The sequence below is a fragment of the Paenibacillus gallinarum genome, assembly GCF_014836635.1.
In the GTDB taxonomy this organism is placed as follows: Bacteria; Bacillota; Bacilli; order Paenibacillales; family Paenibacillaceae; genus Paenibacillus; species Paenibacillus gallinarum.
Map to the genome: position 1 here is coordinate 57,672 of NZ_JACSQL010000002.1, position 57,671 is coordinate 115,342.

Consider the following 57,671-nt stretch of genomic DNA (forward strand, 5'->3'; position numbering starts at 1 on the left):
CTGGGAGGTAGGAGCGAGCATTTCTGGCATACCCGGTCCGCCTTTTGGACCCTCGTAACGGATAACTACTACGTTTCCTTCGGTTACTTTTCCGTTCGCAATGCCTTCAAGTGCTTCTTCTTGGGAGTTAAAGCAGATCGCAGGACCTTTATGATATCCACCCACAGAAGCATCTACTGCTCCAACTTTAATGATCGAACCTTGAGGTGCTAGGTTACCAAAGAGAACAGCTAGTCCACCTCGTTCGGAGTGAGGATTATCCAAGGCATGAATAACGTTATGATCTTGAATTTCTACTCCTTCAACATTTTCACGAATTGTTTTTCCTGTTACGGTAATACAATCCCCATGGATTGCACCTGGTTTTTTGAGAAGTTCATTCAGAACGGCACTTACACCGCCCGCATTCTGAACATCCTCAATATGATAATCTGAAGCAGGTGCCAGTTTTGACAGATGAGGTACTCGATTCGCTACTTCATTAATACGGTCAATTGGATAGTCAATTCCTGCTTCATGAGCAAGAGCAAGCGTATGAAGTACCGTATTCGTGGAACCACCCATCGCCATATCCAGTGCAAACGCATTATCAATCGCTTCATGAGTTACGATATCACGAGGTTTCAGATCCATTTTGATCAGTTCCATCAATTGAGTTGCTGACTTACGTACAAAATCACGACGTTCTGGCGCAACAGCAAGAATGGTACCGTTACCCGGTAGGGCAAGTCCCATCGCCTCAGCAAGACAGTTCATCGAGTTTGCTGTAAACATACCGGAACAAGATCCACAAGTAGGACAACCAAATTGTTCTAATTCGAGCAGACTTTGATCATCTATTTTACCCGCTTGGTAAGCACCTACTCCTTCAAATACAGAAGTAAGAGATAATGCACGGCCATTACTGTCGCGTCCTGCCTTCATGGGTCCACCGCTGACGAAAATCGTTGGGATGTTCACGCGGAGTGCACCCATCATCATGCCTGGCGTAATCTTGTCGCAGTTAGGAATACATACCATACCGTCAAACCAGTGAGCAGATACAACGGTTTCTACGGAATCCGCAATAATATCCCGGCTCGGAAGCGAGTATCGCATCCCGATGTGACCCATTGCAATGCCATCATCTACACCAATGGTATTAAATTCAAAAGGAACGCCGCCTGCTTCACGAATGGCATCTTTTACAATTTTACCGAATTCCTGAAGATGTACATGTCCTGGTACGATATCGATATATGAATTACATACGGCAATAAACGGTTTCCCAAAATCTTCTTCTTTAACTCCAGCTGCACGAAGCAAACTCCGGTGCGGAGCTCTATCGAAACCTTTTTTAATCATGTCTGAACGCATTTTTTTCGGTGCCATGATGACTGTTTCCCCCCAGAATCAAAATGATTTGAATTACGATTCGTTCTGTAACGCTTTACCGCAAATAGGCTTTACCGTAAATAGAATATATAATTTGTATGAGTCTATCACAGTTTCCGGCATATTTCTACAAAATTAAGGGATCTTAGGTATAGAAAAACAGAAAAGAGACCTAAATTTCCCAGTGATCAAGAATCCGCAGCTTTACGAGCTAGCATTCTCTTCTGAAGATTTGCTAGATTCGTTTTATGTGAAGCAGATGATTTGTCATGTGAAAAAAAGTCTCTTTTAATAACACTATTTTTTATTGTTTATAAATTAAGATTACAAGATGACTTAACGAAGGCCTCCTTTACGTCCAATCTCGCGATAGAAAGTACGGTCATGGGAGCGGGCTGTAGCTTGTCCACCTTTGCTACCAATTTCCTGATAGAAATCTGCATCATGGTTCTCCGAAGTCGTAATCCCACCTTTTCTTCCTATATTTTCATAAAAAGATTTATCGAATTTTTTTGAAGTGGCTTCCCCGCCAAGACGCCCGGCTTCTGCACGAGTCATTTTAGGACGGGTGGTTTTTGAATTTGGCATTTGGACTCTCTCCTTATTGAAGATTTACTTACTGATTATCATCTAATTACCACGGCTGAATTGCAGTGAAACGAGGAAAACCAATGATTGTAAAAAAAGTATTACTAAGTATGATATTTTAACGATTTTATAATTGACAACGGTTTCAATGCAGTTGACAATGGAGTTAATGAACCTTAATGGAAGTTTATGAACCAAAACGGAAATTATCTAAAGCAAAAACGCATACGTTTTTGTGATGAAAAGGTGGGATATGGGGAAAATGCAAATTACATCCGTTCAACCCGAAGTCGTTACTTTTGGGGAAAGCATGGGCTTGTTCACCGCGCAAGATACCAGGGGATTAGAGTACGCTGCAACCTTATATAAATCTTTCGGAGGAGCAGAGAGCAATGTAGCCATTGGCCTCGCTCGTTTAGGACATCGCAGCGGATGGTGTGGATCGCTTGGAAATGATCCTCTAGGTCAGATGATCATGAAGTCGATTCGCGGGGAGGGAGTTGATGTATCCCGGGCGAAGCTGAAGGATGATATGGCAACCGGGCTCATGATTCGAGAGAATCTCCCGGGCAAGTCTTCGGTACATTATTATAGGAAGTTGTCTGCAGCAAGCTACATGACACCGTCTGAACTCGACAGGGATTACATTGCTGGAGCCAAAATACTTCATGTCACTGGGATTACGGCTGCTATTAGTTCATCGAGCTTAAAGACGGTGCAGGAAGCCATCCAGATCGCTAAAGATGCTGATGTGAAAGTGAGTTTTGATCCCAACTTAAGAATGAAGTTATGGACGATTGATGAGGCTAGACCTGTTCTTCTGTCTCTAGCAGAGCAGGCAGATTATTTCCTGCCGGGTCTTGATGAATTGAAACTTTTATATGATGAGGAAAATACGGAACGGATTTTCGAGAAGTTGTCGACTTTGCAAGCAGTGTCCATCGTAAAAGGCGGCCCCGATCTTACCTATGTGCTGAATGACGGCAGAATAGATCAAGTTCCTTATGTCAAAGCAGAGCAGGTACTTGATACCGTAGGGGCGGGAGATGGATTTTGCGCTGGTTTCCTCGCTGGTTTATTACAAGGAAAGACACCTTTAGAGGCAACGAAACTCGGTAGTTTAATTGGAAGCATGGTTATTCAGGCTGTAGGAGACTGGGAAGCACTACCGACACATGCTCAAGTAGATGCTGCCCTGAACAATATTCGGCATATTGAAAGGTAGTATTGTGATCTCTGCATCTAAAGAATTTACCTTTTGAAATCGTAAAACAAATCATACATAATATAAGGAGTTGTGAAGACAATGAAAAAACTGCAGTTAATTCAAAAAATCGTGGAACATGGTGTCGTAGCTGTCTTGCGTGCTGATTCGGCGGAACAGGTCGTTGAAATGGCAGAGCAAGCGATTGCGGGAGGGATTAAAGTAATAGAGATTACCTTGACCGTACCGGGTGCTTTGCGGGCTATTGAAACACTAAGTAAAACTTACAGCTGGGATACAGCAGATGAAGAGCATTTTGCAATTATCGGGGCGGGAACGGTACTTGAGCCTCAGACGGCAAGAGCTGCCATTATGGCAGGTTCCGCCTTTATTGTAGGTCCTTCTCTGAATCCGGATACGGTAAGGTTATGTAATCTATACCGAGTGCCGATGTTGCCGGGGGTAATGACGATTGCTGAAGTTCAGGCTGCGCTTGAACTCGGTGTGGATGTAGTAAAACTGTTTCCAGGCAGTGTATACGATCCTTCCATTATCAAAACGATGAAAGGTCCGCTTCCGCAGGCTAATTTTATGCCTACCGGTGGTGTATCCTTGGATAATCTTGGTGAGTGGATTAAGGGTGGAGCTGTTGCCGTAGGGATTGGTTCAGATCTGACACAGCAAGCAGTAAAAACAGGGGATATGACTTACGTAAAGCGAAAAGCTGAAGAGTATATGGACGTTTACCGGAAAGCGGTCCTCGAGAAATAAGAAAAGAAAAGGTGAATGATTTGAACAGCAACAAGACAAAACAACATCGAAAATTAAAAATTACAATTTGGAGCATTATCATATTAGTAGTGCTTGTTATTGGAGGTTTGTGGACTTATCTATCCATGAATACTCTTGAACCGCTGGAGAGAGCTCAAGCTGCAATGCAGTCTACTGAGCAAGTTGAAGTGGTAGATCAGAAGCAGTGGATCGAATTTAAACCGAAACAACCGCAGGGTGTGAGTGTGATTTTTTATCAGGGAGCCTTTGTTGAAGAAGCAAGTTATGCTCCTCTAGCTCAGCTGCTTGCAGAAGGCGGTCATCCCGTGTATGTCATGAAAATGCCGGCTAATCTATCGGTGGCTGGAGGAAATTCAGCAAGTAAAGTAATGGAAGCTTATCCTGAAGAAACGTTTGTGATTGGTGGACATTCACTTGGCGGAGCTATGGCTGCAAGGTTTGCAGCTAGTCATGCGGATGAACTTGTAGGTATGTTTTTACTAGGTGCTTATGCAGATGAAAAAGGAGATGTGAGTGATACATCGCTTTCTGTCATCAGTATTATTGGTGAAAAAGATGATGTGGTGAATCGTGAGAATGTAGAGGTAGGCAGAGACTATCTTCCGCAAGATACAATCTATTACAATCTACCTGGAGGAAATCATGCACAGTATGGTGACTATGGTCTGCAAAAAGGGGACGGCACCGCTGATATCACGATGGAAGAGCAGCTTACATTAACTGCTGATTCTCTTCTTTCTTGGATGGATCAGATACAATCCACAAAGTAAGGCAGTAATTTTATTGAAATTATAACTTTCATTCTGATCGGGTATCCGGTCAGAATTTTTTTTGCATAAGATGTTGTATGATAAGGTGATGATTGTTTAATTATGGAATAGAAGAGGGGAGGATGTGGAGATGGTTTTACTAAAGACAGAAAAGGCCGAGGCACACGTTTTAGGGATTTTGTTTGATAAAGATGGAACTCTACTTGATTTGAATAAGCTTTGGACGCCATGGGCCACATTTGTACTAGATCAATTAGAGAGGAAACTTGCTTCATTAGGACATTCTTTTACAGGGCATAGAGATCAGGTACTGGGCACGCAGTATGACAATAGTGGTAGAGTCATTGGTTACGATGCACAAGGGCCGTTTGCCATTGCAACTGTAAGTGAATCTACGGCAGTACTTGCCTGGCAGCTGTACGTAGCAGGAATGCCATGGAATGATGCAATTACCTATGTACGAATGATCAGCAGGCAGGCGATGAGTAAAGTTACGCAGGAGCATGCTCATCCCACTCCAGGTCTAATCCCTTTTCTTATGAAATGCCGTGAAAAAGGAATACGACTCGGCGTTGTAACATCGGATGCAAGGGATACGGCAGAGCATCATTTAAGATGGCTTGGGATATTAGATTATTTTGATGTTATAATCGGATATGATCAGGTAAAGAACAGTAAACCTCATCCGGAAAGTGCTCATGTTGCCTGTGCCAAGCTTGGCTTATCTCCGCAAGATTGTGCCGTTATTGGTGACAGTAATGGAGATATGCAGATGGCTAAGAGTGCAGAGTCAGCCCTTGCTGTTGGCTTAGTGCAATCACATGATCCGTTTTATTTACATGATGCGGATACAGTGATTACGAATTTTACGCAAATATCGCTTGAATAGAATTTTTATGGAATGGAGTGCACTTTCATGATGGAACCCGTTGAACAATTAACAACCTGGATAAAGCAAAGTTCCAAAATCGTTTTTTTTGGCGGCGCAGGTACTTCCACGGAAAGTGGTATTCCTGATTTTCGCTCTGCGGCTGGAATTTATCAAACAGAACAGCATTCTCCGTATTCACCCGAAGAACTATTAAGTATCGATTTTTTCAAACTGCACCCCGATATTTTTTATGATTTCTACCGTAATAAAATGCTGCACCCGGATGCAATACCAAGTGGAGCACACCGTCTGCTGGCTCGTCTTGAAAAAGAAGGGAAGATGACGGCTGTCATTACCCAGAATATTGATGGGCTTCATCAAGCAGCAGGGAGTAAAATTGTGCATGAATTACACGGCTCTGTTCATCGCAACTACTGCATGGATTGCTCTAAATTTTATCATTTGAATTATATCCTGCAATCGGGGAGCGGAGTGCCTTACTGTGAAAAATGTGGCGGTATCGTAAAACCGGATGTCGTGCTCTACGGAGAATCGCTCGATCAAGGTACGCTGTATCATGCCGTTGATGCCTTATCGGATGCGGATTTGCTTATCATTGGCGGTACCTCGCTAACCGTGCAGCCTGCTGCACAGCTCGTGACGTATTTTCAAGGGAAGCACATCGCACTCTTAAATGCTACGCCTACACCATACGATAACAAAGCAGATCTTCTCATTACGGATCCGATCGGTAAAGTGATGGATCAAGTAAATGCACTATTGTAGAGAAAGGTTACACTAGAGCCTGTCTTGAATTTTCAAGATAGGCTTATATTTATGGCCCTCATTGTAAACGTTTTCTTGCTTAGAATGGAGGTAAGGTCTATCATAAACAGTAGAAATGAATGGTGTGGCATGAGGAATAGGGAGAGGATGAACAATAATGGTATATATAGCGAATGAAGCAAGATATGAGACGATGACATATAATCGTCTGGGACGCTCAGGATTGAAATTGCCTGCCATCTCACTTGGACTCTGGCACAACTTTGGTGGAATTAATAGTGTAGAGAACGGTCGTGAGATGATTCGCACCGCTTTTGATTTAGGGATTACTCATTTTGATTTAGCTAACAATTATGGACCTCCTCCTGGATCAGCAGAGGAGATGTTTGGCCAAGTACTTGCGAGTGATCTATTACCCTACCGGGATGAGCTTGTGATTTCTACTAAAGCGGGATATCACATGTGGGCAGGACCTTATGGGGAATGGGGTTCACGTAAATACTTAATATCAAGCCTTGATCAGAGCCTGAAACGAATGGGACTAGATTATGTAGACATTTTTTACTCTCATCGTTTTGATCCAGATACTCCGCTAGAGGAAACGATGCAGGCACTAGACCATATTGTTCGTTCGGGAAAAGCCTTATATGTTGGAATTTCTAACTACTCTGCGGATCAGACCAAAGAAGCGGTTCGTATTCTAAATGGACTGGGCACTCCGCTATTAATCCACCAGCCGAGATATTCGATGCTTGATCGCTGGATTGAAAGTGGACTTCAGGATGTACTCGAGGAAAACGGAGTAGGAAGCATTGCTTTTTGTCCATTAGAGCAAGGGGTTCTTACGAGTAAGTATTTGAATGGGATTCCTGACAATTCAAGAGCAAAAAGTTCGTCAGTATTCTTGAACGAAAATCAAATCACTCCTCAGACGCTGCGCAAAGTACGCGCACTCAATCAGATTGCAGCATCAAGAGGACAAAGTCTGGCCCAGTTTGCTCTTGCGTGGGTACTTCGCGGTGGAAAAGTCACCTCTGCTCTTATAGGGGCGAGCCGCCCTAGTCAGATTAAGGAGAATGTTGATGCTCTGCAAAATCTCAATTTTTCTTCAGAAGAGCTAGAACGAATCGAGAATATTCTTCGAGACAATGAATCCTAGGACTGCACTTATATAGACGAATGAACATGATAAATTAATAAAAAATCCTGCCTTGTGTGATCTCGGGGCAGGATTTTTTGGGTGTTCAAGGAAATGAATTTTTGTCGCCGGGATGCGCTTGCACCTGCTTTCGATAGGCAGTTGGTGATTGTTTGTAAAAACGCTTAAATTGCCTTGAAAAGTAGAGGGCATCCGGTAACCCGACCGAAGCAGAAACCTGTTCCACAGATAACTCGGGTCTTTCTCGCAGCAGTTGTCTTGATTTATCGATTCTTAGTTTGAGCAGGTAGGTTACAGGAGAGAATCCCGTTTCTTTTTTGAAAATACGAGAGAGGTAGGCCCGATTATACCCAAGACTGGAACACATTTGTTCTATAGAGATGGGATGAGCATACTGCGTCGACATGTACTGGATCATTTGCTTGACTGTTCCTCCGACTCTTGCATCCACAAGTGGCAATGCCGATTCTAAAAGAAGCCGTTCTTTAGCTAGAGCGAAAACAAGATACAAGCATCCTAAGGAGGTAAGGTGAGAACTCTCTTTTTTCTCGTAAAAGGCCTCTTGCATCGATCCGAGGAGCTTCGAGAATTGTTCTTGTTCTCCTGCAGATGACACGGGCAAGTCTAATGTGAATCCAGTATATCGTACTTGTTCATCGGCTTCTGTCCCTGTAAAAGCAATCCACCGATAACGCCAAGGTTCTTTCTCATCAGATACATAGCTTACGAGCTGAGAAGGATGAATAAGAAACAGATCCCCTTTTTTTAAATGGTAGGTGTGATGTTCCGTCTTATAGATCCCTTTTCCAGACTCAATGTAATGAAGAAGGTAGTAATCATAAATTTTAGGCCCAAGTGCATGACTTGGCTTGGTTTGACTTTCTCCTGCAAACAGAACGTGCAAAGAACTATTCTCGTAAGAAACTGGATTAGAAGCTATAGAATACGTATATGAAATTTCGTTTTGCATCATGGGAATGGGCTCTCCCTTATGGATTTATCTAGTTATTGATATAAGGATTATACCATAAAAAACAGGGTGAACACGCCCTGAATACCAATGTTTTCCATGTATAGTTTTATTTGAAGGTCACATTTGTCCATATATAAAACACATCACTACATTACCATGTGTAACGCTTTCAAGTATACTAAACCTATAAATCAAAACAACTTATACAAGAGGTGATATACCCGTGAACGTGCAAAATCTTACAGCTTCTTTTATTAACCAGTACGGTAACAGCTCTTCTGACATTCGTGTATTTTATGCTCCGGGACGTGTAAATCTGATCGGTGAACATATTGATTATAACGGCGGTTATGTACTGCCAGCAGCACTTGAATTTGGTACAACTTTGCTCATTCGCGAGCGTGATGATGACGAAATTCACTTTTTCTCTACCAATATTCCTTATACAGCGTCTGTTAAAGTAGGTGAAATTGGTGCTTCCAAGACAGAAGAGTGGATCGATTATCCAGTGGGTGTCATGGTTGAATTGAAAAAAGCAGGAACTCCCGTAACAAAAGGATATGACCTGTTATTCCATGGCGAAATTCCGAATGGAGCAGGATTGTCTTCTTCCGCTTCGCTAGAAGTTCTTACTGGATTTGCACTGCTAACGATGGAAGGCGGTAAGATCGATACGGTAGAACTTTCCCTTCTTTCTCAACGTGCGGAGAACCAGTATGTTGGAGTAAACAGCGGTATTATGGATCAGTTTGCGGTTGCAAACGGGGCAAAAGATCATGCGATTTTGCTAATGTGCGATACGCTGGAATACAAACATGTTCCTTTCCAAACCGGCTCTTACAAGCTCGTTATTGGTAACACGAACAAACGCCGGGGATTGGTAGATTCCGCATATAACGAACGCCGCGAACAATGTGATCGTTCTCTTTCCATTCTGAAAGAACATGTACCGTCACTCGAGTATCTTGCTGAGCTGAAGCCAGAACAATATGAGCAGCTCGAAGTACATCTTGGAGAACAAGTACTGAAAAACCGGACTAGACACGTTGTAGAAGAAAATGCACGTGTACTTGCTTCTGTTGAAGCACTCCGTGCGAACGACCTTACGACATTCGGTCAACTGATGAACGCTTCTCATGACTCCCTTCGTGATTTGTATGAAGTAAGCTGTACAGAACTCGACGTCATGGTAGAAGAAGCACGTAAGATTCCAGGAACACTCGGTGCTAGAATGACAGGTGCAGGATTTGGCGGATGTACGGTATCTCTTGTACATGAAGATGATGTAGAGCGTTTTGTTAAGGAAGTAGGAACTGCCTATAAAGAGCGTACAGGTCTTGAAGGCGAATTCTATGTATGTGGTGTTGGCGATGGAGTTAAAGAATGGGACGGGGAGGAATAAAAAATGGCGATTTTAGTTACAGGTGGAGCAGGATATATTGGATCTCATACGGTGGCGGCACTCCTTGAACGCGGAGAAGAAGTAGTCGTAGTGGATAACTTACAGACAGGGCACCGTGAAGCGATACTTGGTGGAGCTTTTTACGAAGGCGACTTGCGAGACAAAGCATTTTTGGATCAGGTGTTTGCGGAGAATAAGATTGAAGCAGTTATCCATTTTGCAGCGAATTCACTGGTTGGTGAAAGCATGCAGAATCCGGCAAAATATTATGACAATAACGTATTTGGTACATTAACTCTTCTTGAAGCAATGAATAACGCAGGGGTTAGCAAAATCGTATTCTCTTCCACAGCTGCTACCTACGGCGAGCCGGAGAAAGTACCGATTGAAGAAACAGATCGTACCGAACCTACGAATGTATATGGTGAGACGAAGCTCATGATGGAACGCATGATGTCTTGGTTTGATAAAGTACTCGGCATTAAGTATGTATCCCTTCGTTACTTTAATGCAGCAGGTGCTCATAAGGATGGGAAAATTGGGGAAGATCATCAGCCGGAAAGCCATCTGATCCCGTTGGTACTGCAAACTGCACTTGGACAACGCAAACAAATTGCTATTTTCGGTGATGATTATAAAACGGAAGACGGTACTTGTATTCGTGACTACATCCATGTGAGCGATCTGGCAGATGCGCATTTGCGGGCTGTAGATTATCTTCGCAAGGGCGAAGAAAGCAATGTATTCAACTTAGGAAACGGCACAGGATTCAGTGTTAAAGAAGTAATCGAAACTGCGAAAAAAGTGACAGGCCTTGAAATTCCAGTTGTCATGGAACCACGCAGAGCAGGAGATCCAGCAGTCCTTGTAGCTTCTTCATCAAAAGCTCGTTCTGTTCTCGGGTGGGAACCTAAATATACGAATCTAGAAGACGTGATCGCGAGCGCATGGGGCTGGCACCAGTCTCATCCGGAAGGTTATAGTACGAACAAAAAAGGAGAGTAAGTCAATGTCTGATATGAATATGAACGCCGGTGCAGGAACAACTAAAGAAATTTCACAGTCCTTATCAGCTGCAGAAGAAGCGCTTCATGCCATTGAAAGGCTGGTATTGTTTGCTCACAGACACACCCTTATAGAAGATGCAGATGTAGATTACAGCCGCAATCAGCTGCTTAGCTTGTTTCAATTCGATGAGCCTTTTGCAGGAGAGGTAGATAAGTCCGAACTTTCCGGACCGCAGCCTGTTCTCGATATTCTGATTGATTATGGTGCCCAGATTGGACTGATCCCAGAGAATACGGATACCTATCGTGATTTGCTCGATGCTCAGATCATGGGTCTTCTTATGGCCCGTCCATCTGAGGTAATTCGAGAGTTCCGTGAGAATGAGTCGAAATCAGGAATTCAGGCGGCTACGGATCGTTTCTACCAACTGTCAATTGATTCTAATTATATTCGGATGGAACGAGTTAAGAAGAATGTGTACTGGAAACAGTCTACAGAGTATGGCGACATGGAGATTACAATCAATCTATCCAAGCCGGAAAAAAGTCCGAAAGAGATTGCAATGGCAAAACTTTTGCCACCTCCTGTTTATCCAAAATGTCAGTTATGCCGGGAGAATGTAGGCTATCGGGGCCGGATTAACCATCCAGCTCGTCAGAATCTCAGAACGATTCCGTTAACTATGAATCAAGAAAAATGGTTGTTCCAGTACTCACCGTATGTGTATTACAACGAACACTGTATCGTGTTCCATCATGATCATGTACCGATGAAACTGACTAAGGATACCCTTCGCCGTTTGCTGGGGTTTGTTGATCAGTATCCGCATTATTTTATTGGATCCAATGCTGATCTTCCCATCGTTGGCGGAAGTATTCTAACGCACGATCACTTCCAGGGAGGACGTCATACATTCCCAATTCAGAAGGCCGTACAGGAAGCTGTATTTACGAGTGAAAAAGCTCCAGAAGTGAAGCTTAGTCTTGTGAAATGGCCTATGTCTGTGCTTCGTCTGACGTCCGAAAGTCCTGATGCGCTTCTTGAAACAGGAAATGAAATTTACGAGGCGTGGAAGGAATACAGTGATGCTACAGTTGATATCTTGTCACATACAGAGGGAAGCGGAGAACGGATACCTCATAACACGGTAACTCCTATTGTTCGCCGTACAGAAGATGGGCAGTATGAAATGGATTTAGTACTGCGTAATAACCGTACGAGCAGCGAGTATCCAGACGGAATCTTCCATCCGCATCCAGAGATGCATCACCTTAAAAAAGAGAACATCGGCCTAATCGAAGTTATGGGACTAGCTATTTTGCCAGGTCGTTTAAAAGAAGAACTTGATCTCATTGCAGACATGCTAGCAGGAAATCATGAACTTAGACAAGAAACGGTAAGCAATGAGCAATCTGTCCTTTATAAACACAGAGTATGGATTGATGAGCTTGCAGATAAATATGGAACCTCCTTATCCAAGGAGGAAGCAGTGGGTAAGGTTCAAGAAGAAGCGGGTATTAAATTTGCTAAGATTCTCGAACATGCCGGCGTATTTAAACGGGATGAAGCAGGTAAAGCCGCATTCCGGCGTTTTGTACAACATGTTGGTTTTACAGAACTAAACTAACCATAAAGCACACCTTCGATCGAGGGTGTGCTTTATTCTAATGTTACTTTAAATCTAGTATTCTTTCGTTTGAAAGGTCTATAAATTTGTTTTACTATACTTTGGCAATTATAATGAGAGAACGTCATTATAATATAGGCGCTATTCTTTTAAACCAATCTGGAGGCGATTCTCACGATGAGATCATTTCAATTTTATAATCCAACCCGTCTAATTTTCGGGAAAGGACAGTTAGAAGCTTTAAAAACAGAAGTACCGAAATACGGAAAAAAAGTTCTGCTTGTATATGGCGGAGGAAGTATAAAGCGTAACGGTCTTTATGATCAGGTCCTTTCATTTCTTAACGAAATTGGGGCAGAAGTACATGAATTGTCTGGTGTGGAACCAAACCCGCGCTTGTCCACTGTTCATCAAGGAGTAGAGATTTGTAAAAATAAAGGAATTGACTTAATTCTTGCTGTTGGCGGCGGCAGTGTAATTGACTGTTCAAAAGCCATCGCAGCAGGCGCGAAGTATGATGGAGATATGTGGGATTTCTGCAAACGCACAGCAATGCCTCAAGATGCTTTGCCACTCGCAACAGTGCTGACAATGGCTGCAACAGGTTCAGAAATGAACAGCGGGTCTGTTATTACAAATCAGGATACTCAGGAAAAACTGGGCTGGGGAAGCCCATTCGTCTTCCCGGTATTCTCCATTCTTGATCCGGAACATACGTACTCTGTACCTCTAGATCAAACGGTATATGGAATGGTTGATATGATGTCTCATGTACTGGAGCATTACTTCCATTTGGATCCAAACACTCCGGTTCAGCTTGGATTTTGTGAGACGCTACTTCGCACGGTGATGGAAGCTGCGCCAAAACTGATCAATGATCTTGAAAATTACGAACTGCGTGAAACGATTCTATACTGTGGTACGATGGCTCTAAACAGTATGGTAAGTATGGGACTTGCAGGAGACTGGGCGACCCACAACATCGAGCATGCGGTATCTGCGGTATATGATATCCCTCATGGCGGTGGACTTGCGATCTTGTTCCCGAACTGGATGAAACATAACCTTTATGTGGATGTAGCTCGATTCAAACGCTTAGCAATTAATGTATTCGAAGTGAATCCAGAAGGCAAAAGCGATGAGCAAATTGCCCTTGAAGGAATTGAAGCACTTCGCGCATTCTGGACTTCCATTGGAGCGCCAAGCCGCTTAGCTGATTATGATATTGACGACAGCCAAATTGATACAATGGCAGATAAAGCAATGGTATTCGGCCCATTCGGTAACTTTAACAAACTGCAACGTGAAGATGTTGTGGCAATCTACAAAGCTTCATTGTAATTAGCAATTGTATATATAATAGGTATAACCAAAAGCCCTTTGCAGGTGTTTACTCTGCGAAGGGCTTTTTAATTAGCTTTCCCATGGTTTCAAAATATTGAAACATTTTCCTGATTCATACGTATTAATTTACATGTGCTAAGGAGACGAGAGGGGGTGGAACATGGAAACTTTATACTGGTCTTGTCTGATTGGAGGAGCGCTTTTCGCAGTTATCGGCGTTTTATTTGGGGATTTGCTGGATGGCTTGTTTGAAGGTGTTGCTGAATTTCCGGGTTTTGATTTTTTAAATACAACGGTCATTGCAAGTGTGATTACGATCTTTGGTGGAGCGGGAATCATGCTCTCCAAGTACACAGAGCTTGATACGGCAGGGCATCTTTTTCTTTCTTTGCTCATTGGACTGCTAGGCGGCGTACTTGTGTTTTTTGCCTACATAAAGCCAGCACGCAATAGTGAGATGTCCACAGGCTTTTCCATAAAAGAGCTGACAGGCAAGATGGGTGAAATTACAGTTCCTGTTCCAGAAAAGGGATATGGAGAGGTGATGATTAAGCTGGTAAGCGGAAATACGGTACATACCGCAACTAGTTTTGAAGCCAAACCTATTCTTGCCGGAACCCAAGTCGTTGTTGTCGAGGTCGCTGATGGAGTTCTTCAAGTGGCTGAACTGGATTATTAAAATTGATTATGAATAGGGAGAGATGAGTATGCCAGATGTGTTCGTAGTTCCTGCTATTGTTGTAGGTGTGATTCTTGTATTAGGTATTGCTTTTTGGGCCAGGTACAAAACAGTTGGGCCGGATGAGGCCATGATCGTAACAGGTTCTTTTTTAGGGAACAAATACATCTCAGATGATGACAGCGGACGAAAAATTAAAATTGTTCGAGGTGGCGGTACGTTTATATGGCCGGTATTCCAGCAATCCGAATTTATCTCTTTATTATCTCACAAGCTTGATGTAATGACTCCAGAAGTATATACAGAGCAAGGAGTTCCTGTTATTGCGGATGGTGTAGCTATTATCAAAGTAGGAAGTTCAATTGAAGATGTAGCAACTGCAGCAGAGCAGTTCATTGGGAAACCAGTAGAAGCCCTAAGAGGCGAGGCACAGGAAGTGCTTGAAGGACATCTTCGAGCCATTCTTGGTACGATGACCGTAGAAGAAGTGTACCGTAACCGGGACCGTTTTGCTCAAGAAGTGCAAGGGGTAGCGGCAAGAGACCTCAAAAAAATGGGTCTTAGCATTGTGTCATTCACGATTAAAGATGTACGTGACAAACATGGTTACTTGGATGCTCTTGGTAAACCTCGTATTGCTATGGTGAAAAGGGATGCTGAAATTGCCGAAGCTGAAGCAGTACGGGATGCGAGAATTCAAAAAGCAAATGCAGAAGAGCAGGGGCAAAAAGCAGAACTTTTAAGGGATACGAACATTGCAGAAGCTGCTAAAGAAAAAGAATTGAAAGTCGCTTCCTTTAAGAAAGATCAAGATACAGCCAAAGCAGAAGCAGATCAGGCTTATCATATACAAGAAGCACGTGCAAAACAGACGATGGTTGAAGAGCAAATGAAAGTTGAACTCGTACGTAAAGAACGTGAAATTGATTTGCAAGCAAAAGAAATTATGGTTCGTGAGAAACAATACGATGCAGAAGTGAAGAAAAAGGCCGAAGCCGATCGTTATGCAGTTGAACAGGCAGCGGAAGCTGATAGAACAAAAAGAATGCGTGAAGCAGAAGCACTTCAGTATTCGATCGAAACTCAAGCAAAGGCAACATCAGAGCAAAAAAGACTCGAAGGTCAAGCGATGGCGGATGCAGAACTCGCGAAAGGTACTGCGGATGCAGAAGTTATTCGTCTACGCGGTTTAGCAGAAGCCGAAGCAAAAGAGAAATTGGCCGAAGCCTTCCAAAAATTTGGAGAAGCAGCGGTACTCGATATTATTGTGAAAATGCTGCCTGAACTTGCCGGTAAAATTGCAGAACCAATTTCTTCTATTGATAAGTTAACCGTGGTAGATACGGGTAAAGGTGAGGGCGCTGCACGCGTAAGTAATTATGTGACAGAACTGATGGCGACTGCACCGGAAATGCTTAAGAGTGTATCCGGCATTGACGTAGAGCAACTTATCCAAGGTTTCACTAAAAAACTGAGTAAAGAAGAGCCGGCAACAATAGAAAAAATCAACATTCCTGTTGAAGTTGCAGCGACCAAAGATTCAATCTAAGGAATTACCTGTTTTATTAGCTTTGTTTACAAAGATCTACATTTGACCTCTGCCTCATAATTTGTTACTTTTAGCAGTATGCCTTATCTGAATTTACTGTGCGGATGTTACAAGAATTATGGGGCAAAAGAGGTGCAAAAGTGAACCTGAAAGTGGCAAAAGTACTGAACAATAACGTTATTATTGGAACCCATCCAGAACACGAGGAAGTTGTTGTTATCGGTAAGGGGATTGGTTTTCATCGCAAGTCTGGAGATATCATCCCGCTTCAAACGGTAGAGAAGATGTTTATTTTAACCAATCAGGAAGAACAAGAGCAGTACAAACAACTCATTCCGCGAGTGAGTGAAAAACTAATAGAGACAATAAACGATATTATTTTATATATAACAAGTGAGAGTAATGTGAAGCTAAATGAACATATTCACATTGCTCTAACGGATCATATTGCATTTGCACTGAAACGGATGGAACAAGGTATTGTATTGCACAATCCTTTTTTGTATGAGACTAAGGAAATTTATCCTGTGGAATACCGTTTAGCATCGTATGCCATAAATCTGATCAAGGAACGGCTTGGTGTAGATTTAGGAGAAGAAGAAGTAGGATTCGTCGCTCTCCATATCTACAGTGCAATGACGAATCAGAACCTAAGCGAAGTGCAGCAACATTCTAAATTAATTGCCGATCTTGTATCTATCGTGGAAGATAAACTTGATTATCAAATTCCTAGACATTCCTTAGATTATTCTAGGCTTGTTACACATTTAAGGTTTGCAATTGAACGGATTAAGCGCGGAGAAGAAGTGGCTGAGGTTCAAAAACTGGATTCTCTCCTAAGTAAAGAATATCCAGAGATGTACTCCCTTTCATGGACATTAACGAAAGTTATGGAAAAACGTATGAAGCACGCGGTGTATGCAGCAGAAGTCAGCTATCTCGCGTTACACTTGCAACGACTGTCACAAAAAAAAGAACAGGAATCAAAAAAATGAATTTTTTTGTTGAAAAGGCTTGCACTCTTTTTTAGATGGTGCTATTATGTAGTCCTTGACAAGCTTAACAACTTAATACTTACAACGTGTTACTGATACGATCAGGCATGAGTTGAGAAAAGTATGATTGATGAAGACCATAATGGGGCAAGATAACCCATAGGTCGAACAAGAATACTCTATTAACTCATGCTTTTTTTGCGTTTTCAATTAACACTATGTGGATTTTACAGAAGGAGTGACGAAAATGTTCAAAAAGCTTTTCGGCGTGTTGCAGCGTGTCGGTAAAGCGGTCATGCTTCCGGTAGCGATCTTGCCGGCAGCCGGTTTGCTTCTAGGGATTGGTAACTTGTTAGTCAATCCAGACTTTCTGCAGTACGTACCTGTCCTTGAAGCACACTGGGTACAGGTGATTGCCAATGTTCTTATGAACTCAGGGCAAATCGTATTTGATAACTTATCCTTACTGTTTGCCGTTGGGGTTGCAGTAGGTCTTGCTGGAGGAGACGGGGTTGCCGGGCTCGCAGCAATTATTGGTTATCTCATCATGAATGTAACGATGGGAACAGTACTGGGTGTAAACGATTATGTATTATCACAACAAGGTGCTGCTTATGCTAGTGTACTAGGTATTCCTACCTTACAGACTGGGGTATTTGGCGGTATTATAATCGGGGTCTTGGCTGCGGCGATGTATAATAAGTTTTTCAAAATTGAACTTCCGTCGTACTTGGGATTCTTTGCAGGTAAGCGTTTTGTACCTATTGCTACTGCTGCGTTTTCATTATTAATCGGATTGGTTCTTACGCTCGTATGGCCGCCGATTCAAAATGGACTAAACTTTGTGTCTCAGAGCATGATTAGTTCGAACGAGACATTGTCAGCATTCATTTTCGGTACCATCGAACGCTCATTGATTCCTTTTGGTCTTCATCATATTTTCTATTCTCCGTTCTGGTTTGAATTTGGAGAATATATCAACCAAGCAGGTGAAGTGGTTCGTGGTGACCAGCGTATATTTATGGCTCAACTTCGTGATGGAGTTGAATTCACAGCAGGTACGTTTACTACCGGTAAATATCCGTTCATGATGTTCGGACTTCCTGCAGCAGCGCTGGCGATCTATCACACAGCTAAACCAGAGAACAAAAAAGTGGTTGGTTCCCTGATGGTATCCGGTGCTCTTACCGCGTTTCTAACAGGTATTACAGAACCACTTGAATTCTCTTTCTTGTTTGTTGCACCACTTTTGTTTGCAGTCCATGCTGTATTTGCTGGTCTGTCCTTTATGGTAATGCAAATCCTGGGCGTTAAGATCGGGATGACTTTCTCGGGCGGTTTAATTGACTACATCTTGTTCGGGGTTATTCCTAACCGTACGCCATGGTATCTTGTTATTGTCGTGGGTCTTGTATTTGCGGTAATATATTACTTCGGTTTCCGTTTTGTTATTACGAAATTCAATCTCAAAACACCGGGCCGTGAAGAAAAAGTCATTGAAACAGGTTCGACAGGTGCAGGTTCTAAAGACGAATTGCCTCATCAAATCTTGAAAGCATTTGGCGGTTCGGATAATATTAAACACCTGGATGCATGTATCACCAGACTTCGTATTGAAGTTAAAGATAAATCGACAGTTGATAAGAATCGTCTAAAAGATTTAGGCGCTTCGGGTGTTCTTGAAGTGGGTAATAATGTACAAGCTATTTTCGGTACACGTTCAGACACAATCAAGTCGCAAATGAAAGATATTATGGATGGCCGTACTCCTGCGGCACCGGAAGTTGATCCAGAACCAGAGGTAGAACAAGCTCAAGGTGAGTCTGGTGAAGCAATTATCCCTGAGCAAATTGTAATGCCTGCTAATGGTGAACTTCTGGACATTACGCAAGTACCTGACCCTGTTTTCTCTGAGAAAATGACAGGTGATGGTTTTGCCTTCCTGCCACATGAGAATACGATTCATTCTCCGGTTAACGGAAAAGTGTTTAATGTATTCCCTAGTAAGCACGCAATCGGTATTTTGTCCGATGGTGGAAAAGAAGTACTTGTTCATATTGGGGTTAACACGGTTAAACTTAAAGGACAAGGATTCAAAGTGTTGGTTGAAGAAGGCGATATCGTATCCGCTGGTCAACCAATTATGGAAGTAGATGTGGAATATGTGAAAGCAAATGCACCATCTATTATTTCCCCGGTAATTTTCTCTAATCTGCCTGAAGGTTCTGTGGTTAAGTTGGAAAAATCAGGTGTACAAAAGGCTGGAGAAGAAAAAATTATCACAATTCATTAAAAATTTTGAGGTTCACAACCATTAAAAAAAAGGTAATATGTATTACGTGATTTTATGGTTGAAATGAAATCCAAACTAAAATAACAGAAAGTGGGATGAATCCATATGCAACAATCATTCAGAATTACAGACGAAGACGGTATCCATGCACGTCCAGCAACAGCGCTGGTAAACACAGCTAACAAATTCAAAGGTGCAGAATCTTTCGCAGAAGCAAAAGGTAAAAAAGTAACTTTGAAATCCATCTTGGGTGTACTTTCCCTTGGTCTTGAAAAAGGTGATGAAATCAGCATCATCGTTAACGGTGAAGGCGAAGCAGAAGCACTTCAAGCTTTGACTGATGTTATGGTTAACGAAGGGTTGGGCGAAATTAATGCCTAATGTTTCCGGGATTGCTGCTTCGGCTGGTATTGCCATTGCCCGAGCGTTTATCTTGGAGCACCCTGATTACTCTGTAGAGAAACGCTCGATTAACGACGTAGACGCAGAGATTGCTAAACTAGAGGCGGCTTTGGAGAAATCCAGAGCCGAGCTCGAAGCAATCAAAGAAAAAACGTTACAGGAACTTGGGGAGAAAAAAGCTGAGATCTTTGCATCTCATCTTTTGATCTTGGATGACCCTGAACTTATTGATCCAGTAAAATCCAAAATCGCTGATGAAAAAGTAAACGCTGAGTTTGCTTTGGATGAAACAGCAACAACATTTATTCAAATGTTTGAAAATATGAAGAGTGCTTATCTTCAAGAACGTGCTGCTGATATGCGTGACGTTACCAAACGTGTGCTTGGTCACTTGCTTGGTCTTACAGTTGTGAATCCAGCAGAGATTGATGAAGAAGTGATCGTTCTTGCTGAAGATTTAACTCCTTCGGATACAGCACAACTCAACCGCAAATATGTTCTTGGTTTTGCAACGAACATTGGCGGACGTACTTCTCACTCTGCGATTATGGCAAGATCTCTTGAAATTCCTGCTGTTGTAGGAACGAAAGACATTCTTACACAAGCTAAGAGCGGCGATCTGATCATCGTAGACGGATTAGACGGAGTAGTTCTTGTTAACCCAGACGATTCCGTGGTAGAAGAATATAAATCCAAACAAACAGCTTATGCTGCTCAGGTTGAAGAGTGGAGAAAACTTCGCGATGAGCCGACTGTAACGGTTGATGGTGTTCATGTCGAGCTTGCTGCTAACATTGGAACTCCTAATGATGTAGCAGGTGTGCTTGATAACGGCGGAGAAGGCGTAGGTTTGTATCGTACAGAATTCCTTTATATGGGACGCGATAAGCTTCCTTCCGAGGATGTACAATACAATGCATACAAAACGGTTCTTGAAAAAATGGAAGGCAAACCCGTTGTTGTTCGTACACTCGATATCGGTGGCGATAAAGAACTTCCATACCTTGATCTTCCAAAAGAAATGAATCCTTTCCTTGGCTTCCGTGCAATTCGCCTCTGTCTGGATCGTCAGGATATCTTCCGTACGCAGCTACGCGCATTGCTGCGGGCAAGTGTCCATGGGAACCTAAAAATCATGTTCCCGATGATCGCAACATTGGGTGAATTCCGTGAAGCAAAAGCAGTTCTTCTCGAAGAGAAGGAGAAGCTTGTGAAGGAAGGTATCGAAGTTGCGGATAAGATTGAGCTCGGTATCATGGTTGAGATTCCTTCAACTGCGGTATTAGCGGATCAATTTGCTAAAGAAGTGGACTTCTTCAGTATCGGAACGAACGATCTGATTCAGTACACAATGGCAGCAGACCGCATGAATGAGCGTGTATCTTACTTGTATCAACCATATAACCCATCCATCCTTCGTTTGATCAAAATGGTCATTGATGCATCGCATCGTGAAGGTAAATGGACGGGAATGTGCGGTGAGATGGCAGGAGATACAACAGCTATTCCGCTTCTTCTCGGCCTCGGTCTTGATGAATTCAGCATGAGCGCAACTTCTATTCTTCCTGCTCGCAGTCAGCTAACTAAGCTGTCTCAAGCAGAGATGAAAGAACTTGCAGCAAAAGCGCTGGATATGCAAACCGCAGAACAAGTCGTTGAACTTGTTCGCAGTATCGGACAATAGTTTTCAAGACCTCTATCATTTTCCAATGAAATTCATAACTGCTTTTGCAGTAACTACGGTATTCGCTTTATGCGGATACCGTTTTTTTTTATAGAACCGAGTGAAGCAGGTATGTAAGCATTGCTTCTTCATGAATGGCAGGGTAGACTTTAATCAAAAAGGATGAGGTGAATATTTCTTGAAGAGCGTCTTGATGAGGATAGGAATGATAATTGGCTTTTTTATCGTCATTATTGGAATCATGTTGTTACCGTACTTTAATGTAATTAATCCAGAAATCATCTATATATCTGAAAGCAAGGTATCAGAACAATCTATATCTTTAACAGGTGGAATTATAGATAGTGCCAGCCTGTACAAAGGTTACAAAGTAGATTACCGTGATCATGCCCTTTATGTACAGATCCAAGGAAATCTACTCAGCCTCCATAAATCCAGCGGTGACTTCCATCTCAACATCAAAAATAAATATAAAGATCTACATAAAATATATATTCAGGGATCAGATAAAACAAATCTTGAGTTAGTGTGGGAGAAGAGGTAGCTCCATTTTCAAGGTGAAAGAGTTTTTTTGAGAATGAGCATGTTTAATATATAGAAATAAAAATATAGAAGAAAGACCTTGCTGGGAACAGATCCTCAGTAAGGTCTTCTTGTATTTTATACTGATCAAGGCACATGAATCGCTTGGATATGGTCCGTGTGCATCATCAGGGATGTGCCTTCCGCCTCTACCAATTCGAGCAGATTACCTTCCACATTTTTTAGTAATCCGGCTCGGTACGGTTTAGCTCCAAGATTCAAAGTAACAAGTTGTCCTTTCAGTTTATGAAGCTGTTGATCTAGTGTTCGGGATAGCGATATAGCAGCAGGTTGTACAGGAAAGTGCTCGTGCCTCAGGGAGAATGGAGTAGTGTTTACCGGATAGGGGACGATATATTTTAGATGCTTTACAGAAATAAAAACCGAGTGGTGAAGGGGAGAGAAAAATACAAAGTAATCGTTCATAATCGCAGTGACGTATCCATGGATCGATTGATCGCCTAATGATATTTCACTAAAGATTCCTCTTGAGTTCATTAGTATTTTACGATAAGAAATTTTACTATGGTCAATGGCAGGATCAGGAGGCGTGTTGACGGACATATTACTTCTATGGGGAGCAAGTCTCATCTGCTGCAGATGATGAATCGGAATATAAATATAACGGTTATTTTCATAGACGACAAGAATATCATTTCCGATATCGATCATTTCTCCTTGAATCGGATTCTTACAACCGGAAAGTACGAACTCTGCTTGTTTACCTAACCAAGATGTAATCAGCTGCACGGTTTTCCTCCTCTCAAAACAAAATTAATGTCCAAATATACAGGGAGACTAGGCTGATGATTAGACCAATGGGTATCACAATAAACGTGACTTTCATATACTGTTTCCAAGAGATACGAATATGGTTAGTTTTTAATATATACATCCAGATCAGTGTTGCCAGGGTACCGATTGGTGTTAGCAGTGCTCCAATATCACTTCCTAAAATATTAGCAAGATAGGCTAGGTGAAGTTGATGGTCTGTTAGGCCGAGATCGGTAACTACAAAAGTTCCAATCATAACGGAAGGCAAATTATTTACTAGATTGGATAGAAGGGTAATTAAAATGCCGGATGATACAATCAAAGCAGCATCTCCCATTTCAGCAATCGGCTTTAATAGATCGATTAACGATTCAGTGATACCAGCTCGATGCAGGCTATCCACAATTACATAGATACTGAATGCAAACAATAAGATATGCCAAGGTGTCTGTGTAAACACATCTCGCAGTCCTTGACGAGTGCGGTAATATCTAACGGATAACAAGAGAACAACGCCAGTGATTGCAACGATCTCCATAGGGATACCTACGCTCTCGGCTAGAAAAAAACCTCCGCGAATGAAAACGACGATGCTGATGCAGACCCGGAATAACCACCAATCCACCTTTTCGCCTTCATCAGGTGGTGTCTGTAATGGATGATAGTTTGCAGAAGAGACCTGGTTAGGGAAATGATGAATCTTTTTAGGGATATTTTTGTGGAAGTAATAATAGAGTAATAACATAATACTTATAATGCCCAGCATGGAAGGGACAAACATCATGAGTGTGTATGTGTTTAAGTCGAGTCCCACCATTTTCAGAGCAATCAGATTTGCTAAATTACTTAACCCGATAGGAGCACTCGAAGCAGTTGCAATTAAAGCGCCTGAGAGTAGATAAGGAAGCTTTTGATGCAATTTCAAACGAAGTATAGAGCAGATGCGAATGATAATGGGGGTTGTGATCAATATACTGCCGTCATTGTTGAAAAATATGGTCATCAGGAAACAAAGTAAAATGATAAGCCAAAATAATGCAATACCGGACCCCTTTGCCTTATCGATCATGTTGATAGCAATCCAGCGAAAGAAACCGATACTATCTAGGATAATAGACATGACGATGGTCGATAGAATGGTTACGGCAGCCCCTGAGACGATACCGAAAATGTCAATAATGTGGGTATAACTGGTTACTCCAGTAAGGATAAGAAGAAGGGCGCCCAAAGAGGTTGGAATAGATTCATTCATTCCGCGTGGACGCCACATTAATAAGATCACAGTAGTGATGAATACACCAAAGGTCAGCCAAAGCTGATAATCAAGCATTCTATTGGGATTCACCTCCTAAGGGAAGAATTCCTTGTGTCAGCTGTATGGCTGTTTCTTCGGACGGCGGATATCTCTTAGGAAGAACAATGAAGTATAGAGGTACGCCAGTTAGAATGATTGCTATAAATATCAACATGATGATTCCCCCCTTTAGTTTGATTGAACTTATTTCTTTATCTTATTTTGCTGTTTTCTTTGCACTCCGATTTCCTTGGGCTTGAGTACCCCGGGATTGATTGCCTCTGGAGTTACTGTTTCTTGCTCCGGATTGGTTGCCTCTCGTTTGGTTGTCATTCGATTTGTTATCTTTAGATTTATTGTCATTCGACTTGTTGTCCTTGGATTGATTATCTTTAGATTGGTTATTATTTTCATGGTTTTCGTTATTGTGGCCGTGCACATGAACAGAGATTGTTTTAACATGATGAATGAAAACACGAACTATTTCATTGTTTTTCAAGATGATGATCAATCGATTATGAGTCACACTTACGAGGACCCCTTCTAATTTTTCAGGTCCACCCTGATTGATCTGCACGCGCTTAAGACGTAAAGATTTTAATACTCCATGAAAATCATTGGAATGGATAAGCTTCTGCTTCGGTCCTTTTTCACGGTGGGAATGTCCTGCTTCGGTTATACTTTTAACATGGGCTTCATTCACATAAATGAAGCCTTCTTTGTTACGAACAACCATATAGTCCGAACTTACCTTTACTAATGTTCCTTCAAATGATTCTGGTCCACCTCGGTTAATCTTTACTACTTTACCTAGTAAACCTCTCATACTTTGTCCCTTTTTATTCATTATTTATTTCCCCTTCCTCTTACTTAAAATTTGATAGATTAGAAGAATCAATTTCAGATTGTTCCCCTCCATTGGTCCTTCAAGTCTATCTGTAGTTTATTAATATGTGACTTGTAGCAAAAAGGGACTAGCCAAACATACATTTGACTTTGAATCTAGTTATTTATCTATGATTTACAGGTAGATCGTTTACTTTTTATCAGAATTCAATGAAGAAGATAAGAGAGGGAAGGTTAAAAGATTAGTATTTTCACCATGTTTAAGGCTATGACCGGCGGGAGCGGTTAATAGTCTTTTTTAGTTGGTCCAGCTTCAGGAGCAACTTCAATTTAATATATAGCCGAGATATAAACATTCAAGATATGGTTTACAATTACAGTTTTAGATGATAATCTAATTTTACAGATCAATGATCTGTAAAAACAGATTGATAAAGGGGAACTCATTTATGAATGAGGAAATGCTGAATATTTCCGTTCAACAATCAAAATTATTAAGCAGTGCACTGCGAGTAAAAATTATGAAGTATCTGCTCGATTCTCCGAAAACCTCAAAACAAGTCGCTGATCTTCTTGGTGAATCCGGCGGGAATATTCACTACCACATCAAAAAACTGTACGATGGCGGTCTGCTTGAAATTGTCGAGGAGAAAAAGAACGGGGGGGTTATCGAAAAATATTATCAATCCAAGTCGAAATGGTTTAACACGGAGGGAGCGGAGATCATTGATCCCGTACTCAGTGATCAATATGAGTCTGCAGACGCAAGCAAATTAAGCATCCGGTTGGAGTTAACTGGGGCGCAGAAAGAAGAAATGACGAGTGAATTTAGAGCCTTTCTGGAACGTTGGGTTGAGAAATCCACAGCCGAGAGGAACGAAGATAAACAAGAATTCAGTATTGGAGTCAAGATCATATCGACAGAGCCTAAGCAAGAGAAGAAAGGGTGAGTGAACCATCTATGAATCTGTTCTTGAATCGGAATTTTCTATTTATGTTCTTTGGAAGGCTCGTCACGAATGTAGGAGACTCCATCTATGCCGTAGCGGCAATGTGGCTGGTATCGGAGCTTGGCGGCTCTACTTTTTATACGGGGCTCGCTGGTTTCCTCTCGCTAATACCCAGGTTTATTCAATTCTTCAGCGGACCGATCATAGACCGGATATCGATACGGCATCTGCTCATCCATACTCAGCTCATACAAGCTTTTCTACTATTGATTATTCCTATAGCAAGTTATTTTGGACAGCTGAATGTTGTCCTTGTTCTTATCATTTCACCAATTATATCGATCTTCAACACACTCATATACCCCGCACAAATGTCATCGTTACCTTCATTCGTCAGTAAAAAAGATCTCACTAAAGCGAACTCCTATTTCACCTTTGCGGGTCAGGGGATTGATACCTTTTGTAATGCAGTATCCGGTGTACTCATCGTGATCATCGGAGCTGTCTCCATTTACTTACTGGATTCCGTCCTATTTATAATCAGTGCTATTTTATTCTCCTTCCTCCGAATTCCGAAACATAAGCAGCAACTCGAACAGAGTCAACCAGTTAAAAAGGAAAAAATATCAGTGATATTACAACGCTATAAAACAGAACTCTGGGAAGGAATCCACATTCTATTAGGTAAATCGTTCTCGAGACTTCTTTGGGGAATGATCCTTATTAACTTGGTCGGGGGAGCAACGTTTGTGGTTTTACCTGCGTTTAGTAAATTACATGGGGGCCCCGAATTGTATGGGCTTTTACTGATGGCGCAAGCGATGGGGAGTATGTTTGGAGCCTTGATCGCTCCTTTTTTGAAGTTAGAAAGAATCGGTATGGGTCTTATCTATGCCGTTGCGTTTTCTGCGAGCGGTATATTGTGGACCCTTAGTGTGCTCAGCCCAAATATCTGGATGATGATGATCATATACGGTTTGTCTTGGGTTCCCGGCGGAGTGACCAATATTCTGATCAATTCTTATATCCAAAAAGGAATTCCTCAGCATCTATTAGGCAGAGTATTCTCTGCATCCTACAGCCTCAGCGGTATTGCAGCGCCCATTGGATCGTTATGCGGAGGTATTCTAGGAGAAGTGTTTGGAAGTGAAGTGATTATTGGTTTAAGCGGACTGTCTGTGTTATCGATTGGTTTGTATTGGTTGTTAGATAAGACGACCCGGAAGCTCCCAAGCTCTGATCATGTTACGGATAAAGTATTCCAGGCATAAGCAAATTTGCATAGCTAATCTAAAAAAACACCCTAAAAGAATAGAGATTCTTCTATGAGTGTCCATTCTTTAGGGTGCTTTTTACCTTCAGGCATCTGCCTTATACGCTCTTACACAGGCTTCGCATACACAAGATTTGCCTCTTTGTTCGTCTGGAATTTGCGCAAGCAGTGCTTTGGGTACAGATAGACTCATGCACCAGCACTCCTCAGCAGGTCTTCCCGCAGCATAGGCACAGTGATTAGGTTTCCGGCATAAAGGGCATATCAGCGGATTATTCATGGAGCGTGTGTCCATATAGAACCTCTCTTACTGAATTATAATTTCATATAGTTTATCATATTTCTGCGGGATGCCGTAGAAGCTCTGTGTGACAGAACAGAATGGCGCAATTAAAATAAAGTTTCTACCTTACAGATCTTCCGGTCTTCTTTCGATGGTCAGTCCTGGCACATGTTTTTTGGACATTAATTTCCGTTTCTTACGGACGTCTTTCGACTCAAATACAATATCAAGATCATACTCTTCTGGATACAGCTCTTCTGCAGAGATTTGAAGTTGTAATCTTTTACGAGCGATCTGAATTCGTTTGCCTCTTACGAGCACGGTGCATTGACCTCTCGCATCCGTCTCTATAATAATTCCAGACTCCTTCATAAAAGGAATCGATACACGATCTCCCGTTTTTAACGGTTGTTTCTTCTGTTTCTCCTCGCGGCGATCATGCTGAACGGGGGAGGAGTCTTCCACCTCTATTACTGGTGAAGTCGCAGCAGATGCTGCTGAGAATGGGAAGGCAGTTGCGACCGGTTTAGCTGCAATTTCTTTTGACCGTTCAATGATGTGAGGCGGTATTCCAAGTTTCAGTGCAATTGCAAAAGCATAGCTCTGTCCCGCTTGCCCAATCGTTAGTTGATACAGGGGCTTAAGCGATTCTGTATCGAATTCCATCCGTGCATTTTCAAAACCGGGTGTACTGCCTGCAAAGTTTTTGATCTCGGTAAAATGAGTCGTGGCAACAACGACAGCCTTTCTTTTATGCAATTCTTCAAGCAGGGCAATCGATAGTCCGGTGCCTTCACCGGGATCTGTCCCAGAAGCCATTTCGTCAATCAGAACGAGAGTCGATGCACTCGCTATACTTAGAATATCAATCATGTTCTTAATGTGCGCAGAAAAAGTACTCAGTGCATGTTCAATGCTCTGCCCATCGCCTATATCCACTGCAATTTGTTCAAACATGCTAAGTTTACTTCCTTCGCCAGCGGGAATAAGCAGACCCGATTGTGCCATTAGCGTAAGCAGACCAATCGTTTTTAAACAAAGCGTTTTTCCGCCTGTATTGGGTCCTGTAATAATGAGAGATCGATAAGAATCACCAATATGGAAATCGAGCGGGACCATGTTTTTAACAAGAGGATGTCTTGCTTCACGTAAATGGATGCTCCCATCACTCGTTATTTCCACTGATCGTGCCTGTATGGATAGAGCATAACGCGCTTTTGCTAATAGAAAATCGTACAGACCCACCGTATAGGTATTCACTTGCAGTTCATACCTATAAGAGTCAGCAAGCTGGGTAAGTTCACTGAGAATTTTACTTTCTTCACGCTGTTCCTGTGCTCTGTACATATTCAGTTCCATTTGGAGCATCGAAATATCGGTGGGTTCAATAAATACAGTCTGGCCGCTTGCTGACTCGTCGATGATGGTACCTTTTAGCTGTTTGCGAAACTCTTTTTGAACAGGAAGGCAATAACGATCGCCCCTTTTTGCTACTAACTGATCTTGTAAAATGGAACGGTGCTTGTTTAATAAAGTGTCTAGTTTCTTTTTCAGCCGTTCTTCAGAAATTGCTGATTGTTTGCGGATTTTCGCCAGTTCCTTGCTAGCCTGATCCGTAATTCGTCCCAGATGAATACATCTTTCTATTTCCTCCCTAAGGGAATCCAAGGTATACATAGAATTCGCATAGGACGCCACGCTTGGGGCGATGTCTTGTTTGCTGATCATATATTTCTGGAGTTGCTGACAACTTCTTAAAAACTGCAACAGGTTCATAAAATCTTGTTCTGTAAACAGATATCCGGTGCCCAGCAGATTCATGATATTTTCCATCCCTGTTAGGGAGGGGAGTGGAATGCTGGAACTATAACGGATCAGCTCTAGAGCTTCTTCTGTTTCCGCCAGTTTCTGACGAATGATCTTCACATTCATGATCGGTTCAAGCTGCTCTATATGAGCCTCGCCAAGATAGGATACTGCATAACTTTTCAGTTGTTCTTTTACCGTTTCAAATTCAAGACGCTGTTTACTGCTCTTATTCATGTGATAAGCTCCTTTTCGTTTCCTAAAGTGTTGTGAAAAATAGAAAAAGGCAGAGCAATGAACGATTGCGTTCATTGCTCTGCCTTTTAAAGAGGGGAGATCTCAGATAGGTGGGGCGTACGATAAGTAGAAATGATCGCAGAAAGGAATGGTCTGCAGCCTTCATAAGCTTGTGGCTTACAGAGCATGCATAAATCCTTCGCCTAATCATTTCCGTTCATCTACGCGGCCTTTCTTGTTAACGGTACCCTCAAGATGTAATGGAGGTACAAAAAAACCGTGCTGAAAAACAGCACGGCCTTACGTTCACAAAAATATCCGAGGGTGACTACCCACTGGAGAGTTATGTTGTCCGCTGTTCTTAACTGATTTCACGAGGATGATCTAGTCGCCATAGCAGGGCATCAAAAAATAAACGTCGCTATAGGGACGAAAAAAAGAAATCCTCAGTATGAAATTTGATTAGTTAAGAACATACCCCGACATGAAATTCTCTCCTTTGAATAGAAGTTATAAACTATAATATGCGGCTACAGATGAAATGTCAAACCTTAGTTGCCCATGATAATATCTTGGTGTAAACTGGAAAAGATTCTAAAACTAAATCGTAGAACGGGAGCCTGCGGAAGCAAGCTGAGAGTACAACTAATCTGTTGTTGACCGGTGGAACCTGCCATGGATAATGCCAGCGTAGGGAGCGAACATGTATATTTACGCATGCATTCGCATGCGTTTTTTTGTGCATTCTGCAAAAAAATCATGATTCTTCTTATAATGTGGGTCTTATCCCATTCCTCAGTTATCTATCTTTTCACCGTCAAAGACATTAGATCAGACTCCCTTATCTCGAGAAAGAAAGGTCTGATGAAACATTGCTGAGTATAAAGAAACTTCCATCCCTCATTACCCGCATTCATGAAGAACAGCCTTTAATTCATAACATGACAAATACGGTAGTCACGAACTTCACGGCTAACGGTCTGCTTTCACTTGGCGCATCTCCGGTTATGGCCTATGCGGAGGAAGAAGTGGCTGATATGGTCCAAAATGCTCGTGCGCTGGTACTCAATATCGGTACATTAACGACGGAACTTTTAAACGCCATGATCGTGGCGGGCAAAGCTGCCAATGCTTATGGAGTCCCTGTATTACTTGATCCAGTAGGTACGGGAGCAACACCTTATCGTACGGATGCGGCCCTTCGCATTATCCGTGAGGTGAATGTAACGTTGATCCGAGGTAATGCAGGGGAGATCAGCCACCTGATTGGTGAATTCATGACCGTTAAAGGGGTGGACGCAGGTCAAACCGAGACACTTGAAAGAGCGCAATTAGCCATACGGGCTGCACATACGCTTGGAACCGCGGTCATTGTATCGGGGCCAGAAGATGTGATTACGGATGGAGAAGCGGGATATGTTGTGAAGTCGGGTCATCCTCTATTAACGCGTGTGACGGGAGCAGGGTGTTTGCTTACTTCCGTCATCGGAGCTTTTTTGGCTGTCGAACCTTCCACATTAGACGCAGGAACCGCAGGTCTTGGCTTTTACGGAGCCGCAGCGCTACAGGCAGCAGAGGACAAAGGACATGCGGGACCGGGTAGTTTTCAGATTGCTTTTCTAGATGAATTATCAAAACTTACTCCTTCTTCTTTTGAAGAATATGTAACGATCTTGGATATCCATTCTTTGTTCAGCAAGGAGGGGATCTAGGATGACCGTTGTAAAAGCATTAACCATTGCAGGATCAGACAGCGGAGGCGGAGCCGGTATTCAGGCTGACCTCAAGACTTTTCAGGAACTCGATACCTTTGGGATGTCGGCGATTAGTGCAGTCACTGCGCAAAATACTCTTGGGGTACAGGGAGTTCATCCCCTGCCTGCCCATTTCGTAGTAGAGCAGATGGATTCCGTATTTTCTGATTTGAGACCGGATGCCGTGAAGACAGGGATGCTGTTCAGCAGTGAAATCATTGAAGCGGTAGCCGAAAGAATTAGCAGGTACCATGTGGACAAGTTGGTCATAGATCCCGTGATGATTGCCAAAGGTGGAACCTCTCTGCTGAAGTCGGAAGCGGTGGAAGCTCTTATCTTGCATCTGCTTCCGCTTGCACTTGTCGTTACGCCGAACATTCCGGAAGCAGAGGTCATGACGAATATGGAGATTCGAACAGTTGCCGATCGGAAGAAAGCGGCGAGACGATTATACGATCTGGGTGCGGAAAATGTGGTCATCAAAGGCGGGCACGATGCGGTGAACGACATCATAACGGATATTTTATATGACGGTACATCTTTCACAGAGCTTTCGGGAAGACGAGTGGATACCGTTCATTCTCACGGGACGGGCTGTACGTTCGCAGCAGCACTTACGGCGCAATTGGCCAAGGGAACAGATATGAGAGAAGCAACATGGATCGCGAGAGAATTCGTGCAAGCTGCCCTTACCGATACGCTGGGTATTGGAAGCGGCCATGGTCCTACGAATCACTGGGCATACGCCAAACATAAAGGAGTGATTGTGTGACCCGAATTTCTAGCAGCCGTATGAAGGAATTACTCCAAGTGTATTTTGTGATGGGTAGTCAAAATTGCAAGAGATCGCCGGAGAGCACGTTAACTGAAGCGCTTAATGGCGGTATTACCCTGTTCCAGTTTCGGGAGAAGGGACCTGGATCGATTAGTGGAGCGAAACGGATGGAACTTGCTCTTCGCTTGCAGCAACTGTGCCAAGAACAAAGCGTTCCCTTCATCGTCAATGATGATGTGGATTTGGCGCTTGCGATCGGAGCGGACGGTGTGCATATTGGGCAAGATGATGAAAAAGCCTCTAAGGTAAGAGAACGAATCGGCGATATGATTCTTGGCGTTTCTGCTCATACGTTGGAAGAAGCCAGAATAGCACAAGAGCAAGGTGCTGATTACATCGGAGTCGGACCGATTTATCCCACGAGTTCCAAGGAGGATGCACATGCTGTGCAGGGACCAAAGATTATTGAGTCCATGAGGGCGCAAGACATGGATATCCCCATCGTAGGGATTGGGGGCATTACTTCGGTGGGTGCAGCTAGGGTGCTGAAGGCGGGAGCAGACGGAGTAGCGGTGATTTCGGCGATCAGCCTGGCAGATGATATTGCAGAGAGCGTTAAGCGGCTGCAACGTGTAAATATAAAATGAATTGAGAAGGATACCTGACATCAGTTGGGTATCCTTTTTTTTGAACAAAATCGAAATTCTGGTGCTGGTTTTCGTAATCCCCCCTTAAAACCTGACATAGAAATAACACTAATAAGTGCCTTAAGCACAAATTGGATGAGTCGATTTATGTAAATATCCAAAATGGCGTGAATTTTGTTTACATCAAAGGCTTTTCCCCATTACATTGTTCTTAACAGTAGTGAGAAAAGAGATGTTAACGGAAGTATTCAAGCATCTTACTTGTGAGTAATTTCCTCCCATTACACCAGTTGAAGAACTTTGATTTCGCAAGAAATGCAGCAGAACAATTTAAAATCATGGCTACATTTAGTTTTAATCAGGAGAATGGTCCAATTAAATTCTTACCAAGGGAGAGATGACATATGAGCAGTATCATTAGCACATCAGGGGTAACATCAGCTGTAAAAAAAAGATCCACTCCTCTCGTAGAAATGGAGGGAATCAGTAAAATTTATCAAACAGGCACCATTGCACTCCAAGATGTAAATCTCAGTATTCCCGAAGGGGAGTTTGTCAGTTTTGTAGGTCCGTCTGGCTGCGGTAAATCAACGATTTTTAGGCTGATTGCTGGTCTTGGAGATCCGACGTCAGGAACGATGCGGCTTATGGGAATGGACCCGTCAGAAGCGAGAAAGCAAAGTGATATTTCATTTGTCTTTCAGGATGCTACACTGCTCCCCTGGTGCAAAGTAATTGATAATGTCACCCTGCCGATGGAACTGCGCAAAATACCCAAGCAGGAGAGAATCGACAAGGCCATGCATGTACTGGAAATGGTCGGTCTTCAAGATTATGCCCATGCTTTGCCAAGGCAGCTATCCGGCGGGATGAAGATGCGGGTGTCTATTGCAAGAGCACTGGCATCTGAGCCGAAGCTGCTTTTAATGGATGAGCCTTTTGGAGCACTGGATGAAATGACAAGGCAGACCCTGCAAGATGAGCTACTTGGCATATGGCAAAAAGATAAAAAAATGACGGTATTGTTTGTTACACATAACGTATTTGAAGCCGTCTATTTGTCCACCTCTATCGTGGTGATGTCGGCTAGGCCCGGTAAGATTGCAGACACCATTCCCGTTCCTGTTCCGTTCCCGCGAAATGAGAATTTCCGTACTGCTTCCGAATTTAGTCAGCTTGTGGGTCAAGTTTCGGATGTACTGCACCACTAAGCAAGAGTTTACCCTGAAAAATTTGATTAAAGGCCCTAAGAAAGAAAGGACGTGCGCGACATGGCAATGAATCAACCGAAGCTTACATATGAGAAAAGCGGTCAGAACGGAAATGTAAAACCCCCCTCTGCTACCGAGATGTTGGCAATTCCTCCAGCTCAGAAGAATCATGAATTCTTAGAAAAATTCATTCCCCCAGCCATTGCTTTTGTTGTTGTAGTTGCGCTGTGGGAAATGGTGACCCGAATGCTAGGATATGCTCCTTACCTGTTGCCAAAGCCTTCTGATATTGTACTTGCTGCTGCAGAGAACTGGAGTAATCTGTTGACCTCTGTACTTACAACAGTGTATGAATCGGTACTCGGTTTTTTACTAAGTATCGTGATCGGGGTAGCTGGAGCGGTACTGCTCGCCAGTTCCAAAATCATTGAAAAAGCGGTGTATCCTTATGCAATCGTCCTACAGACGATTCCGGTCGTTGCGATTGCACCGATTATTGTCATCTGGTTTGGTGCGGGGGTTAACTCCATTGTTATTATCGCTTTTCTAATCGGATTCTTCCCGATGATTTCAAACACGCTGATTGGTCTGAACTCTACCGAAGGCAACATGCAAAATCTGTTCAAACTTTACAATGCTTCACGCTGGCAAGTGATGTGGAGACTTCGTCTGCCTGCTGCACTGCCTTACATTATTGCTGGACTTAAAATATCTTGTACGCTTTCCGTTGTCGGCGCTATTGTCGGTGAATACATTGCGGGTATTGGCGGAGGTCAAGGTGGACTTGGTTATGCGATTACTGTAGCTTCATCGAGACTTCAAACGCCTTATCTTTTTGCTTGCGGACTCTCTGCTTCTGTCCTTGGAATTACCTTTTTCTTGCTAGTTAGTGCATTTTCAAAATGGGCACTCAGCTCTTGGCATGAATCAGAAATGAAGTCAGAGAACTAGGATTTCATATAATAAGGGAGAAGTAGTTGCCCATACCCCAGCGGTAGAGACTGTGTTCATCCATGAATCTATCACCGGGCGCTAGACAATTCCCATATACTAGAGATGACAAAAACTGCCCGAATCCGCCACTAACAAGGCGTTACCGGGCAGTTTTTTATCTATAGACAGGATGGAAATGTGCTGAATGGAGTCTTCATATTCCATTTAAAACATAGATAGGAGCCTTTTTTTTGACCCTGGGAAAAATAGCCGACAACCTTTGCTGATATCGACATATACTACATGGTGTAAGCGTTTTCCGTGCTTGTTCAAGTCCGATGTATCGTAATATTCTCTGTTCATTTAGTTATAGTTTCTCTATGAAATGGCATTACTGATAGTAACGGAATGAACGAGCATTATAGCGTAGGCTAATTACCTTGCTGTCGGTACACATGATACAGTTCGAAAACGTATTTGTGGTGTAACCCACAAACCTACTAATACGAGAGCAGGGTCCGTAAACAATGATCTTACAATAACGGGCGGTGAGTTGTATGCAGGATTTACACTATAAAAATAATGATTTGGGTCTGACGTATTCGAGCAATAGCTGCAGGTTTAAGGTGTGGGCTCCTACGGCAAGTCAAGTAGAGGTTGTTCTCTACGAGGATGCCGGGGAATATGATCAGTATGGTATGGTGCATAACCATGAGGGCGGACTCACTTTTCTCATGAACTCAGGGAAACAAGGGACTTGGTCTCTGGAACTGGAAGGAAATTATAGCGGGAAGTATTACATGTACCGGGTTTCTTTTTCAGATGGAACAGTAAATTATGCCGTGGACCCATATGCAAAAGCAGTGGCTGCAGGGGGAGCGCGTACCGCTATTATAGATATGAAGAAAACGAATCCCGAAGATTGGGAAGATGATGTACGGCCTCCGCAGATCAGGCCAACGGATGCGATTATTTATGAACTGCATGTAAGAGATTTTTCGATTGATGAAGACACCTTCTTTCAGCAGAAAGGTCTGTATCGTGCTTTTACAGAGGAAGGCCTGACCGATCAAGATGGCAACCTGGTCGGTATCGATCATCTGGTTGAACTAGGGATTACACATGTACATCTCATGCCTGTATTTGATTTTAAAACGGTGAATGAGCTGACCGTTCATGACCCATCCATAGCGGATGGAAAATATAACTGGGGATATGATCCGCAAAACTTTAATGTTCCGGAAGGGTCGTATGCGAGTGACCCAACAGATCCAGCTGCACGGATTATGGAGTTTAAGCAAATGGTTCAGGCGCTGCATCGAAAAGGAATCCGCGTCATCATGGACGTGGTGTATAACCACACATTTGGCGTTGATGATGGACCATTTGAAGGGATTGTACCAGGGTATTTCTACCGTACGAACAGCGAGGGGTATCTTACGAACGGTTCAGGTGTGGGGAACGAAATTGCCACAGAACGGCCTATGGTACGGAAATTTATTAAAGATTCCGTGCGTTATTGGGCAGAAGAGTATCATATCGATGGTTTTCGGTTTGATCTTATGGGTCTGATTGATGTGTGGACGATGACGGAAATCACGAATATGCTGCAGCAAGAGATAGATCGTACGATCCTTGTCTATGGGGAGCCGTGGACGGGTGGAGATTCACCGCTATGGGATAAAACCTTAAAAGGTGCACAAAGAGGCAAAGGGTTTGCTGTTTTTAATGATAACTACCGATCTGCTGTAAAAGGAGACAACGATGGTTACGCCAGTGGCTTTGCTACAGGCTGGTGGGGGGTTGAAGGTGCTGTCCTAAAGGGAGTTCAAGGAGCCATTCATGATTTCACCTACCATCCTTCGGAAACGATTAATTACGTAACGGCTCACGATAATCTTAACTTGTGGGACAAAATTGTCACTTCCCAAGGTATGCGGCATGCGCTCTCCTTTCCCGAGTGGCATAATGGATCGCCCTCTGGAGGATATACGGCTCAAGATGCTGTTAAATCGGCGGATCCGTACCGATTTATAGAGCCTGACAGTATGCTCAGTAATGACACAGTACGACGCTCGCTTCTTGCGAATGGAATCATGATCACCTCCCAAGGGATTCCGTTCCTTCATGCGGGAGATGAGATGCTTCGATCCAAATACGGTGACCATAACAGTTATCGCAGCGGGGATGCTGTAAATGCAATGCGCTGGAGCAATAAGGCGAGGTTTCGTCCTGTATTTAACTATTACTGCGGACTTCTTCGTCTGCGTAAAGAGCATACAGCATTTAAGATGGAGCACCGAGAACAAGTGGAACGTCATTTAAAGGTTCTCAGCTGTGGGCATGGAATACTGGCTTATCTTTTAGAAGGAACAGAGGTTAAGGACTCCTGGAACCGGATTTTGATTATTTATAATGGAAAAGAACAGGAGAGTAATGTGGATTTACCTCAGGACAGCGCCTGGAATGTTGTCGTTAATGACCATGCTGCTGGAGTGGAGGTGCTAGAGATTGTCCAAGGGAGTGTGACTGTTCCGCGGCTATCTATGATGGTTCTCTACGACAAGGAAAGCGGAGTGGAACCTCAGATTCTTACATCCATGGATATCCGGTCTCCTAAAAAAGCTATACAAATTGAAGAAGAAATGAAGCTTGAGGTCGTGTTTAAAGATCAGCATGACAAAATTATAGAAGGACTGCAGCCGCAGTGGATATCTTCGGATCATGAGAAGCTTATCGTTCGTCAAACAGGAAAAATAATAGGAGCGGCTCTAGGTGAAGGAATCATTACCGCTGTGTGCGGAAAAGTTCAAGCTTCTATCCGTATCATCGTAGATGATCTGATACCTGCCCGCATTGAAGTTGCGGGAGAACCAATGATGTATGCGACCCAAAACTATCGTTTACAAACAACCGTGTGGGATCAGTACAATCAAGTCCTTCCCGGCCAAACTGTCCAGCTTGCTACGACAACACCCAGAATTGTATCTATAGATCATACAGGGAAGCTTCTAGCCATTCGTCCTGGTAAAGGAGTGGTTACGGCGCAGTGTGGTTCACTTACAGCGGAATGGAATATACAGATTCATCCCTTTTTTATCCGGACGGTTGAGATTGAGTATGAAAGGCCTGACCATCATTATGATGGGTGGAACGTTTGGGTATGGGGTACCGGAATGCATGATGGGAAGATCCCATTCCATCCTACTTCAGATGGGCGCGTGGTTGCGCAGGTCAAGGTTGCTCCAGGTATGAAACGTATTGGATATATCATTCGGCTGAATGAATGGGAAAGGCGAGAAGGTGATCGTGATTTGTTCATTGAACTTCCTTCGACTCCAGGAAACGAACGCATTAAGGTCAAAGTGAAGAGCGGTACACGGGAAGTTGTGGTAGCCGTAGGGGGAAGACTAATGAAGCTGCATGGTTTAAGCAGTGCATAATTGTGGTGAAGGGGCTGCCTATTCGGCAGTCCTTTTTCTTTTTTTGTTGAGGACATCTAATCTATTATTTTAAAAAATATTCAAGAAAGCGTTAGGTATACTCATAATTGGGTAATGTAAATTATGACCCAAGCGGCCAAATTATGAAACCACGGATCTTTGAAGGAGGATGTTTTACAATGAAATCCAACGGAAAAACAGCCCAACTCACTGCTGAGCAAAGAATAGAGAACAAGGGCGCAGCACTTGCAACTCTCAGAAAAAGTGGACGAGTTCCTGGCGTCGTATATGGTCCATCGTTTGATAGTATTTCCATTCATGTAGACGAGAAAGACGTAAATCGTTTAGCTCGTACTGGACGTTCTGAATTATTTGAACTCCAATTGAAAGACGGCAAAAAAGTACCGGTTCTCATTAAAGATATGCAAAAGAAAAATGATCAACTGATTCATGTTGACTTTATTCAAATTTCTAAAAATAAATCCATTCAGGTAACCATTCCGATTGAGTTTCAAGGTACGGCAAAAGGGACCAAAACAGGCGGCGTTCTGCAGACACAGGAGACAGAAGTGATTGTAGAAGGGTTGCCAGATGCCCTTCCAGCCTCCATTGAAACAGATATTTCGGGCATGGACGTCGGGGATAAATTATCCGCATCTGATCTGAAGTTGCCGGAAGGGGTTACTTTAGTTTCTTCTGAAGATATGTTGATTGCTTCTGTAACTGTGCTTAGAGCCGCAGAAACGAATACAGGAGAAGACACAGATGCTTCTGAAGAGTCAGCTGAGGGTTCGACTGAAGAATAATACGCAAAGTGGTAATCAAATAAAAAGCAAAAAAGCTCGGCCCTTAGGGTCGAGCTTTTTTCTGTGTTCACCGTAAGAAGAATGGGGAAAAGGTGATTATTTTGCATAATTATGAAGGGTGAATCGGACTGGGAACTCAATTTCCCTGTTTCAGTGAAAAATAACAAGGGGAAGATTAAGGACACAATAGTGACTTTAGGACCAATTTATTAAATTAAAATATCTCATATAGTTCAAAAGTTTTAGTTAATAGTGTAAAAGAACGAATATACGATACCGATATAGTAAGTATTACATGTTGATCGTGTTGAAGATGAAGGAGGAAGAACAATGCATAAAAAGATTTACGCAGCTATTATAGGCATGAAATATTATCCGAGTTCTTTAAAAGTAAAAGTGGGTGATCCCGTATTCCTTGTAAAAGATCCTGACAATCTGTCTGATCCTGAAGCGATCCGGGTCGTTTTACCTTCTCATGGACAAGTGGGTTATATTGCGAATAATTCAACTTCGGTTCCCCGAGGATGCCGCAGTGCTGGCCGGATCTATGATTCCTTTCGGCAACAGACCCTAGGGGTAGTGCAGTTTATTTTTCATGATATCGCCATTATTGAACTGAAGGAAGTAGCGACTAAACCGGGAGCGGAAGAGAAGGAAGTGTTTATTATGTACCGCACTCCATCGGAACAACTCTGATAGCGGGCAGGTACATGGGAGTCAAAGCAAGCTCCTATAAGCGGATTCCAGTTTTTGAGCAGTTACTTGCCAAGCATATCTTTCTAGTACGGTTGTTCTTCCGTTATTCCCCATCAAGCTCGAGAGTTCCGTTGATTGAGCTAGATGGGAGAGATGAGAAGTAAAACTTTTTGCTTGTTTATAATTGGTTACTAAGAAACCATTATAACCATCAGTAATAATCTCTTTCATCCCTCCATTATTGGAGGCGATCACGGGGATCCCGCAAGACAAGGCTTCTATATTGACGAGCCCAAAGGCCTCGTGTTTTTGAGAGGGACATACCATACAAGAAGCTAGCGGGTATAGCGTATGAATTTGCTCATGCGGTATTTCACCAAGAAAAGTAACGGAAACGTGCAGTTTTCGTGCGAGCTTTCTTAAGGTGTTCCTGTAAGTTCTATTTTTTGTTTTTCCCGCTATGATTAGATGGGTTTTTGATTTGATGGCCGGATTCAAATGGTGAATTGCACGAATGAGTGTAGAAATCCCTTTCTGGGGAATAAGTCTTCCTACATAAAGGATATGAAATCGATCTACCGGGAGCCCATAGTGCTCATAGTAAACACGCTTTTCGGCATCATGTAACGGTTTGAAGCGATAATGATCAACGCCGAGAGCAATATGAATGAGTTTTGTTGCCTGTATAGGAAAGCGATAGAGGACAGCTCGTTTTAGCGACTTACTATTGGTTACGATAAGGTCAGCCTTTTGAAGGGAAGAAGTCATAAGGCGATTCTGCGGGATAAAGGTTAGCGAATGGAGGAAAAGGACGACTGGAATGGAAGGGAACGCCTCTTTTATTCTCGACATGGATCTGGGGCGATTATCCACTTGGATGATATCGACAGGATGTTCCAGCTGAGCGATGGTCTTAATCACCGTTTTACTGTATTCAGAGGGGAGTTTTGCGTTTACTCGTTTAATTCGTAGCTGTGGGTTCCACCACGTTTCTTCGGTTAGATGGGAGAATAGAGGGCTGATTACCGTAACTTGATGGTGATGTGATAACTGTTCAGCAATGGCAAGAATACAAATTTCAACAGAACCGCTTCCTGGCAAAGGAAATTGCTCCGGGCTGACGATGAGGATATGCACCCTGTATTCATCCTCCTTGTCTATCCTGGTTTTAATAATATATGCGTCACTTCGTAAGGAAGACAGCCTAATATAAAAAGCGACCCGTATCGTCAGAAAAAGAACTGTCGATCGGATCGCTATTCATTATTTTACTCTGAAACGGTAATAGCTTGCGGGATCTTTACATCCGGATTCACATCCGCTTCATAATCAACGCCATCCATTTCAAATCCGAATAATTGGAAGAATTCTTTACGATACCCTTCAAGATCAGAAAGTTCATTGATATTATCTGTAGAAATCTCATCCCAGATACGGCGAACTTCTTCTTGAACATCCTCTTGAAGCTCCCAGTCATCAATTCGAATACGGCCTTTTTCATCCACTGCCGTGCCTTCAGCATGATACAAACGATCTGCGAATAAACGATACATTTGTTCAATCGTTCCCTCATGCAGTCCTTTTTCTTTCATTACTTTATAAAGAGCAGACACATACAGCGGAACGACAGGAATTGCAGAACTCGATTGGGTTACAAGTGCTTTGCTTACTGCTACATAAGCGCGGCCGCCTGTTTCTCCAAGTGTTTCGTTTAAGGTATGGGCCGTTGCCTCAAGATGATCCTTCGCTTGTCCGATCGAACCTTCGCGATAGATCGCTTGTGTAATGTCAGAACCGATATAGGAGTAAGCAATGGTCACTGCGTTCTCTGCAAGTACGCCGCCTTCTTTAAGAGCATGAATCCATAGCTGCCAGTCATCTCCGCCCATAACGGTAACCGTATGCTGAACTTCTTCCTCCGTTGCGGGATCAATCGTGATCGGCGTTACTTCACCGGTATGGAAGTTGACTGTTTTATTGGTGTATGGCTCACCGATTGGCTTAAGCACCGAGTTAACCATCTCACCCGTAGCAGGATCTTGACGTCTAGGAGCTGCTACACTGTATACGACAAGATCTACTTGTCCCAGTTTTTCACGAATAACATCTACCGTTTTTTGCTTCGTTTCTTCCGTAAAAGCATCGCCTGTCACACTATAAGAGATAAGTCCTGCTTCTTCCGCAGCCGCTTCAAAAGCGGCAGAGTTATACCAGCCTGCAGATGCTGTGCGTTTTTCACTTCCTGCGCTTGGGCGATACACGCCAATCGTATTCGCACCTGCGCCAAACGCGGCTACGATCCGGGATGATAATCCATATCCGGTAGACGCTCCAATAACGAGGACGTTTTTAGGACCTTTAACTGCCGGTTTTGATTTTACATATTCCATTTGCTGTTCTACGTGACGCGCACAACCCACCGGATGGGAAGTTGTACAGATGAATCCGCGTGTTCTCGGTTTTATAATCATGTAATGGATAGGCCTCGCTTTCGCTTCTAATCTTCAGTTATATTCACACATTCATACCCTATTGTAACAATTTTTCACGATAGTGAGAAACCCAATATGATTACGCAATTAAATGAAGGACACTCCTATTTAGAAATATCGATAAATCCTTCGCCAAATACATCCCGAACATCATGAATAGTGACGAATGCATTTACATCTTCCGCTTTCACAATTTTTTTCAAGGTCGATACTTCTTGTTTATTGATTACGATATACAGCACATCTTTTGTTGTCCCCGTGTAATATCCATATCCCCGCAAGACAGTGACGCCGCGATCCATAATGTCGGTTACTTGCTTAGCAATTCGATCGTGATGAGGAGAGATGATGGTTACTGCTTTTTTCGGGTTCAAACCTTCGATAATAAATTCCATCGCTTTCGTGCCGATGTAGAGAATGAGAACCGTGAACATCGTTTTTTCGATCCCAATAACAAAAACGGAAAATCCGGCTACAATGAGATCAAAGAAAAGTAAGCCATAGCTGATATTCCAGTCCCAGTACTTATTGGCAAGCCGGGCGAGAATGGTCGTTCCTGCTGTGGTTCCCCCGACTCTGATAATGAGTCCGATACCGACTCCAGCGAATAAACCGGCGAATATCGCATTGATAACTGGTTCATCCGATGCAATATACCAATGCTCGGTGAGATGCAGGAACAAGGCGTTAAATGCGACTACAATGATCGTATAAACCGTAGTTGTTTTGTCGAGCAGTCGATATCCAATAATCAGCAAGATGCTGTTTGCAACCAAACTTACAATAGCAGGGGACCATTCAAATAAATAAAATAGAATAATAGAGATCCCTGTAACGCCGCCTTCTCCGAAGTCATTAGGAATAATAAATAAATTGACGGCAAGTGCAAAAATGAAGGCTCCAACGATGAGCATAACCATGTCATACATTCTTTTTTTCATGTGTGTATTCCTCCGTTTGTCGTTTACTCACAAAAAAAGCGACTAAAGGAAAGGATATCCTTTAATCGCTTTGTGCAAACCTAAATTGCGCAGCTCTTTTAATAGACTCATTATAATGAATTAGATTCAGCCTGTAAATATGTGAATAACTGAAACATAAGGAGACTTAGATCTGTAGTTGTTCTTCCGGCTCAATTATTTCTTTCTTCCATACTGCTTGGCATAGGATAAAATCCGGTAATACATGCTTTTGTCCTTCATTTGTTTAAGCGGATAGAATTGTGGCCGTGTATTCACTTCCAGGATCCAAATATCTCCACTCTTATCCAAGGCTACATCCAGTCCAAGTTCTTGAAATCCAGTGTTATGTTTGTTAAATACAGATCCAACGGATTCACCCAGTTTTTTGAGTTCTTCATCGACCTTATTTATTTGTATTTTACTGAATCCTGCTTGAGAAAGTGTTTGTGGTAAAAATCCGATATCTCCACCTTGGTTATAATTCGTTGCGACGGTATTCGGTCTGCCGATCTTAACGAAGATTCCTGTGCTTTTCCACACGCCTTGATCTGTTTTTTGAACCATGACACGTATGTCAAAGGGCCGACCTTTCACCGTGGCGAGTTTAATCCCTTTTTGTAAAATATAATTTCGTCCATTCATCCGCTTTTTCAAGTATTCATAGAGTCCTTCAATGGTAGAAAAACGCTTCTTTAAGGAATTGTGCTGCGTTTGATAGCTGCCACCTATTTTTGTAATCCGTATAATATGAAATCCGCCGGAGCCACTTGTAGGTTTGAAGTAGACAGTGGAATACTCAGAAAGCATTATTTTTAAATTATCATAGGTAAAGGGCAGGGTTTTGGGAATATACTTTTTAATTTTTGTACTGTTTAAAAGCCACTTTGTTTTGGTCCATTTGCTTTTAATAGTTGTACTTTGATAGTTCATAACGAAAAGCTCACCCCTTTCTCCCTAACATATGAGAGAGGAACGAAGTCGGACCGTGCTTCAGTCTAGTGTTTGTCTGATTGCAAGATGAATACAGAAAACCAAAAAAATGATGTAACTTTTATCGTTATAAACAAGTCTATTCAGTAAAGATATTAGGAATAGAGGAGGTAAAATAATGATGAAAAAGTCAGGTTTTAAAAAATGGATAATATCTGCTATTATGCTGCCTGTACTAGCCGGTACTATTTATATAATCTATAGTGCTTGGGGAGATACAGCTCGTCTGCAGCCTCTAACACAAATAACCTCTCCCCATCAGGCAGTAGTGAACAGTGAAGTTGAATTGACCGCTTCTACAGAAGAAGTGATCACATTCCTGAGTACTCATGGTGAAGAAGTAGAGCTCCCATTACAAATAGCGAAAGCAGATCTCAGCGTGGATGATGGTACTCGGTCAGACCCTTCTCAGATTTTTACGCCGACTGCTGTAAGTTATAAGATTCCAGCTGAGTTGAAGGATGAACTGCAGGCGGTACTGATTTATCGTTCAGACATGGCTTCTGGATATCTGCTGCTTGCACCTATTGGTTGGGAAGCTTCCGCGATCGTTGGAGCGAATGGTTCTTATGGGGTAACGTTGACTGATCCAGGTAATAAAGAGCAAACGCTGGTATATAGCGACACGGCTGGGTCTTGTCAGGGCTGTGCGATTACTAAAATAGGCACATACTTTCCTGATCGAGCGGAGTGGGCTGATGAGCGAGGGTTTACCATATATGAGCCATTGTCATTTACCGAATGGAATCAGCCAGCCGCAGCAGCGGAAGATGGGGGAACAGCGACTTATACGACAGGCACGAGTGATGGTTATTACAATACGGGCATAGCCTCTTTCGAAAAGGATGCAGTAGAGTCGTGGTATCTATTTCGTCAATTGGAGTTTACACTTTCTGAAGAGACAACCCGGGGTAAACTTCAGGATATGGTGATCGATTTCTTCGATGCTCATCATGGACCTCTGACTGTAGCAAATGTGAACAAAGAATTTGTAGATTAACACGGATGAAAGAATCGCTGCTAATGCGACTACTTCATTGCTGACTATACAAGAAAAAACATTGTATATGCTAAAAAAAGAACCCACGCTCTCTGCGTGGGTTCTTCCATCACTACGCGGCACTGATGTCATACAGCAATGTACGAAAATGCCGACGAGTACCAGCACTGCGATAAATTAGTGATTTTGCAAATCAAAAAAAAACCATTACACACGCCATCGCAATAGCCCAGAGCGTCAACTTTGCCCACACCCTCGGGCAGCCTTAAACTCACAAGTACCTCAAAGTACATCTGCCAGATACCCGAAAATAAAAAACAACGGAACCTTTCCTTTGTTAAGTCTATGTATTAATGAAACTACACTGCCTCCTTTACGTATAGAAATAAAAATCAAATCTTATTTTAGTTGAAGGGGGGATTTGTAATTGCGTCTGATTATAGAAGATATTGTTAAACAATTTGACGGAAAAAAGGTGCTCAAGGGAGCGTCTTATACTTTTGAAAAAGGAAAGATATACGGGCTGCTCGGCCGCAACGGCGCAGGGAAAACGACATTGTTCAACTGTTTGAGCGGAGAGATGGCTAAGGATGGAGGGAACGTGTTATTGGAGGAGAATGGACATGTTCGCGAGCTAGGCGAGCAGGATATTGGTTATGTCTATTCACTACCGATTCTGCCTGAGTTCCTGACTGGCTATGAATTCGTTAAGTTCTTTATGGATATTAACCGTGATAAGCTGCGAATGGATCAAAGCATCGACGATTATTTTGAGATGATGAGTATGTCAGAGGAGGATAGGCATAGGCTCATTAAGGGTTACTCCCATGGGATGAAGAACAAGTTGCAAATGCTGCTGTTCCTCATAACGAAACCACCGGTGATTTTGCTAGATGAACCGCTCACCTCTTTTGACATCATTGTGGCATCAGAGATGAAGGAGATGTTGAGAGAGATGAAACAGGACCATATTCTTGTTTTCTCTACGCACATTCTGCAGTTGGCATCCGATCTATGCGATGAGCTCGTCATGTTGAACAATGGACTATTGTCTGCAGTACCCACAGAGTTGTTGCACAGTGCAGAATTTGAACAAAATATTATAAATCTGCTGAAGGTTGATAGCTATGCTGAGAACACTTAATACACTTGTTGCCATACGGACATCCACTGCAGCGAACCTGTTCATTTATTACATCCAGAAGATACCTGTGATCGGCAAGCTTGTGACGGACAGTATCTATGCCAATGTAAACTTGAAAAAGGTCATTTCCATTATCGTATTTCTTATAAGCCTGCTATGGGGATTTGCAATTAGGCTAGCCTATGTAGGGATGCTTATCTACTTGCCGGTAGTTGGATTAGGTAATGAACTCTCTGAGGAAGTTCAGCTTCAGCATTTTATACATATTTATTTCCTACTCAGCTTTGTGGTCGCAGGGGTTAGTAGCGCCACCATATTGGAGCCGAAAAGGGAGAAGTACGTAGCTGTGAAGCTAATGAGACAGTCTCCTACAAGATATATGAAGGCTTCTCTTGGTTATCGTTATGTCACGTTTATGGTGTGTTTAATGCCCGCAATGTTGCTATTCACCTCACTGCTGGGAGCCTCCATCACAGAGACGATCTTGTTGGTGGCATCTGTCACCTTGTGGAGGATTGGTATGGAATATCTACATCTTAAGCTATTTGATAAAACAGGTATGGTCTTGATAAAAAATAACGTGATGGTTTGGATCGTTATCGGGTTTGGCTATGCAGCTGCTTATCTGCCACTACTGATTGGCTGGGTACCGGTAACCTCGTCGATTCTGCTGAGCCTGCCAATCTGTCTGGTCATCGTGGTTGGAGGTGTTTTCGCAGCTGTCCGACTTGCCCGTTATTCCAATTATAGTGGGGCTGTCGATGCCGCGACCAAAAGGGACGATCCCTTGCTGGATCTTGGGCGTATGATGTCGGAGGCACAAAAAACGAGTGTGAAATCCAAAGAAAGCGATTATGTCTTGGATGAGAAGCATCAGAAGAAGCTCGGAACAAAGGAAGGCTACAGCTATCTGAATATGTTGTTCTTCTCCAGGCATCGAAGTCTTATCTATGATCCAGTTTACAAGAGGATGGCCATTATAGGTGCATTTGGTGCGGTGGGAGTGGCAGTGGTTATGATGCTCTCACAGAGAGAAGAGTTTTTAGTACTAGATCAAGGAGTTATTTTTCCCTTCTTAGTACTGGCTATGTATTTCTTGTCCGTGGGAGAAAAAATGTGTAGAGCTATGTTCTATAACTGTGATCTCAGTTTGCTGCGGTATAGCTTCTTTAGAGCTGCATCTTTCGAGCATTATAGGATTCGGCTAATTAAAATAATGCTCCTCAATATAAGAATTGCAACAACTCTAGCTACGGTATTAACAGTTATCATGTTAGCTGCGAGCGGAGAAGGGTTGAGTAAAGAGATACTCATGATGTGGGTGTGCGTATTATCTCTGTCTATCTTTTTTTCTATCCATCATCTGTTTATGTATTATATCTTTCAGCCATATGCTACGGAATTAAATGTGAAGAATCCGCTGTATCATGTTATAAACATGTTGGTATCGTTCGCAAGTGGTATTAGTATTATCGTACCAGCGCCAGCAGGTATTTTTACTGTCATTGTGGTTACTCTTACGCTGGTTTACTTACTTATTTCGCTTATTCTCGTCCGCAAATACGGAAGCCGCACATTCCGAGTGAAATAAATCGATGCTTTAACTTAGAGGGAGCCTATAAGGCTCCCCTTTTTTTGAGCGCAAGATCAAACCTCCGCAATCCAACTTTCTCTCTTCAGTAGCTTGGAGATCGACCGCTATAGGATCAAATAATAAAGAACGCTAGAACACGGTCTCTCCGTTGTTACTCTTTTCCAGTAGCCACCGGATTCTCCGGATAGGAGATCCAGTCACTCCAGCTTCCTGCATATAGTTTAACTTTATCAAATCCCGCTGCGCGAAGAGCTAACACATTAGGACAAGCAGTGACGCCTGAACCGCAGTATACAATGATCTCCTGATCTTTCGGCAGGTGGCCGAAACGATCTGCAAGTGCTTCTGGGGATTTCCATGTACCGTCTGATTTAAGATTTTCTTTCCAAAATAAGTTGATCGCACCCGGAATATGTCCTGCTGTATGATCGATCGGTTCTTCAAGACCTAAATAACGTGCATGTTCACGAGAATCAATAAGTAGGGAAGAACCTTGTTTGGAAGCTTCTCGAACTTCTTCTAAGCTTGCGAGTAGATTCTGCTGAATGTGCGGTGTAAAAGAAGCAGGTATACGAACCGGCACCTCTGCTGTAACCGGAAATTCGGCTGCTTTCCAGGCACTATATCCTTCATCCATCAGGTACACTTCTTCGTGGCCCATATAGCGCAGCAGCCACCATAGACGGGAAGCCATCGCACCGCCCTGATCATCATACACAACAATACGTGTCTCGTTACTTACGCCTGATTTTCGCAATAGCTGCGCAAGGCTGTCAATATCGGGCAAAGGGTGGCGTCCCCCGTGTCCCTGATCTTGTAGAGGAGAGGACAAACTGTGCTCAAGATCAAAATAAACCGCTCCAGGGATATGGTCTTGCTGAAAAGCGGTTCTTCCTGCTTCAGGCTCTGCCATAGAAAAACGGCAGTCTGCAATAAAGATGTCGGGTTCATACATTCTTGCCAGGACCCATCTCATACTTACGATTGAGTTCATTCATCTTCCTCCTTTTGATGACTTCTACACATTCATTATATTTTTACGCATTATCCTTTGGTTTGAGGAACGGGACTTATCGTATTCAAGGGATCTGCTGCTTCTGCCAGCGGTATGGTCTCTGCATGAAGAGGATCCGTGCCATACCGAAGAAAAAACCAAACCCCGGCAAGTATAATCACTCCCGCGATGAGCTGCAGGAAGGTGAGTGCTTCTCCAAGCATGATCCAAGCGAGGACAGAAGCAATAACCGGCTCTCCAAGTACAGACATGGATACAGTGGTTGCATTCATTACTTTTAGCAGCCAATTAAATAAATAGTGGCCGAGCAGTGTAGGTACAATCGCAAGAAGAAGGAAGATTCCCCACTCGCGGGCGTCGTACCCTGTAAAAGGAATCTGGTTTCCCGCGTTATACATGGCCAAGGAAGAACCCGCGAATAGGAACACCCAGAAGTTATAGACAAAAGCACTGATGTTCTTCCGCGCATATTGCCCAATAATCATATGTATAGCAACCGCAATCGTGCCTAGAAAAGAGAGAAGATCTCCTTTAAGGGCATCCCCTGACAACTTAAAATCACCAGCTCCGATAATGACTGAACCGGCTACAGCCATTCCCATGCCAATGAGCATCTTACGATTTGGTTTGGCAGCAAAGATCCACATGGAACCCAGCATCACGAAAATCGGTTCTAGTGTCAGAATGACAGTGGAACTTGCGACGGTAGTTAGCCGTAAGGAACTCATCCATAATAGAAAGTGAACTCCAAGTATAATGCCGGAGGCAGCAAGAGTCAGCCACTCTTTCTTATTCAAACGAAAAATCTGATGACGGTACTTATAGAGCAGTGGAGTCATCAATAGATTCGTTAAAAAAAGCCGATACATGGCAACGACAGATACTTCCGCCTCAGACCACCTTACAAAAATAGAGGAAAACGATATGGCAACAATGCCAATAATATAAAGCAGTTCATACTTACTAAATGACCGTCGTTCACTTTGCATTTCTTATTCTCCCAATCGAATGTATGTATTGTCTCTAGATGTATATTAAAAATCACCTGTAACCTTTCATATTATACCGATAAAAAACAAAGCCGAAAAGCAAAAAAACAAACTTGAAATGCACCCCCTCTTTGCGGAAAAATGATTGAACCCATCTTTTTTCGTGTAATGAAAAGTAAGCTTAACTCAGGATTGGGAGGATAAACTTATGAAAAGACGAAAACATCATTCGACTTTGTTAACGGGAAGTATATTGATGTTAGCTGTTGCTACTTTTAACGCAGAACAGGCGGCGGCTGCAGAGATGAACACAACAGACTCCCATGAAACGCCGATCATATATGAAACAACTACAGAGACGATTCAAGACAAAAACGAGATCATAACAAGTGAATCTAATAAAATAAAAACTAAAGGAATTTACACCGGTCTTGCGGATCCACATACTGCGGAAATTGAGGTAGATGGTGAAGCAATTTGCTTTCAACTAAAGGAAGGCATTATGGAGAAGGTGGAAGCATGGGATGCTGAGAAGTCTGTAGAATTTACATACAGTATCAAAACCTTTGCTGATATGCCAGATGTGAAGCAGTTTATTCTGCATAACATAAAGCAAGTGAAATAGAAATATTTAAAAACAGCTCCGGTGTGGGAACTGTAATAACGAAACGGAGGAACCAAAAATGAAAACGATTACAATAAATAAACCTGTAGGCATGTTAATTAACGGCGAATATATTCAGACGAAGAAAACCATCCCCGTTATTAATCCTTCCAACGAAGAGGTCATCGCTGAAGTTCCTGATGCCTCACGTGAGGATTTAGATAGAGCGGTTGCAGCAGCTAGGGAAGCATTCCCCGCATGGTCTAATAGACCAACTGAGGAACGTGCAGAACTGCTTATGAAATTGGCTGACGTAGTGGAGAAGAACAAAGAAGAATTAACGGAACTGCTTATGAATGAGAATGGGAAGCCGCTTCAGGCAAGCCAGGCTGAGATGGAAGACGCGATCCGGTGGTACCGGGCAATCGCATCGCAGCGTCTGGACGAAGAGATCTTGGAGGATTCCGAAGAACATAAGGTGGTATTGCAGTATGTGCCTCTTGGTGTAGTAGGGGCGATTGTCCCTTGGAATTTCCCTATGAATTTGGCAGCTTGGAAAATTGCACCGGCCCTGCTTACCGGGAATACACTGGTTGTTAAACCATCACCTAATACGCCACTGTCTACTCTTCGTATGGCAGAACTCGTTAAGGATTTATTCCCTAAAGGGGTACTAAATATCATCTCGGGTGGTGATGATCTGGGTCCTTGGATGACAGCGCATGAAGGATTGGATAAAATCTCTTTCACGGGTTCAACGGAAACAGGGAAAAAAGTAATGAAGAGCGCCTCAGATAATCTAAAACGGACAACCCTTGAGCTAGGTGGAAATGATGCCGCGATTGTGTTACCTGATGCAGATCCGAAGCAAGTGGCTGAAGGATTGTTCTGGGCAACTTTTGCGAATACAGGGCAAGTGTGTGTGGATGCAAAACGACTTTATATTCATGAAAAGATTTATGATGAAGTTCTGAAAGAAATGATCGCTTATGCGAAGACGATTCAGGTAGGAGATCCTTCTGATCCGAAGACGGGACTGGGTCCACTGCAAAACAAAATGCAGTATGATAAGGTAAAAGATCTCATTCAAGAGACGAAGGACGGCGGTGCCCGGATTGCCTATGAAGGAGAAATCCCTGTAGGTAAAGGATACTATATTCCCGTTACTATTGTAGATAATCCACCGGAAGATTCTCGTCTAGTTCAGGAAGAGCCATTTGGTCCCATTGTACCGCTCCTGAAATATCAAGATATTGATGAAGCAGTACAGCGTGCCAATAACACGAAGTATGGTCTTGCAGGTTCTGTATGGGGCAAAGATTTGGAGCTGGCTTATGATGTGGCTTCACGTCTTGAAACAGGAACGGTATGGATTAATGAATCCCAAGTGATGCAGCCTGACTTCCCATTTGGCGGCCATAAAGAGTCGGGAATTGGTGTAGAACACGGTAGAGCAGGACTTGCTGCTTTTACGAATTCAAGAACCGTGATGATAAAGAAAAAATAACGTTTATTTCATTGTTATAAACGGAATGAAGAAACCGCCGAGTTCTAGCTCGGCGGTTTTTATGCTTGGCGATCATAGGAACTATATTATCGCCAGTGATTTTCATACTTGGTTTCAAGCTCAGGTCGATGCTGAAAATGTGGCCGATATGATTATAGATCGTTTTAAATGGTAGCCGAAAAGACATTCCAAAACGGAATGCCGGTGTTAAATTATAGTTGGCTTCTCCGGTTCATCCGGCTGAGCTGTTTTTCGAGTTTGGCAAAACTTTCAGATAAAGATGTGATTTCCTGCTGTTGAATAGAGACCAGATGGAGTACATCATTTAGACTTCCTTTGTTGTATTCGGTCATGTCTACTGTTATTTCTGTTGCCGCTCCAAGATCCTGTAACATGGATTTCATCTCTAAAAGAGTCTCCTCTACAGGTGCAGTTACAGCTAAGGAGGAAGAATTTTGTTTGTGTATGAAAAGGGTGGGGATAAGTAGATTGTTAATCTGCTCATTAACCTGATTGAACTGATTGGCTAGTGCCAAAGATTGTTTGTTCTGCATTTCAAACGATTCAATGATATTTTCAATAGAAGACACGATCTCAATCGATCGTTGATTGGTTTCGTACGTGGCCACCTGCAGATCATTTTGATACTGACTAGCAGACTGAACGGATTCTGTAATTTTGGTAAGCATGGTTTCCATTGCGCTTTTGGCTTCTAATGCTCTCTGTCTTTCTTGTTCTTTCTCTTGCTGTAATGTGTTATTGAACTGCGCATACATCAGATTTACCACAGATACCAAAGAAAAAGTAATGATATAGAATAGAAGGTCTTGGACATTTGTTGAATGAAATATATTATCTCCTTGAGTAAAAAAATAAAAACTTAAGATAAACAAGGTGATGAGCAGTGTGAGTGCATTTATAATTCGATCCTGGTAGATGCCCATGATGGCCACATAAAAATACATTGTCATAATATTAATCATATGAGGGTCGATCTTAATTAATAAAAACAAAGCAATACCAATAACAATGGTAATAAAATATTTGATGTAAGGGATCGTTCGAACGAATTTGGGATGATTGGATATAAGTGTCACAGGTACAATAATGAGAAATATGGTACCCATTGCGAGAAGTATAAATTGGAGTGAGATCCCAATTGTAAAACTAAGCATTTCGTTCACCGTTATGGCTGCTGCAAGAACATAAACCAAACGGTTATTTCTTTTTTTTGTGAGATCAATATCAGTCACAAGTAGACCCCCCTGTTTCTCCTGGGCATTCTGTGTTCTAAAATTGATCTACACCGGTAGATAGCCATGGGTTACTTCTCCTCCTGTTAATAATGATTGCTATGTAAAGTATATCGGAAATTGTCGAAAAAGACTGTAGTTTTATGCAAATACGCAGTTATCTGTTTCAAAGAAGTATTCAAGGGATAGTATGAGTACATAAGATCAGTTATAATGAATCTTTCAAGATAAGGCAGAAAGGGTGACATAAAACATATGTTAACAATTACAGAATTTGAGGTACAGGAAATTAACGACCCCTTTGGTATTGTGGAAGGGAAAAGATATGAGTTCCAAATCGTAATCGATCCAGAGGAAGATGATGAGTTGTACTCTGAGAATGGGATCTACATTCGCGTCATTTATAGAGCGGACGAGCCTAAAGATGGAATTATTAAGTACGATTTGTATGAAAAAGTAACAGAAAAATATCTTGATTTTGATCTTGAAGAAGATGAACTGACCGTGCTTGAAACGTTCTGCAAAGAACACATCTAAATGTCGTTTAAGTAACGACATGGATTAATAAAGCATATTCTGTACAGCTGAAGGGCTGTGCAGGGTATGCTTTTTATTTTGTCCTCCTTTTACTAGATGGAATGGATATATATGTTATGATGAGTGCGTATTACATATTTAAGTTCAGGAGAGTAGAGATGAGTCCTAATCGAAAGATTCTAATTGTAGAAGATGACCAAGATATTGCTCGGGTAATAAAAGATTATCTTGTCCTTAATAATTATGAAGTTCGTGTTGCACATAGCGGGATCGAAGCATTACAAGCAATAGAAGTAGAAAACCCAGAATTTATTATTCTAGATATCATGCTGCCGGATATAGATGGAATCGAACTCTGTCGTCAAATTCGGGCAAACAACCCTGTGCCGATCCTCATATTAAGTGCACGAGGCAGTGACACAGATAAAGTGCTTGGACTTGGATTTGGCGCTGATGATTATATGACAAAACCGTTCTCCTTACGTGAACTACTTGCGAGAATTGGATCGAACCTACGAAGAGTTGAAATGCTAGGCACACAGCAAATGCAGCAAAGTGATGATCAAATTTTACATATCGGAAAGATTCGTATCGATAAGAAGGCATACCAAGTAACAAAAGAGGGGACAGAAATTTCGCTCTCCGCAAAAGAACTGGAGCTACTATTTTTTCTATCCAAGAATAAAAACCAAGTGTTCACAAAAAGTCAGCTGCTAGATGCCGTCTGGGGATACGCTGCTTATGGTGATGAAAATACGATTACCGTGTACATTCGCAGATTGCGTGAAAAACTGGAAGCGAATCCTTCAAAACCTGAATATATTCGGACGGTGTGGGGTGTGGGCTACAAGTTTAGTACAAACGAATGACGAGTCAGGGTGGGAGAACATAATGTATTTGAAAGATTGGATGCGGAAATGGCTGATCGCCGGGATGACTTGTCTCATTCTACTATGGGGATGCGGTGCAGGTATGCTCCTGACGCATTATAGCAGGCAAAATAATGCTTCTGAAGCTGTTATTAATCAGGTCAGGCTCCAAGTGAATGCCCTTAGGTTATACATAGCAGAGTATCATAAGCAGATTCCTTATGATTTAAAGTTACAGCAAACCCTCAAGTCCATGGCTCAAGATCAGCAAGTAAGTTTACTTTATACGAATCTAGAGGGAAAGATCTTGTACGATACCTTAGAAGAAAATACACGTGAGAACATCGATGTAAATACGGAACTTCATTACGATTTATATCATGCAAAAGAGAACCATGGCAATTATAGTATTGCTTTTCCCATCGTTGATGAAACAACGAATATTCAAGTGGGAAATGCAATTTTTACTATGCCTGAAAGTGAGATCTTCACACAGAAATCCTATGCTGTGCCTGCTTCTTTGTTCATTATGATGACTGTGATATTTCTTATTCTATGCTTCCTGCTGTTTCTTCTAGCAAAGAAAATAAGAACCAATATGATAGGACGAGTACATCAGTTGAAAGAGTATTCCGAAGCTATTTTAAAAGGGAACTACGAAAATACAATGGAGTACACAACGATGGACGAGATAGGTGAGGTTTATGCGATGTTTGACCAAATGAGAATGGAAATTATGCATCATAGCCGCCGGAGAGATGAACAAGAGCAAGCACAGAAAGAATTAATCTCTACGATCTCTCATGAACTGAAGACCCCTCTTACTACCCTTACCGCCTATATTGAAATGATTAGAGAGGGAGGATGCCGGGATATGACCTCTGTGATGGAATATGTAGAAGTGATGCATAACAATGCGCTCAAAATGACGCGATTAACAGAAGATTTACTACAGCACGCTTTACAGGAACTAGGACAAATCTCTGTCACGCTTACCGAACAATACAGTAAGGACATATTGACTAGAATCTTGCAGCCGGTCGGGCATTACGTTCGTTCTACTGGGGTGGTCTTTATAGAGCCCGAGCATATTCCAAATGTACTGATTCATGTCGATGCGAACCGGCTGGAGCAGGTGATAACAAACCTAATCTCTAATGCTTTAAAACATACATCTTCAGGAGATTCGATTCGTGTGGATACGGTGCTTGAGCATGGACATCTAAAAATAACCATAGCAGATACGGGAAAAGGAATTCTTCCGCAGGATCTGCCTTTTGTTTTTGATCGGTATTTTAAAGGGACATCGAGAATGAAACCAGAGGCCGCTGGGACGGGGCTCGGTCTTTCTATTTGTAAACATATTATAGAAGCACATCAGGGTTCGATTTCTTTTCAAAGTGTACCTGATCAAGGAACGGTATTTTATTGCTTCATCCCTGTAAGGTAACTCGTAACGGCTGTAATATTTCATTCATATTTAGATAAGGATTTATACATAAATACTCCCTACAATAAAGATTATACGTTATCTTGAGGAGGCTTTTATTGTTGAAAAAGGCAGTGATTCAGGCGAAAAACCTGTGTAAAACATATATAACAGGTACGGAACAATTCCATGCGATTCGTAATTTAGATTTAGAAGTGTATGAAGGAGATTTCACGGTCATCATGGGGAACTCGGGATCAGGGAAGTCCACACTGCTTTATTTGCTGAGTGGTTTGGATGCAGTAACTGTGGGGGAGGTTTATTTTCGAGAGGAACGAATTGACCGCTACACAGAGAAGCAATTAGCCGAGTTTAGAGCCCGCCGGATCGGATATATTTATCAAAGCATAAATTTAGTTCCTGATCTTACGTTATTCGAGAATATTGCTTTGCCTGGATATATTGCCGGGCAGTCTACTAAGAATGTGAAGGAATCGGTGCGTTCACTTCTAAAAGCGATGGGGATTGATGAACAGCAGCATCGTTTGCCGTCTCAAACTTCTGGAGGACAGCAACAACGAGCAGCAATTGCTAGAGCATTGATAAACAATCCAGACGTCATTTTTGCAGATGAGCCGACAGGAAGTCTCAATTATGATCAGGGGGTAGCCGTACTTGAGATTCTAACGGAAATGAATCGAAGAGGACAATCGGTGGTCATGGTCACGCATGATATGAAAGCAGCGGCTCGGGCAGACCGACTGATTATGATTCAAGACGGAAAAGTAGCAGATGTGCTTGAGTTTGGTAAATTTGATTCTAGTGATCTTTTGGATCGGGAATCGATTATCTTTTCTTGCATCTCAGGGAAGGAGTGAGCTGTATGGCTGCTGTATTCACTCTTTGTCTAGCTAACCTTAGAAAAAAGAAAATCCATAATGGACTAATCGGTCTATTAATCCTTCTATCAACGTTACTTTTGACCACTTCCATTAATGTGATTTCCAGTACTACAAATTTATTTACGGAGATGCATACGAGAACACAGGGGTCGCATGAGATGCTGCTTCTACGAGATGAACTACACAATCCGCAGCAGATCGCTCAGTGGTGGACAGAGCAGCAAGGGGTAGAAACTTCTCCTTTGCTTCCTTACCGGATGTTAGCGGGCATGTCGGTACAGGGTGAGGATCGGGCTGCCGAACTTTCCAATCTCACTCTCTATATGATGGATACGCTGACCCGTCCGTATGCAGTAGATGAGTTATTATTTGCGCAAGGGAAGGAGAGTGTATCTCCAGAAAGAGAGGAGATCTGGATTCCTACTTCGATCGCTTATCTATATGAGATAACGGTAGGAGACAGGCTGGAGTTCACCGATGGAGAGCGTCCATTCACCTTGGAAGTATCTGCACTTGTCATCGATATGCCATTTGGCGCACCGTTCGCTATAGAAGCACGGATATGGATGAACCA

54 protein-coding genes (2 of these 54 cut by a window edge) are annotated in these 57,671 nt (G+C 42.6%); 38 read left to right on the forward strand and 16 right to left on the reverse strand.

The window, feature by feature from the left end:
• Positions 1–1,371, reverse strand: partial view of a dihydroxy-acid dehydratase gene (gene ilvD / locus H9647_RS05230; protein WP_191798725.1) — the 5' portion only. Its footprint begins 318 nt before the window's first position; the window shows 1,371 of its 1,689 coding nt (coding positions 1–1,371); the start codon lies at positions 1,369–1,371; its stop codon lies beyond the left edge, outside the window.
• Positions 1,372–1,710: 339 nt separating this feature from the next.
• Positions 1,711–1,962, reverse strand: coding sequence for a con-10 family general stress protein (locus H9647_RS05235; protein ID WP_191798726.1), 252 nt, complete (start codon positions 1,960–1,962; stop codon positions 1,711–1,713).
• Between the two features lie 262 nt (positions 1,963–2,224).
• Between H9647_RS05235 and H9647_RS05240 the strand changes: the two genes are divergently transcribed.
• From H9647_RS05240 to mgrA, 6 genes are all read left to right on the forward strand, one after another.
• A complete protein-coding gene (locus H9647_RS05240) occupies positions 2,225–3,187 on the forward strand; it encodes a sugar kinase (protein ID WP_191799417.1) in 963 nt (320 codons plus the stop codon).
• Between the two features lie 81 nt (positions 3,188–3,268).
• The gene (locus H9647_RS05245; RefSeq protein ID WP_191798727.1) at positions 3,269–3,937 is read left to right on the forward strand and encodes a bifunctional 2-keto-4-hydroxyglutarate aldolase/2-keto-3-deoxy-6-phosphogluconate aldolase; all 669 of its coding nucleotides are present in this window, start codon (positions 3,269–3,271) and stop codon (positions 3,935–3,937) included.
• Between the two features lie 11 nt (positions 3,938–3,948).
• Positions 3,949–4,728: an alpha/beta hydrolase gene (locus tag H9647_RS05250; RefSeq protein WP_191798728.1), complete on the forward strand. Its 780-nt coding sequence runs from the start codon at positions 3,949–3,951 to the stop codon at positions 4,726–4,728.
• Positions 4,729–4,858: 130 nt separating this feature from the next.
• Positions 4,859–5,617, forward strand: a complete 759-nt coding sequence (locus H9647_RS05255; protein ID WP_191798729.1) for an HAD family hydrolase — start codon at positions 4,859–4,861, stop codon at positions 5,615–5,617.
• Between the two features lie 30 nt (positions 5,618–5,647).
• Positions 5,648–6,385, forward strand: a complete 738-nt coding sequence (locus H9647_RS05260) for an NAD-dependent protein deacylase (protein ID WP_191799418.1) — start codon at positions 5,648–5,650, stop codon at positions 6,383–6,385.
• A gap of 157 nt (positions 6,386–6,542) precedes the next feature.
• Positions 6,543–7,544, forward strand: coding sequence for an L-glyceraldehyde 3-phosphate reductase (gene mgrA, locus H9647_RS05265; RefSeq protein ID WP_191798730.1), 1,002 nt, complete (start codon positions 6,543–6,545; stop codon positions 7,542–7,544).
• Between the two features lie 85 nt (positions 7,545–7,629).
• Here mgrA and H9647_RS05270 read toward each other — a convergent pair whose 3' ends face one another.
• A complete protein-coding gene (locus H9647_RS05270) occupies positions 7,630–8,517 on the reverse strand; it encodes an AraC family transcriptional regulator (RefSeq protein WP_225229106.1) in 888 nt (295 codons plus the stop codon).
• 223 nt (positions 8,518–8,740) lie between these two features.
• On the opposite strand from H9647_RS05270, the gene H9647_RS05275 reads away from it, so the two are divergent.
• From H9647_RS05275 to H9647_RS05325, 11 genes are all read left to right on the forward strand, one after another.
• The gene (locus tag H9647_RS05275) at positions 8,741–9,919 is read left to right on the forward strand and encodes a galactokinase (RefSeq protein ID WP_191798731.1); all 1,179 of its coding nucleotides are present in this window, start codon (positions 8,741–8,743) and stop codon (positions 9,917–9,919) included.
• Between the two features lie 3 nt (positions 9,920–9,922).
• Positions 9,923–10,924, forward strand: a complete 1,002-nt coding sequence (gene galE / locus H9647_RS05280) for a UDP-glucose 4-epimerase GalE (RefSeq protein ID WP_191798732.1) — start codon at positions 9,923–9,925, stop codon at positions 10,922–10,924.
• A 4-nt stretch (positions 10,925–10,928) separates the two neighbouring features.
• Complete coding sequence (locus H9647_RS05285; protein ID WP_191798733.1) at positions 10,929–12,554, forward strand: UDP-glucose--hexose-1-phosphate uridylyltransferase; 1,626 nt, start codon at positions 10,929–10,931, stop codon at positions 12,552–12,554.
• A 177-nt stretch (positions 12,555–12,731) separates the two neighbouring features.
• Positions 12,732–13,895, forward strand: coding sequence for an iron-containing alcohol dehydrogenase (locus tag H9647_RS05290; RefSeq protein WP_191798734.1), 1,164 nt, complete (start codon positions 12,732–12,734; stop codon positions 13,893–13,895).
• A gap of 163 nt (positions 13,896–14,058) precedes the next feature.
• On the forward strand, positions 14,059–14,577 hold the full coding sequence (locus H9647_RS05295; protein WP_191798735.1) for a protease: 519 nt from the start codon (positions 14,059–14,061) through the stop codon (positions 14,575–14,577).
• Between the two features lie 28 nt (positions 14,578–14,605).
• Positions 14,606–16,126, forward strand: coding sequence for a flotillin family protein (locus H9647_RS05300; RefSeq protein WP_191798736.1), 1,521 nt, complete (start codon positions 14,606–14,608; stop codon positions 16,124–16,126).
• 140 nt (positions 16,127–16,266) lie between these two features.
• Positions 16,267–17,121: a glucose PTS transporter transcription antiterminator GlcT gene (glcT, locus tag H9647_RS05305; protein WP_318245266.1), complete on the forward strand. Its 855-nt coding sequence runs from the start codon at positions 16,267–16,269 to the stop codon at positions 17,119–17,121.
• Positions 17,122–17,368: 247 nt separating this feature from the next.
• The gene (ptsG, locus tag H9647_RS05310; RefSeq protein ID WP_191798738.1) at positions 17,369–19,414 is read left to right on the forward strand and encodes a glucose-specific PTS transporter subunit IIBC; all 2,046 of its coding nucleotides are present in this window, start codon (positions 17,369–17,371) and stop codon (positions 19,412–19,414) included.
• Between the two features lie 105 nt (positions 19,415–19,519).
• Positions 19,520–19,795, forward strand: coding sequence for an HPr family phosphocarrier protein (locus tag H9647_RS05315; RefSeq protein ID WP_160034496.1), 276 nt, complete (start codon positions 19,520–19,522; stop codon positions 19,793–19,795).
• The gene (gene ptsP / locus H9647_RS05320; RefSeq protein WP_191799420.1) at positions 19,788–21,500 is read left to right on the forward strand and encodes a phosphoenolpyruvate--protein phosphotransferase; all 1,713 of its coding nucleotides are present in this window, start codon (positions 19,788–19,790) and stop codon (positions 21,498–21,500) included. Before H9647_RS05315 ends, ptsP begins: the two co-directional genes overlap by 8 nt.
• A gap of 205 nt (positions 21,501–21,705) precedes the next feature.
• Positions 21,706–22,044, forward strand: coding sequence for a hypothetical protein (locus H9647_RS05325; protein WP_191798739.1), 339 nt, complete (start codon positions 21,706–21,708; stop codon positions 22,042–22,044).
• Positions 22,045–22,169: 125 nt separating this feature from the next.
• On the opposite strand, the gene H9647_RS05330 is transcribed toward H9647_RS05325, so the two are convergent.
• From H9647_RS05330 to H9647_RS05345, 4 genes are read right to left on the reverse strand one after another with little or no spacing between them, the layout of a single operon-like run.
• Entirely contained in the window at positions 22,170–22,832 is a 663-nt protein-coding gene (locus tag H9647_RS05330) for a DUF2642 domain-containing protein (RefSeq protein WP_191798740.1), read from the reverse strand.
• Between the two features lie 13 nt (positions 22,833–22,845).
• Positions 22,846–24,186: an arsenic transporter gene (locus tag H9647_RS05335; RefSeq protein WP_191798741.1), complete on the reverse strand. Its 1,341-nt coding sequence runs from the start codon at positions 24,184–24,186 to the stop codon at positions 22,846–22,848.
• 1 nt (position 24,187) lies between these two features.
• Positions 24,188–24,325 (reverse strand): hypothetical protein, encoded by a 138-nt coding sequence (locus tag H9647_RS05340; protein ID WP_191798742.1) that lies wholly within the window; start codon positions 24,323–24,325, stop codon positions 24,188–24,190.
• A 42-nt stretch (positions 24,326–24,367) separates the two neighbouring features.
• Positions 24,368–24,997, reverse strand: a complete 630-nt coding sequence (locus H9647_RS05345; protein ID WP_191798743.1) for a hypothetical protein — start codon at positions 24,995–24,997, stop codon at positions 24,368–24,370.
• A 448-nt stretch (positions 24,998–25,445) separates the two neighbouring features.
• On the opposite strand from H9647_RS05345, the gene H9647_RS05350 reads away from it, so the two are divergent.
• Both H9647_RS05350 and H9647_RS05355 read left to right on the forward strand, forming a co-directional pair.
• Positions 25,446–25,946 (forward strand): ArsR/SmtB family transcription factor, encoded by a 501-nt coding sequence (locus H9647_RS05350; protein ID WP_191798744.1) that lies wholly within the window; start codon positions 25,446–25,448, stop codon positions 25,944–25,946.
• Entirely contained in the window at positions 25,943–27,217 is a 1,275-nt protein-coding gene (locus H9647_RS05355) for an MFS transporter (RefSeq protein WP_318245267.1), read from the forward strand. The genes H9647_RS05350 and H9647_RS05355 overlap by 4 nt, the downstream gene beginning before the upstream one ends.
• 87 nt (positions 27,218–27,304) lie before the next feature.
• Here the strand turns inward: H9647_RS05355 and H9647_RS05360 are convergent, their stop codons facing one another.
• Both H9647_RS05360 and H9647_RS05365 read right to left on the reverse strand, forming a co-directional pair.
• Positions 27,305–27,514: a cysteine-rich CWC family protein gene (locus H9647_RS05360; protein WP_225229107.1), complete on the reverse strand. Its 210-nt coding sequence runs from the start codon at positions 27,512–27,514 to the stop codon at positions 27,305–27,307.
• Positions 27,515–27,628: 114 nt separating this feature from the next.
• Entirely contained in the window at positions 27,629–29,545 is a 1,917-nt protein-coding gene (locus tag H9647_RS05365; RefSeq protein WP_191798745.1) for an endonuclease MutS2, read from the reverse strand.
• An 872-nt stretch (positions 29,546–30,417) separates the two neighbouring features.
• Between H9647_RS05365 and thiM the strand changes: the two genes are divergently transcribed.
• The 8 genes from thiM (at position 30,418) to H9647_RS05405 (ending at position 39,810) form a co-directional block, all read left to right on the forward strand.
• Positions 30,418–31,257, forward strand: a complete 840-nt coding sequence (gene thiM, locus H9647_RS05370; protein ID WP_404822585.1) for a hydroxyethylthiazole kinase — start codon at positions 30,418–30,420, stop codon at positions 31,255–31,257.
• A 1-nt stretch (position 31,258) separates the two neighbouring features.
• On the forward strand, positions 31,259–32,071 hold the full coding sequence (gene thiD, locus H9647_RS05375; RefSeq protein ID WP_191798746.1) for a bifunctional hydroxymethylpyrimidine kinase/phosphomethylpyrimidine kinase: 813 nt from the start codon (positions 31,259–31,261) through the stop codon (positions 32,069–32,071).
• Positions 32,068–32,721: a thiamine phosphate synthase gene (gene thiE / locus H9647_RS05380; protein ID WP_191798747.1), complete on the forward strand. Its 654-nt coding sequence runs from the start codon at positions 32,068–32,070 to the stop codon at positions 32,719–32,721. Before thiD ends, thiE begins: the two co-directional genes overlap by 4 nt.
• Positions 32,722–33,125: 404 nt before the next feature.
• The gene (locus H9647_RS05385) at positions 33,126–33,932 is read left to right on the forward strand and encodes an ABC transporter ATP-binding protein (RefSeq protein WP_191798748.1); all 807 of its coding nucleotides are present in this window, start codon (positions 33,126–33,128) and stop codon (positions 33,930–33,932) included.
• A gap of 138 nt (positions 33,933–34,070) precedes the next feature.
• A complete protein-coding gene (locus H9647_RS05390; RefSeq protein WP_191799424.1) occupies positions 34,071–34,883 on the forward strand; it encodes an ABC transporter permease in 813 nt (270 codons plus the stop codon).
• A gap of 539 nt (positions 34,884–35,422) precedes the next feature.
• The gene (gene pulA, locus H9647_RS05395; protein WP_191798749.1) at positions 35,423–38,308 is read left to right on the forward strand and encodes a type I pullulanase; all 2,886 of its coding nucleotides are present in this window, start codon (positions 35,423–35,425) and stop codon (positions 38,306–38,308) included.
• A 179-nt stretch (positions 38,309–38,487) separates the two neighbouring features.
• On the forward strand, positions 38,488–39,114 hold the full coding sequence (locus H9647_RS05400; RefSeq protein ID WP_191798750.1) for a 50S ribosomal protein L25: 627 nt from the start codon (positions 38,488–38,490) through the stop codon (positions 39,112–39,114).
• A gap of 330 nt (positions 39,115–39,444) precedes the next feature.
• A complete protein-coding gene (locus tag H9647_RS05405) occupies positions 39,445–39,810 on the forward strand; it encodes an HIRAN domain-containing protein (RefSeq protein ID WP_191798751.1) in 366 nt (121 codons plus the stop codon).
• A 21-nt stretch (positions 39,811–39,831) separates the two neighbouring features.
• Here H9647_RS05405 and H9647_RS05410 read toward each other — a convergent pair whose 3' ends face one another.
• From H9647_RS05410 to H9647_RS05425, 4 genes are all read right to left on the reverse strand, one after another.
• Positions 39,832–40,947, reverse strand: coding sequence for a glycosyltransferase family 4 protein (locus tag H9647_RS05410; protein ID WP_191798752.1), 1,116 nt, complete (start codon positions 40,945–40,947; stop codon positions 39,832–39,834).
• A gap of 131 nt (positions 40,948–41,078) precedes the next feature.
• Positions 41,079–42,281, reverse strand: a complete 1,203-nt coding sequence (gene fabV / locus H9647_RS05415; protein WP_191798753.1) for an enoyl-ACP reductase FabV — start codon at positions 42,279–42,281, stop codon at positions 41,079–41,081.
• 125 nt (positions 42,282–42,406) lie between these two features.
• Positions 42,407–43,243, reverse strand: coding sequence for a YitT family protein (locus H9647_RS05420; RefSeq protein WP_191798754.1), 837 nt, complete (start codon positions 43,241–43,243; stop codon positions 42,407–42,409).
• A gap of 195 nt (positions 43,244–43,438) precedes the next feature.
• Positions 43,439–44,194: a YheC/YheD family protein gene (locus H9647_RS05425; RefSeq protein ID WP_191798755.1), complete on the reverse strand. Its 756-nt coding sequence runs from the start codon at positions 44,192–44,194 to the stop codon at positions 43,439–43,441.
• Positions 44,195–44,372: 178 nt separating this feature from the next.
• On the opposite strand from H9647_RS05425, the gene H9647_RS05430 reads away from it, so the two are divergent.
• The 3 genes from H9647_RS05430 to H9647_RS05440 all read left to right on the forward strand — a co-directional run bounded on the left by H9647_RS05430 (position 44,373) and on the right by H9647_RS05440 (position 47,989).
• Entirely contained in the window at positions 44,373–45,254 is an 882-nt protein-coding gene (locus H9647_RS05430) for a DUF4850 domain-containing protein (protein WP_191798756.1), read from the forward strand.
• Positions 45,255–45,681: 427 nt separating this feature from the next.
• Positions 45,682–46,398, forward strand: a complete 717-nt coding sequence (locus H9647_RS05435) for an ABC transporter ATP-binding protein (protein ID WP_191798757.1) — start codon at positions 45,682–45,684, stop codon at positions 46,396–46,398.
• A complete protein-coding gene (locus H9647_RS05440) occupies positions 46,382–47,989 on the forward strand; it encodes a hypothetical protein (protein ID WP_191798758.1) in 1,608 nt (535 codons plus the stop codon). Before H9647_RS05435 ends, H9647_RS05440 begins: the two co-directional genes overlap by 17 nt.
• 154 nt (positions 47,990–48,143) lie before the next feature.
• Here H9647_RS05440 and H9647_RS05445 read toward each other — a convergent pair whose 3' ends face one another.
• Positions 48,144–48,986, reverse strand: coding sequence for a sulfurtransferase (locus tag H9647_RS05445; RefSeq protein ID WP_191798759.1), 843 nt, complete (start codon positions 48,984–48,986; stop codon positions 48,144–48,146).
• Positions 48,987–49,036: 50 nt separating this feature from the next.
• Entirely contained in the window at positions 49,037–49,996 is a 960-nt protein-coding gene (locus tag H9647_RS05450) for a DMT family transporter (RefSeq protein ID WP_191798760.1), read from the reverse strand.
• 208 nt (positions 49,997–50,204) lie between these two features.
• On the opposite strand from H9647_RS05450, the gene H9647_RS05455 reads away from it, so the two are divergent.
• The 3 genes from H9647_RS05455 to H9647_RS05465 are packed head-to-tail and all read left to right on the forward strand — an operon-like array spanning position 50,205 to position 52,282.
• The gene (locus H9647_RS05455; RefSeq protein ID WP_191798761.1) at positions 50,205–50,621 is read left to right on the forward strand and encodes a hypothetical protein; all 417 of its coding nucleotides are present in this window, start codon (positions 50,205–50,207) and stop codon (positions 50,619–50,621) included.
• Between the two features lie 58 nt (positions 50,622–50,679).
• Positions 50,680–52,107, forward strand: a complete 1,428-nt coding sequence (locus tag H9647_RS05460) for an aldehyde dehydrogenase family protein (RefSeq protein ID WP_225229108.1) — start codon at positions 50,680–50,682, stop codon at positions 52,105–52,107.
• Between the two features lie 25 nt (positions 52,108–52,132).
• Positions 52,133–52,282 (forward strand): hypothetical protein, encoded by a 150-nt coding sequence (locus tag H9647_RS05465; RefSeq protein ID WP_191798762.1) that lies wholly within the window; start codon positions 52,133–52,135, stop codon positions 52,280–52,282.
• Positions 52,283–52,319: 37 nt separating this feature from the next.
• On the opposite strand, the gene H9647_RS05470 is transcribed toward H9647_RS05465, so the two are convergent.
• Positions 52,320–53,360, reverse strand: a complete 1,041-nt coding sequence (locus tag H9647_RS05470) for a hypothetical protein (protein ID WP_191798763.1) — start codon at positions 53,358–53,360, stop codon at positions 52,320–52,322.
• 255 nt (positions 53,361–53,615) lie between these two features.
• Here H9647_RS05470 and H9647_RS05475 point away from each other — a divergent pair, with 255 nt between their 5' ends.
• The 5 genes from H9647_RS05475 to H9647_RS05495 all read left to right on the forward strand — a co-directional run.
• A complete protein-coding gene (locus H9647_RS05475) occupies positions 53,616–53,897 on the forward strand; it encodes a DUF6509 family protein (protein WP_191798764.1) in 282 nt (93 codons plus the stop codon).
• Between the two features lie 158 nt (positions 53,898–54,055).
• Positions 54,056–54,766 carry a response regulator transcription factor gene (locus H9647_RS05480; protein WP_191798765.1) on the forward strand — a complete coding sequence of 237 codons (711 nt, stop codon included), beginning with the start codon at positions 54,056–54,058 and terminating at the stop codon, positions 54,764–54,766.
• Positions 54,767–54,788: 22 nt separating this feature from the next.
• On the forward strand, positions 54,789–56,216 hold the full coding sequence (locus tag H9647_RS05485; protein ID WP_191798766.1) for a HAMP domain-containing sensor histidine kinase: 1,428 nt from the start codon (positions 54,789–54,791) through the stop codon (positions 56,214–56,216).
• Between the two features lie 98 nt (positions 56,217–56,314).
• On the forward strand, positions 56,315–57,073 hold the full coding sequence (locus H9647_RS05490; protein ID WP_191798767.1) for an ABC transporter ATP-binding protein: 759 nt from the start codon (positions 56,315–56,317) through the stop codon (positions 57,071–57,073).
• A gap of 5 nt (positions 57,074–57,078) precedes the next feature.
• Positions 57,079–57,671, forward strand: partial view of an ABC transporter permease gene (locus H9647_RS05495; RefSeq protein ID WP_191798768.1) — the 5' end (the start) only. It continues 1,822 nt past the right edge of the window; 593 of the gene's 2,415 nt are visible here — the first part of the coding sequence; it begins with the start codon at positions 57,079–57,081; its stop codon lies off the right edge, out of view.

Bases quoted from the DNA above. Each gene is read 5' to 3' on its own strand.
- H9647_RS05335 (WP_191798741.1), bottom strand. From the start codon at position 24,186: ATGCTTGATTATCAGCTTTGGCTGACCTTTGGTGTATTCATCACTACT.
- H9647_RS05260 (WP_191799418.1), top strand. From the start codon at position 5,648: ATGGAACCCGTTGAACAATTAACAACCTGGATAAAGCAAAGTTCCAAA.
- H9647_RS05360 (WP_225229107.1), bottom strand. From the start codon at position 27,514: ATGGACACACGCTCCATGAATAATCCGCTGATATGCCCTTTATGCCGG.
- H9647_RS05235 (WP_191798726.1), bottom strand. From the start codon at position 1,962: ATGCCAAATTCAAAAACCACCCGTCCTAAAATGACTCGTGCAGAAGCC.
- H9647_RS05245 (WP_191798727.1), top strand. From the start codon at position 3,269: ATGAAAAAACTGCAGTTAATTCAAAAAATCGTGGAACATGGTGTCGTA.
- H9647_RS05460 (WP_225229108.1), top strand. From the start codon at position 50,680: ATGAAAACGATTACAATAAATAAACCTGTAGGCATGTTAATTAACGGC.
- H9647_RS05390 (WP_191799424.1), top strand. From the start codon at position 34,071: ATGTTGGCAATTCCTCCAGCTCAGAAGAATCATGAATTCTTAGAAAAA.
- ptsP (WP_191799420.1), top strand. From the start codon at position 19,788: ATGCCTAATGTTTCCGGGATTGCTGCTTCGGCTGGTATTGCCATTGCC.
- H9647_RS05300 (WP_191798736.1), top strand. From the start codon at position 14,606: ATGCCAGATGTGTTCGTAGTTCCTGCTATTGTTGTAGGTGTGATTCTT.
- H9647_RS05295 (WP_191798735.1), top strand. From the start codon at position 14,059: ATGGAAACTTTATACTGGTCTTGTCTGATTGGAGGAGCGCTTTTCGCA.
- H9647_RS05350 (WP_191798744.1), top strand. From the start codon at position 25,446: ATGAATGAGGAAATGCTGAATATTTCCGTTCAACAATCAAAATTATTA.
- pulA (WP_191798749.1), top strand. From the start codon at position 35,423: ATGCAGGATTTACACTATAAAAATAATGATTTGGGTCTGACGTATTCG.
- H9647_RS05405 (WP_191798751.1), top strand. From the start codon at position 39,445: ATGCATAAAAAGATTTACGCAGCTATTATAGGCATGAAATATTATCCG.
- thiD (WP_191798746.1), top strand. From the start codon at position 31,259: ATGACCGTTGTAAAAGCATTAACCATTGCAGGATCAGACAGCGGAGGC.
- H9647_RS05400 (WP_191798750.1), top strand. From the start codon at position 38,488: ATGAAATCCAACGGAAAAACAGCCCAACTCACTGCTGAGCAAAGAATA.
- H9647_RS05285 (WP_191798733.1), top strand. From the start codon at position 10,929: ATGTCTGATATGAATATGAACGCCGGTGCAGGAACAACTAAAGAAATT.
- H9647_RS05345 (WP_191798743.1), bottom strand. From the start codon at position 24,997: ATGAATAAAAAGGGACAAAGTATGAGAGGTTTACTAGGTAAAGTAGTA.
- fabV (WP_191798753.1), bottom strand. From the start codon at position 42,281: ATGATTATAAAACCGAGAACACGCGGATTCATCTGTACAACTTCCCAT.
- H9647_RS05425 (WP_191798755.1), bottom strand. From the start codon at position 44,194: ATGAACTATCAAAGTACAACTATTAAAAGCAAATGGACCAAAACAAAG.
- H9647_RS05445 (WP_191798759.1), bottom strand. From the start codon at position 48,986: ATGAACTCAATCGTAAGTATGAGATGGGTCCTGGCAAGAATGTATGAA.
- H9647_RS05315 (WP_160034496.1), top strand. From the start codon at position 19,520: ATGCAACAATCATTCAGAATTACAGACGAAGACGGTATCCATGCACGT.
- H9647_RS05325 (WP_191798739.1), top strand. From the start codon at position 21,706: ATGATAATTGGCTTTTTTATCGTCATTATTGGAATCATGTTGTTACCG.
- H9647_RS05365 (WP_191798745.1), bottom strand. From the start codon at position 29,545: ATGAATAAGAGCAGTAAACAGCGTCTTGAATTTGAAACGGTAAAAGAA.
- H9647_RS05290 (WP_191798734.1), top strand. From the start codon at position 12,732: ATGAGATCATTTCAATTTTATAATCCAACCCGTCTAATTTTCGGGAAA.
- H9647_RS05270 (WP_225229106.1), bottom strand. From the start codon at position 8,517: ATGATGCAAAACGAAATTTCATATACGTATTCTATAGCTTCTAATCCA.
- H9647_RS05340 (WP_191798742.1), bottom strand. From the start codon at position 24,325: ATGTTGATATTTATAGCAATCATTCTAACTGGCGTACCTCTATACTTC.
- H9647_RS05485 (WP_191798766.1), top strand. From the start codon at position 54,789: ATGTATTTGAAAGATTGGATGCGGAAATGGCTGATCGCCGGGATGACT.
- H9647_RS05450 (WP_191798760.1), bottom strand. From the start codon at position 49,996: ATGCAAAGTGAACGACGGTCATTTAGTAAGTATGAACTGCTTTATATT.
- H9647_RS05475 (WP_191798764.1), top strand. From the start codon at position 53,616: ATGTTAACAATTACAGAATTTGAGGTACAGGAAATTAACGACCCCTTT.
- H9647_RS05465 (WP_191798762.1), top strand. From the start codon at position 52,133: ATGAAGAAACCGCCGAGTTCTAGCTCGGCGGTTTTTATGCTTGGCGAT.
- H9647_RS05385 (WP_191798748.1), top strand. From the start codon at position 33,126: ATGAGCAGTATCATTAGCACATCAGGGGTAACATCAGCTGTAAAAAAA.
- H9647_RS05430 (WP_191798756.1), top strand. From the start codon at position 44,373: ATGATGAAAAAGTCAGGTTTTAAAAAATGGATAATATCTGCTATTATG.
- H9647_RS05240 (WP_191799417.1), top strand. From the start codon at position 2,225: ATGCAAATTACATCCGTTCAACCCGAAGTCGTTACTTTTGGGGAAAGC.
- galE (WP_191798732.1), top strand. From the start codon at position 9,923: ATGGCGATTTTAGTTACAGGTGGAGCAGGATATATTGGATCTCATACG.
- mgrA (WP_191798730.1), top strand. From the start codon at position 6,543: ATGGTATATATAGCGAATGAAGCAAGATATGAGACGATGACATATAAT.
- H9647_RS05480 (WP_191798765.1), top strand. From the start codon at position 54,056: ATGAGTCCTAATCGAAAGATTCTAATTGTAGAAGATGACCAAGATATT.
- H9647_RS05255 (WP_191798729.1), top strand. From the start codon at position 4,859: ATGGTTTTACTAAAGACAGAAAAGGCCGAGGCACACGTTTTAGGGATT.
- H9647_RS05440 (WP_191798758.1), top strand. From the start codon at position 46,382: ATGCTGAGAACACTTAATACACTTGTTGCCATACGGACATCCACTGCA.
- ptsG (WP_191798738.1), top strand. From the start codon at position 17,369: ATGTTCAAAAAGCTTTTCGGCGTGTTGCAGCGTGTCGGTAAAGCGGTC.
- H9647_RS05455 (WP_191798761.1), top strand. From the start codon at position 50,205: ATGAAAAGACGAAAACATCATTCGACTTTGTTAACGGGAAGTATATTG.
- H9647_RS05420 (WP_191798754.1), bottom strand. From the start codon at position 43,243: ATGAAAAAAAGAATGTATGACATGGTTATGCTCATCGTTGGAGCCTTC.